Raw genomic sequence first — 57,671 nt, 5'->3', positions numbered from 1 at the left:
TTTCACCAAACCAGGCCAGGAATACCTTCACAGCACCTTCGCGCGATTGCACCGGAATGATTATTTCTTCCGAGCAAGGCGTGCCGATCAGAGTGGCGTCATCGACCATTTCCGGCTCGTCGGGCTGTAGATATTGCAGATAGAACGGCGTCTCGCGTGACGCCTTCAACCCTGCCAGATCCTGAGCCCAGACCTCGGTGACGAAATCCAGACCAATCGACAATGCCTTGACCTGCGGCGTACCGCCAAAATAGACACCATCGAAAGCATGATTTTGAACATAGCGCTGCGGTGCTTTCACCGGATCAAGCGCGATATAATCCAGCACGAGCTTGCCGTGATGGTCCTTCATATGTGCGCGATGTTCGGTAAGCGTTTGGCCCAGCCGACGGCGTCCACAGATCATGAGTTTAATGGTCATGGGTTTTTCCTGACTGCGATGCGTCCACCCAGGACCTCCGCCACCCAATCGGCAATATAGGCACCGGCATTTGCCGAATTGTCGAAGCTGGAATGCTGGACGCCACCGGTACGCTCGTCGAAAATCTTCAGTTCGCGGTTGGGACTATTGACCAGCTGATCATAGGTGGCATGAGCCCATTGAAGAGGAATCTGGCTGTCTTTTTCACCATGGGTGACAAGGAAAGGCGCATGAATCCGGTCGAGAATGCCATTGAGATGAACCTTCTCAGCAATCTCCATGAAGTCGTCCATATCCTTGGCGCCCCAGACCCACATGACGTGGCCCCAGTAATGCGGAACGGGGAGATTGCCCTCACGGGCGAGACGCTTTTTCTGAACATCGCGCCAATCGTGATTGGCACCCCAGGCAACACCGCAGGCAAAGCGCGGCTCGAAGGCGACCGCGCGGGGACAATAGTAACCGCCAAGCGACACCCCTTCCATGCCAATCCGCTTGGCATCGATATCCGGCCGGTCCTCCAGCCAATCGACCACACGGCTTGCCCAATGCTCGCTGTCGTAGCGGGCCGTCAGTCCTTGCAGGCGAAGGGCTTCCCCCGTCCCTGGCTGATCGACGATCAGCGAAGCGACGCCGCGCTTGGCAAGCCAGACCGGCAACCCAACCAAAAACTTCATTTCCTTGGTACTGTCGAGACCATTGACCTGGACCAGAAGCGGTGCGGCACCTTCGACGCCTTCGGCGGGTACGTAAAGAGCAGAAAGATGCTTGCCCTCATAGGGAATTTCTACCCGGCGACAGGATGAGCCGGACAGTTTCAAGCCCTTTTCGAACGCATCCAGAACGCGCTGATACAAGGCTACCCGGCCCTCGGAACCATGGGCCAGCAGACGTTCCGCAGTCAGCATGTAATTGGCGGCACGGATCAATTTGTCACCCGCAGAAATCAACCGGCCCTTGGCTTCGTCTTCCTCGGCGAGGGACACCAGCTTGTCCGCCATCTTGATCCAGGTCTCGCGGAACGCTTGAGTGCCGGCTGCATCAGGCGCTTTGGCCGCGTCCTGCAACGGGGCGCACATTTCTTCGATCTCGCCCATCCGGGCACCCATCTCGATTGATAGATCAACAGACAGGTTCCAGACATAATTGGTCGGAAAATACTTGAACATCGGGTCTCCTCGAACTCGCTTCCTCGGGCGATTTAGGCGATGGGAGACCAGCGCTGCCAGCATCAAGACCAGGCAACGATAAATCCTCCCGGCACCAAGATGTACCCAAGAAAAAATCGTTTACAAATTGCATTGATGAATGATCTGTATTTTTAAAATAAATACATCAAACGATAGATCGACCGATAGTTTGGCTGGTCATTCGAGGAATTCCTTGGGAGGGGGATAATCATGCGCTTTAAGAATCTGGACCTTAATCTTCTGGTGGCGCTCGACACGCTGATCAGGGTTCGCAATGTCAGCCGGGCCGCAGACGAAATGTTCATCACCCAATCGGCGATGAGCAATGCCCTTGGGCGCCTGCGCGATTATTTCGACGATCCGCTTTTGATTCAGGTCGGGCGATCCATGGAATTGTCACCGCTCGCCGCCTCATTGGAACTGCCCTTGCGCGACATAATCGTGCGCATCGAGGCCGCCGTTGTGTCGACGCCGTCCTTCATTCCTCATGAATCAACCCGCAGCATCAACCTCATCGTGTCCGACTATACGCTCAACACGATCATACCGCCGTTTTTGCGACAGGTGTCGGCGCTGGCCCCAGGTGTGCAAATCCATTTCCAGCCACAACAGAACTATCCCCATCTCCTTCTTGAGCGCGGAGAAGCGGATCTTCTGGTGGCGCCAAGCGACTTTTGCTCGACCAATCATCCATCCGAGCCTTTTCTGGAAGACCAGATCTGTTGCGTGGTGGATGCGGACGGGCCGCTGGCCGAAGGGCCTATGACGGAAAATGATTTTCTTGCCGCAGGTCATGTGGTGATGCAGCCGCCCAATGGTGGCGAGACCTTTGCCCAGCGCGCCTGCGACAAGCTCGGCCTGAAGATCAAGGTGGAGATTTCGACCTTTTCCTTTGCGTCCCTGCCCTTCCTTATCCGTGGCTCGGAACGCATTGCCATGGTTCAGCGCAGCCTGGCGGAATGCATGCTCAATCTGGGCGGTATCCGCATCATGGACCCGCCTTTCCCTCTGCCACCATTACAACAGTGCCTTCAATGGCATAGCTATCGCACTCGCGATCCCGCACTGGTCTGGTTCCGATCCCAGATGCACGAGGCAGCAGCGAGGGTTTGCCAGGGAAAAGTGGAACCCGACCGGGACAGGGAGCATGACATGGTTTCCGGCTAAGCGCTGTCGTCGAGCCGTAAAAATAGAGGATAAACAGTGAAGTGCCGCTGCGCCTCAAAAGCGCAACGGCACATCGTTTGCCTTATACCAAGTCTCGAATGACCCTTCTTTTATTCGGCCGCCATACGCATTGGCCTGTCATTGTCCTGATCATGGTCATCGTTGACATGCTGCACCAGCGGACGATTGCCGGCCAGTTTGCGGATCAGCACGTAAAAGACCGGCGTCATGAAAATGCCGAAGAACGTCACGCCAATCATGCCGGAAAACACCGCAATACCCATGGCCGCGCGCATTTCGGCCCCGGCACCGGTTGAGGTGACCAGCGGAACGACGCCCATGATGAAGGCCATGGAGGTCATCAGGATCGGACGTAGACGCAACCGGCTGGCCTCAACAGCCGCCTGAACCGGTGTCCTGCCTTCAAATTCCAGCTCCCGCGCAAATTCGACGATCAGGATCGCGTTTTTGGCCGAGAGCCCGACAAGAACAATCAGGCCGATCTGGGTGAAGATATTATTGTCTCCTCCGGTCAGCCAGATCCCGGTCAGCGCCGCCAATACCCCCATCGGCACGATCATGATGATAGCCAAAGGCAGGGTCAAGCTTTCATATTGCGCGGCAAGCACAAGATAGACCAGAAGCAAAGCCAGTGGAAACACCAGGAAGCCTGAGCTTCCCGCCAGGATCTGCTGATAGGTCAGATCGGTCCATTCGTAGCCGATGCCTTTCGGCAAGACGTCGGCTGTGATCTTTTCGATTGCCGCCTGGGCCTGGCCGGACGAGAAGCCGGGTGCTGGGCCGCCATTGATGTCGGCAGCCAGAAAGCCGTTATAGCGGTTGGTGCGTTCCGGCCCCGTGGTCGGATCAACCCGCAGCAGAGCAGACAGCGGGATCATCTGGCCCGATGCCGAGCGCACCTTCAACTGACCGATATTGTCGGACGTGGCCCGAAATTTTGCATCGGCCTGGGCGCGAACGCTGTATGTGCGCCCAAAAGCATTGAAGTCATTGACGTAGAGCGAACCCAGATAGATTTGCAGGGTCTGGAACACATCGGTGACGGAGACACCGAGTTGTTCGGCCTTGGCGCGATCAAGATCGGCATAGAGCTGCGGCACATTGATCTGGAAGCTGGAAAACAGGCCGGTCAGCTCCGGAGTCTGGTAGGCCTTGGCCAGCACAGCCTTGGTGGCTTCATCCAGCGCCTGATACCCCAGTCCCGCCCGATCTTCCAATTGCAGCTTGAAACCGCCAGTCGTGCCGAGACCCTGGACGGGCGGCGGCGGGAACATGGCGATGAAGGCATCCTGGATGGAGGAAAACTTCTGGTTCAACTGCATGGCAATCGCCCCACCGGACAGATCAGGCGTCTTGCGCTCGTCGAAATCCTTCAGGGTGACGAAGACAATGCCAGCATTGGAGGAATTGGTGAAACCATTGATCGACAGGCCCGGAAAGGCGATGGCGTGAGCCACGCCCGGCTGGGCAAGTGCAATGTCGCTCATCCGCTTGATCACATCTTCCGTGCGGTCAAGGCTGGCAGCATCCGGCAACTGGGCAAAGCCGATCAGATATTGCTTGTCCTGTGCTGGCACGAATCCGCCCGGCACGGCATTGAACAGGCCATAAGTGGCACCGGCCAGGGCGAGATAAACGACCATGACGATGCTTTTGCGTGACAGCAAGCCACCGACGCTTTTCCCGTAGGCATGGGAGCCAGCGCCGAACACCCGGTTGAAGCCTCGGAAAAACCAGCCCAGCAGAAAATCCAGGCCGCGCGTCAGCCGGTCCTTCGGGGCATGATGGCCCTTCAGAAGCAGAGCGGCAAGCGCCGGTGACAGGGTCAGCGAATTCAGCGCCGAGATCACGGTCGAGATGGCGATGGTCAAGGCGAACTGGCGATAGAACTGGCCCGACAGACCGGAAATGAAGGCCAGCGGCACGAATACCGCCACCAGAACCAGGGCAATGGCGATAATCGGCCCCGACACTTCCTTCATGGCACGGTAGGTCGCCTGACGCGGCGACAGGCCATTTTCGATATTGCGCTCGACATTTTCGACAACGACGATGGCATCATCCACCACGATGCCGATGGCCAGAACCAGGCCGAACAGGCTGAGTGCGTTGATGGAAAAGCCAAAGGCATACATCACGGCAAATGTGCCGATGATCGACACCGGAACCGCGATCAGCGGAATGATCGACGCCCGCCAGGTCTGGAGGAAGAGGATGACGACCAGCACGACCAGCGCCACAGCTTCCAGTAGGGTATCGACCACTTTTTCGATGGAAGAGCGGACGAATTTGGTGGTGTCGTAGACAATTTCGTATTTCACGCCTTCAGGCATCGCCAATTGCAGCTCATCCATGGTCCTCACCACTTCATCGGAAATGGTGATGGCATTGGAGCCCGGCGCCTGAAAGACCGGAATGGCGACTGCAGCCTTGCTGTCCAGCAGGGAGCGGAGCGCGTAATCGGAAGCGCCAAGCTCGACGCGGGCAACATCGCGCAATCGGGTAATCTGGCCATTTGCACCGCTTTTGACGATGATATTGCCAAAATCCTCTGGCGTTTGCAGCCGCCCCTGGGCGTTGACATTCAGCTGTACATCAACCCCCGGCAGGCTTGGCGACCCACCGATGATCCCGGCTGCGGCCTGGACATTCTGGGCGCGGATGGCGGTGGTAATATCGCTGGCCGCCAGTCCGTGCTCTGCCGCCTGCTGCGGATCGATCCAGATACGCATGGAATAATCGCCGGAGCCGAAGATCTGCACCTGACCGACGCCCGCAATCCGCGCCAGCCGATCCTTGATGTTCAGGACGCCGTAATTGCGCAGGTAGGTAATGTCATAGCGATTGTCTGGAGAGATCAGGTTGACGACCATCATCAGATCGGGAGAGCTTTTGACCGTGGTCACGCCGAGGCTCTTGACCTCTTCCGGCAGACGCGGCTCGGCCTGCGACACCCGGTTCTGCACCAATTGCTGGGCCTGATCAGGGTCGGTGCCGAGCTTGAAGGTCACGGTCAGCGTCATCACGCCGTCCGAGGTCGCCTGGCTCGACATATAAAGCATGCCCTCGACGCCGTTGATCTGTTCTTCCAGCGGCGTCGCCACGGTTTCGGCAATCACCTTCGGATTGGCGCCAGGATAGGTGGCGCGCACGACAATCGACGGCGGCACGACATCGGGATATTCGGAAATCGGCAGCGACCGCATGCCGATCAATCCGGCCACGACGATCAGCACCGACAGCACCCCGGCAAACACCGGGCGGTCGACAAAAAATCGGGAAATGTTCATTTCAAAGCCCTCTCCGGCGTGAAACAACTCCGCCCTCGGACAAAAGCGATGTTTCGTCCGACAAACGGTGGATATGGATATGACAGTCCTGCCCGGCGGCCTTTGCTGCCGGGAGGATATTGGACCTGACGAGTGTTCGCAGCTTACGGACGAGGCATCAGGTCGATGCGGAGACTATGCTTACTTCGACGCCGCGAGCTTTTCTTCCGGCTGCGGCGCAACGATTGCGCCCGGTTTGATGCGTTGCAGGCCGTTGACGACAATCGTATCGCCAGGAGCAAGCCCGCTTTCCACCACACGCTGGCCTTCGGCCACGGCGCCCAGCTGGATCTGGCGGTAATTCACCTTGTTATCGCCATCGACAACGAAAACGAATTTCTTGTCCTGATCGGTGCCAATTGCCCGTTCGCTGACCAGGATCTTGTTTTCCGGCACTGGTTGGCCCATGCGCACCCGCACGAACTGGCCAGGAATAAGCCTGCCGCCCGGATTGTCGAAGACGGCGCGCACGCCAATCGTACCGCTGGCGGCATCGACCTGGTTGTTGATCAATTGCAGCTTGCCTTTGATCGGCGTGCCATCATCGGCCAAAGTACCGATTTCAACGGGGATGCGGTCGATGTCGGCCAAGGCAGCTCCGGTTTGCGGCAGTTGCGACAGAGCCTTGGCCACCAGCTGTTCGCTGACATTGAAGCTGGCATAGATCGGGTCGACAGACACCAGTGTGGTCAAGACGGAAGAAGACGACCCCGAGGCCACCAGATTGCCAGCCGTAACCTCTAGCTTACCAACGCGACCGGAGACCGGCGCGCGCACCTGAGTATAATCCAGCTCCAGTTGAGCCGATTGCAGCTGTGCTCTGGCGGTTCCCATGGCCGCTTGAGCCTGGGTAAAGCTATTGCGACGCTGGTCCATATCGCTTTGCGAAATCGTGCTGTTGCCCGATAGTTTCAAGCCGCGGTCCAGTTCGATCCTGGCAAGATCGACCTTGGCTTCGGCTGAAGCAAACTGGCCTTCCGCCTGATCAACAGCGGCCTGATAAGGGGCGGGATCGATGGTGAACAGCAGATCGCCTGCCTTGACCAGCGCGCCCTCACGGAAATGGACGGATTGGATGGCTCCGCCGACCCGTGGCCGCACATCGACGCGTTCAACGGCCTCGAGACGGCCGGAAAACAGCTCCCAATGGGTGAAATTCCGGCTGGAAACCTTGGAAACCGTGACCGGCACGGCAGGAGCCGGTGCAGCCACCGAGGCCGCCGTTGCCGCAACACTCATCGGCAATTGAAGAACCACGGATACAGCTGAAATGGACACAACAAGGCCCAGGCCGGCGCCCATAAGGGCCCAGCGTTGTTTTCTGGATGACATTGGCAATCTCCTTGCGGCCCCCACAGGCCGCCATTGTTCATTCAGGTTTCACGACATTCTAGCGAATGTTGATCTGTTTAACGAAGTCTTCGAACTGGCTTTCAAGCTCAGGCTCCCATGTCGATGCATGGATCTGTTTGCCGCCATAGATAGATGACCAACCCTTACCCGAAGGCAGGATCTGGCTACAGGTTTTAACGCCGGCCTGTTTCAGGCTTTGCGCGAACCCAAGGCTTTCATCGCGCAAAGGATCGTCCTCAGCGCTCAAAACCAAGGCGGGTGCAACGCCTGTGAGACGCGAACAGAGGCAAGGTGCCGCATAAGGATGGCATCCGCCACCGCTGAGATAGCGGCTCCAGCCTTCCGCCCAGCGCTCCCGCATGCCGATGGCTTCAGCTTCACGAATGGAAGCCGTCCCCATGAATGGATCGAGCAGCGGCGACAGCAGGATCTGGCCGTCAAGTTGGTCAGCGAAATGATCCCGCGCCTTCAGCGCGACGCTGGCGGCAATATTACCACCCGCCTCCACGCCTGCCAGCAACAGCAGCGATTTACGGTCGCCAAGCCCGGCACGCTTATTGGCGAGATAGGAGAAGATCGAAAAACCCACCTCAAGCGGACTGGGGAAGACTGGCCCAAGCGGCGCATTGTAGTCCGGCACCACCACGATAGCGCCGGTCCTCGCCAGACAGGCCGCCACCGAACTGTCCACCACGCCGGATGCCATGAAGGCACCACCATGAAAAAACAACACGACCGGCGGCCCCTTGCCATATTCGGCACCCTGATAGACACGCGCCGACACCGGCCCGACGGCCACCTTGTCCAGCACCATATCTTTCACTTGCACCGGCATTGGCACCGACATTGCTTCAACTTTCCTTAAGCCCCGACGTTCGGGGCCTCTAATTTTCCCTGGTCTGACCAGCAGCCCCCGAGACGAGATAGGATATGCACGCTTGCAATTTCAGTTAAAATCTATTGTTATTCGCCAATAGGAACAAGCTGGCGTTTTCTTACAACACTGTTCGGATTTTCGAATAATAGTGCAACGCACATCAACAAGGCCAACTCCCATGGACCAGCTCTCGGCAATGCGCGCCTTCATTCGCGTGGTGGAAACCGGCAATTTTACCCGAGCGGCTGAACGGCTTGATATGCCAAAGGCGACGGTCACCAATCTCATCCAGGGGTTGGAAGCCCATTTGCAAACCAAACTGCTCAACCGGACCACCCGCCGCGTCATGGTAACCACGGACGGGGCCTTGTATTATGAGCGAGCGGTCCAGATCGTTTCGGAACTGGCTGAGCTGGACGAAAGTCTTTCCAATGCGCAAAGCACACCCCGCGGGCGCTTGCGTGTCGAAATGTCCGGTGCCTTTTCCGACTGGATCGTCGTGCCGTCCCTCTGCGACTTTCATCAGAAATTTCCAGATATGCACATCGATCTCGGCGTCAGCGACCGGATGGTCGATTATCTTGCCGAAAACGTCGATTGCGCCTTGCGGGCTGGCACGCCGTCCGATCAGTCACTGATCGCCAGACGGGTTTGCGACGTGGAAATGATCACCTGCGTCGCCCCCCGCTATATCGAAAAATTCGGCATCCCGGCCCATCCGCGCGAGCTGGAAAACCACCACTATTGCGTGAACTATTTCAGCAGCAACAATAGCCGGAAAATGCCGTTCACGTTCAAAAAGGACAAAGAAGAGCTGGAAATCAGCGCCCGCTACATCGTGTCTGTCAACGATAGCCGCACCTATATGACCTGCGCCCAGAACGGCCTCGGCATTGCGCCAATTCCCCGGTTCATGGCCGCCAGCCTCATCGCATCAGGCGAATTGGTGCAGGTGCTGGCAGACTGGAGGCGTGAGCCGCTTCCTCTCTACATCGTCTATCCGCCGAACCGGCATTTGAGCAACAAGGTCCGGGTCTTCGTGGATTGGCTGGTAAAACTGTTGCTCGAAGCCAGGCTCAATGAGGGCTGAAACAACGACGTCACAGACGCCCACAACCCTTTGAAAAGGAAACTATACAAAATCTATCGATATGATAATATCGTTTATTGCCCACCTGTTTGGCGGGCTGCGGCTCTCGTGAAGCGGCAAGATACCTCACTGGCCCGGAATTTCGAAATCGAGACAAAAGGGAGATGCCGTCATGGGAACATTCTCGCCCGTTTTCGACCGACTGGCTAGACCAGTTGCCTTCATCAAAGCCGAGGACGAAGCCCTAGGCGCCGCGCATATACTGGCCGAAAGCGCAGAACCAGCAGATGACGGGTCCTATCAAAAAGCAATCCTCGACCATCTGCTGAGGTCAGGGCTTCTCGGCATTTCCGTCTCGACCGATTATGGCGGGATCGACGTTTCAAATGTGTTGTTATCGACCATTTGCTGTGTCCTGGCAAAGGCTTGTCCCACCCTAGGGGCCATGCTTGCCGGTCATTATAGTGCATTGGAATTGTTACGCAGCCATGGCAGCGAAGCACAGAAATCCTATTTCTTTGCTGCCGCACTGGCAGGCATGCGCTTAGCGCGCGTCAAAGCGCCGTCTGCGGCAGGCCAGAAAGACAGCGGCCTGCACCTTTCCTATAATGGACTTGGCTGGTCATTGAATGGCACCGGCATGGCTTCGCCGAATGCCACCTCTGCCGACTGGATCATAGTGTCCGTCCATGATCAGGCTGAAGAGCCGGCCCATCTGTTTTTCCCCGCCGCAGCGGCGGCGATAACGCCGATCGCCAATTCCCTTTCAGACAAAAGCCAGCCGGATCGGGGTGAACCGGTGCTATTTCGTGACCAGAGAGGCGAAAAGGACGCGCAATTGCAGGCCCGGCGTCCGGCACAGGGGCCGGATGTGCCTCAGGCCATGGATCTTCTCTTGCAGGCAGCGGTGGAACTGGGGAGAGGCAAAGCCGCATTCGGCCAATTGTTCGGAAACCCGGTATTGGCCCCCTCTCATCTGCCACATGACACGTTCGAAGCCGATTTTGACCCATCAAAAACCGGCGCCATCGCTGATGCCGCCCTGCGATTGGCAACAGCCGAAGCCGTAATCGAAAAAGCCGCCAGCGCCATTGATGCCGCCCAGATCGGCACACAGGACCGGCATCGACATACCGCCTTCCTGATCGCATCGGCAGCCAATGCAGCCGCCTTGGAAGCTTCGACAATCGCTCATTCTGTCGCAGCGGACCCACGCTTTGCGCATGCAACCGCGCCTCTTGGCGTAGCCGAGTTCCAAAGCGCTGACGCCGGTATCATCGTTTCGCTTTTGCGCAAGGGCACACTTGGCTTGAGCGGCTTTTCAGATGATGATTCCAACGGATGACTTATCGATGAATGCTGCCAGAGTTTGGCTTAGGAAAAGTGGTCTCCGGCTTTTCCTAAGACAAACGAAACCAAGAGACATAAGAGCCCATCTGGTTCAGCGTGAACCGGATAGGGTCTCGCGTTTATGGCACATTATAACGACTGCGTGGTAGCATTGACATGTTTACGGGTTAGGGAATGCAGAAGACCGCCATTTTTTAGAATTTTCTTCTCATAATATAATCTATTAAAATTATGGATTACTTTGACAAAAGAGCCGTAAGATTCCATTTTGACAGTCAGAAACAGACAGCCATTTGGAGATTGCTCATGACGATCCTCACCATGCCGCGCAAGGACGCCAACGCTACGGCCTATCCGCAGCCTTCCGTCGAGCCGGGTCTGCTGAAATCGGCAATGCGCCACGTCAGCGGCCAGGTTTCGGTGATCACGGCGGGCCAGGGGGCAGAGCGCACGGGTGCAACCGTCACCTCCGCCACGGCTTTGTCGGTCGATCCTCCAACGGTTATCGTCAATATCAACCGGACATCTTCCAGCTATCCGGTGATCCGGAAATACGGTCATTTCGGCCTCAACATCCTTGCCAGCCATGACGAGCCTGTCGCCAATCGTTTTGCCGGCGTTGGGGGGCTGAAGGGAGAGGCCCGCTATGACGGGTCAAACTGGCTGGTTGGGCCTAGCGGCGCATCGCTGCTGGTCGGTGCGCTCGCCGCAATCGACTGCGAAGTGGAAGAGATCATCGACCGCCATAGCCACGGCATCATCATTGGCCGGGTCATTTCGATCCAGCTCGGCGAAGGAAACCCACTGGCCTATCAGAACGGCCGTTACGGCAATTTCACACCGATTTTGGGCTGACTTTTCGGCCAAAACAAAAAATCAGCCTGCCGGATTATTCAGATCCGGCAGGCTGATTTTTGTATTTGACGGACATGTTTCATACTGGAGGTCCGCCGTAGCGCTTTATATTCGCCGCATAATTTTACCCTTAAATCCATGAGGATTTAAGGAATTATGCAGTAGCGCGTTTTTCCTGCTGCTCATCCTGCGTCAGCTCATTCAGGCTTGGCGTAGCGACGAATTGTTCCAGGGTCATATTGTCGAGAATAGAAGCGATGGCGTCGCGCACCTGGGTCATCGACCGCCTCACCTGACAGTTGACCGGGTCGGCACAATCGTCGCAAGCCTCAAAAGCGGTGCGGCTGGCGCAACGGATCGGCGCAAGCGGCCCATCCAGCAGACGAATGGCGTGGCCAATGCGGATTTCACTGGCGGGATGCGACAGGGAGTAACCGCCGCCCGGGCCTTTCTTGGAACGCAGGATGCCACCATTGCGCAATTCAAGCAGAATGGTGTCGAGAAACTTCTTCGGAATGTTGTTTCTAAGCGCAATCTCGCTGATGAACGCTGTTTCACCCGGTCCAAGCTGAGCCAGATCCACCAGCGCTTTCAAACCGTATTTGCCTTTTTTCGTCAGCATGACTGTCTGCTTTCCCAACATTCCGGACCGACAAATCTCGACCCCATCCGCATTTCACCATGGCAATAAAGCCAAACTACAGCATGAATTTTAAAAACATATAAAAATTATGTATTTCACATTCAAGCTTTGCCGCAAGGGATTGTGGCTGGCAAACGTCAGAACGACCGACGTTTCACCGCCGTTCGTTGCATGGAAGCATCAAAAAAGGCAAGGCCACCCCGGAACAACCCAGGGCGGCATAGTGAATAAGCGATACTTGCAGAGCGTCAGGACCCTGAAACGACCCGGAAACCGCCCGAATGGCCTCCGCCGGCAAAAACTTTCGAATCGGCGAAATCGCTGTGCTTAATGTCGTTTTCGCTCGACCTGCCCAGGCCAAGCTTCGGAAACAGCAATTCCGCTACACGGTAGGCTTCTTCCAGATGCGGATAGCCGGAGCCGATCACCGTATCAATGCCGATGGCCTGATATTCCCGCAGGCGTTCCGCCACTGTTTCCGGCGAACCGACCAGGGCCGTACCGGCCCCTGCCCGTACCAGCCCCACCCCAGCCCAAAGATTGGGCGAGACTTCCAGCTTGTCGCGCCGGCCATTGTGCAATTCAGTCATGCGGCGTTGGCCGACAGAATCGGATTCCTTGGCAAAGCGGGCCTGGGTTTCGCGGATGGTTTCATCGGACAGTTTAGAGATCAGCTTGTCTGCGGCAGCCCAGGCCTCTTCGTCGGTTTCGCGGACGATAAAATGCAGACGGATGCCAAAGGAGACATCCCGCCCGCTGCGGGCAGCAGCAGCGCGCACAGCCTCGACCTTTTCCTTGACCTGCGCTGGCGGTTCGCCCCAGGTCAGGTATTTGTCAACGCGACGGGCGGCAAAGTCGATCCCGGCCTCCGAAGAGCCGCCGAAATAAAGCGGCGGGCGCGGCGATTGCACCGGCGGGAAGCCCAGACGGGCGCCTTCGGCACGAATATATTTGCCATTCAGGTCGGCATGGCCCTTGCTCAGAAGATCTTCCCAGACGGTGAAAAACTCGTCGGCATGGGCATAGCGTTCGTCATGGGAGACAAAAATGCCGTCACCCGCCAACTCCGTCGGGCTGCCGCCGACAACGATATTCAGCAGCGTGCGACCATTCGAGACCCGGTCCAGGGCCACGGCCAACCGCGCGTAATAGGCGGGCGATGCCGTGCCGGGGCGAATGGCGACCAGAAATTTCAGTTTCTGCGTATGGGCAGCCAGCGATGCCGCCGTCACGAAGGATTCCTCACAGGCGACCCCCGTTGGCAGCAAAACACCGTAATAGCCGAGCCGGTCGACGGCGCTGGCAATCTCACGCAGATAACCGTGATCGACCGGACGGGTCAGATCGTTGGAGCCGAGATAGGTGCCGTCACCCGACGTGGGGATGAACCAGAGAAAATCGATGGGCCGCGCATTTTGCGCATTGGACGTTTTAGACATGGACAAGTCCTTTCATGAAAATGGTTCAGCTGGCCTTCGGACGCCAGACGATCTCGGCGATCTTCAAAGGCTTCGGCAGGATTTGCAGGGCGTGAAACTCGTCGGCCAAGGCCTGCTGATAGGCGATGGCCTCATCGTTCAGGGTGGAAACGCTACCCAGATCGGCGCCGGGCCGGGTCAGCACGGTCTTTGTCGTGTCGCGCGGCACGCCGGTGATTTCGGCAAGCGCGGTGATGGTTTCATCCAGATGGCTCTGGGCCCAAACACCGGTCTTGCGCAATTCATCGATAACCTCAGTGATCACCTCCGGGTTTTTAGTGGTGAAATCACCATTGCCGAAATAGAAGCTCCAGCTATCGACAATGCCGCTGGCCGTCGTCAGCACCCTGGCATTGGGATCGGTCTCGGCCACGGCAAAATAAGGGTCCCAGATCGCCCAGGCATCGACATTTCCAGATTTGAATGCCGCCCCCGCATCGGCAGGCGACAGATCCGCTGCCTTGACATCGGCTGGCGTCAATCCGGCCGTTTTCAGCGCCTTGACCACGAAATTATGGGCGCTTGAGCCGCGCTTGAAGGCTAGCTTCTTTCCCTTGAGATCGGCAATCGTCTGGATCGGCGAATCCTTGTGCACAAGCAATGCCGTGCCGGAGGGTGCTCCCTTATACGTGCCGACATAAAGAAGATTGCCGCCCGCCGCCTGGGCAAACAGTGGCGGCACATCTCCTGTCGGACCGAAATCGAGCGCACCGGCACCCAGCGCTTCCAGCAGCGGCGGGCCGGAGGTGAATTCGGCCCAGGTCACAGTGACGCCGCGTGCAGCCAGACGCTTTTCCAGCGCGCCCGTGCGCTTGGCCAGTGCCAGCACACCATTCTTCTGCCAGCCGATCCGCAATGTCGTGGTTGCCGCCTGGGCGGTACGGATTGCTGGCAAGGCGAGGATGGTGCCGGTAGCGCCAAGCAAGCCAAGGGTCTGTCTGCGGTTGATCATCAACGGTCTCTTCCTTTGGTCTGTCGCATTCGTCAGGCCTATATGATGATTTAGTCTATGGAATTTGTAAGGAATATTTTTCGCTTTATGGGCGACTGCGGAAATTTCCTGCCGCCATTTTACCGTCTCCAAGGGTCGGAATTTCGTCTTTCCCGAATGCCCAGATCCCGACCTGCACGAACAGAGCCGGTTTTCACCCAGCACAGGTCCCTACCATCAAAGGACATCCTCGACGCACATCCCAACCTAAAAGCCGCACTAATGGGGAAATTTGTTTCCGCAATTTGCAGAATATTGATCGATATTATCTCCATTATTTCCATAGACTATATACTTTAATCGAAGACACCATCGCCCGGACTTAGGTTTTCAAGAGACGCAACATGACAGAATTGACCCGCCGCCTGTTTGCGACCGGTGCCCTTGGCTCCCTCGTTTTATCCCTGACGCTTGGCGCTGCCTTCCGCGCTCGGGCCGAAGGATTGGGTACCTTGAAAATCGGCTACCAGAAAACCGGTCTGCCGGTCATCGCACGCCAGCAGGGCGTGATCGAAGCCGCCCTCAAGGCGCAGGGAACCTCAGTATCCTGGGTGGAGTTCGCCGCTGGACCGCCGCTGGTCGAGGCTTTGAATGTCGGCTCCGTCCATGTCGGCTGGACAGGAGATGCGCCGCCGATTTTCGGGCAGGCATCCGGTGCAGCCATTGTCTATGCTGCGGCCCTGCCACCAAATGGCAAGGGAGAAGGCATCGTCGTCAAGGCCAGTTCCGGCATCAAGGATCTGGCCGGTCTCAAGGGCCGCATGGTCGCGGTCGGAAAAGGCACCAGCGCCCATAACCTCGTCGTGGTTGCCCTGGAAAAGGCCGGGATCGGCTTTGACGAGATCATCCCGGTCTATCTGGGTCCTGCTGATGCGGCGGCAGCCTTTGCCAGCGACAAGGTGGACGCCTGGGCCGTCTGGGACCCGTTCCTGGCCATTGCCGAGACCCGATACGAGCTGGTGACGCTCGCCCGCTCCAGCGACGTGCTTGAGGTCAAAACCTATTTTCTCGCCAATCGTGACTTTGCGGCAAGCCATCCCGACACATTGGCGACCGTATTGAAGGCGCTGGCCGTCGCAGCGGAATGGTCCGCCAACAATCGCGATCAATTGGCCGCCGCCCTGCATGACATTACCGGCGTGCCGCTCAATGCCCAGACTTTGGCTGCCAACCGGGCCGAGTTCGGCATTTTCAAGATTACCGACGAGATCGTCGCGACCCAGCAAGAGACGGCAGACCGTTTCTTCCGGCTCGGCCTGATCCCGAAGAAAATCAACATCAAAGACGCCGTGTGGGTTGCGCCAGCCAACTAAAGACCCAGGCAACTGAAGATAATGAGCCGGAGTTGAAGCGATGCAGAATTCAAACATCAGACAAGATGCCGGACATGCCCCATCGCTGGGACTTGCATGGTTCGGGGCTGGCCTGTCACGTCTGGCTGGCAACAGCATCGGCTGGGCGCTGCCTTTACTGATCCTGATTGCCTGGGAAGCATCATCGCGCGCCGGATTATTGCAGCAAAACGTGCTGCCAGCACCGTCTGCCGTCGCAGAAGCCTTCTGGCGGCTGACGTTATCAGGCGAGTTGCCAACCAATATCGGCGTCAGCACCCTACGGGCGCTGGCCGGCTTTGCGATTGGCGGCGGCATCGGTTTTGCACTCGGTCTGCTCAACGGCCTGTCGGCATTGAGCCGGGGCATTACCGATACCACCTTGCAGATGGTGCGCAATATTCCCCATCTGGCACTGATCCCGCTGGTCATCCTGTGGTTCGGTATCGATGAGGAGGCCAAGCTCTTTCTTGTCGCGCTTGGCGTGTTTTTCCCGATCTATGTCAACACCCTGCTGGGCATCCAGAGCGTCGATCCGCAACTGGTGGAGATGGGCCGCCTTTACGGCATGAAACCTTACCGGCTGTTTCGCAAGGTTATCCTGCCGGGCGCCCTGCCCGCGATCTTTGCCGGACTGCGCTATGGCCTTGGCATCATGTGGCTGACGCTGATCGTCGCGGAAACCATCGCCGCCTCTTCCGGCCTCGGTTACATGGCCATGCAGGCGCGTGAGTTCCTGCTGATCGACGTGGTTGTTCTTTCCATTCTCATCTATGCGCTGCTCGGCAAACTGGCGGATCTGCTTGCCCGTTTCCTGGAGCGCGTGTTCCTGCAATGGCATCCGGCCTACCAGACAGCGAGGTAAGACCCATGACCGCAATAACAGTGACGCGGCTTCGGCCAGTTCAGGAAGCGCATCCTGCAACAAGACAGGAACAGGCATCCCAACCGGTGCTTGCCAGCCCCCGCCCGGCCTTTTCCTTCCGCAATGTCCGAAAGAGTTTCGGAACCCAGACCGTGCTCGACGGCATAAACCTTGATGTCGCAGAAGGTGAGTTCCTGGCGATCATCGGCAAGAGCGGCTGCGGCAAAAGCACCCTGCTGAGGCTGCTGGCTGGGCTGGATAAGCCAAGCTCCGGCGAACTTGTCCATCATGCCAACAAGAACGATGCTGCCCGGGTTCGAATGATGTTTCAGGAGCCGCGTCTTCTTCCCTGGGCAAAGATCGACGACAATGTCGCCGTTGGACTGACCGGAATTGCCAAGGGCAAAGAAGCGCTTTCGGCAGCCCGCGCCCTGTTGGAAGAGGTCGGCCTTGGCACACGGGCCGGTGAATGGCCTTCCGTTCTGTCCGGCGGCCAGAAACAGCGCGTCGCGCTTGCCCGCGCCTTGGCGGCGCATCCGCATATTCTGGCGCTGGATGAACCGCTGGGCGCGCTTGATGCGCTGACCCGGATCGAAATGCAGCAATTGCTGGAACGGATCTGGCAAAAGCAGCGGTTTACGGCGGTGCTGGTCACCCATGATGTGTCGGAAGCCGTCGCCCTCGCCGACCGGATCGTCGTCATCGACGCCGGACGCATCGCGCTCGACCTCAAGGTTGCATTGCCACGCCCAAGGCGGCACGCCACGGCGGAATGCGCGGCAATTGAAGCACAGATATTGGAGAAACTGCTGGGAGACGCGGCCCCTGCATGAGGACTACGCCAGCCCGGCACCGAAGCGGTCGGGCTGGCAGCACACTACTATCGCGCTTCGACGCTATGGCTTGCCATGCTGCGGCTCACTATAACGGCGTCGGCGATACGATCTGCGACAAGTTCGGCCTGCCGGGCGACTTCTGGAACGCCCATCAACTCGCCAAACGTACCGCGGGCCAGTGGTCCAGCAATGAACAAATCCGCTTGCGGTCGCCCATCGATAGCAATGGCCTGACCGGCCTCATCGCAGGCGATACCGAGCCCATAAGCATCGGCCTGGAGGTGGCCTGTGCTTTCCAGCGCCAGAAACATCGACTGAGATTTTAACACACTGGCATGATCGGGGCCTGTTGCCAGCACCACCCAGTCGAACAGTTTGCGCTCCACCAGCCCGGTAGAGGCGGCCACGAGATCGATGGCGATGGTCTCGATACCCCGCTCGATCTTGATCATCCGGCCTGAGGCAAGTGTCAGACTGCCCTCAGCCATCCTCTCCTGCCAAATAGCCTGCGCCTGGGGTGGCAGCCGGTAGCGATGCACGTCCCAAAGACGGCGGGCGTGGCGCAACAGCCGTTTTCGTTCCGTCGTATTGAGACGCGCCCAAATGGTCTGGCCCTGTTTGCGCAGGGCATCGGTCACCGCATGCCAGGTGACGCCATGGGCCTGCGCATCGGACACCGCACGCCGCACGGCACGTATCAACGACCTTACCGAGCGACAATCATCCTCGCTGAACGAGCAAGACCAATCCTGGGGCTGAAGAGTATGGCCGCGGGACGACATGCCGCGCCGTGAAAAAGCGGTGATCTCGCCGCGATGGCCACGGGCCGTTAAACTGGCGACAATATCCGCTGCCGTCAAACCCATGCCCACGACAAGAACCCGATCCGTCGCACGGATACCGCACAGACTCTGGCCCGCGACGGGATTGGTAATAAACCGTGGATGACCTTGCAGGGCTGATTGCAATGCCCGCGGTGCCTTGGGGGCCGGGTGGGTGGCCGCCATGACGACGATATCGGCCTCGATCCAGGCGCCCAAATTGCCGGTCACCAACCATCGGCTCCCAATCCGGGTCACGGTTTCCACCGTCTCGCGGATATGTTGGATACGACCCTCTTCGAGATAGGGGGCCATCCGTTCCGCCATGAAGCGACCGAAGGCTTCACGGCGTGCAAACACCTGCGTGGCATCACTGCCTGTGCATTCGACGCGGGCGTCCGGATCGTCTGCAAGCGTGCCGGATTGCCGCAACCACTCGGCAAAGGCGAGTGGCTCCCTAGCATCGGCTATCATCCGGTTTGCTTCAACATTGAGACGAAGAGCCGGATCATCCGTATCATAGGCAAGCCCGGCCCCCAGCGTGGATCGCGGCTCAAATACCAGAATTTGCAGATCCTCGTCCTGCCGCTGCGCCAAAAACCGCGCCACGGACGCCCCGGCAACCCCTCCACCGACAATAACGACTGTCTTGCGGGCAGGTGAAATGCTGCTTTTCGCTTGGGCAGCCCCCAAGTGAGAAACCCCTGAAATAAACTGGGGCATGATGCCCTCCATCAAGCGGCATTCAGGATAGCCCTACAGGCATGCCCTGAGTGCCTGTTGAATTTGCCAGTCCTCGATTCATGCCACTATGTATTGACTATAAAATATATAGATTAAATTGAAAGATGTCCACTGGACCTATTTGCATGCAGGATAACACGACCTATCGCTGTGGGAAAAAACAAGTGTTAAGCGCCTATTTTTGCAGCGCTTTTTCAATGACACGATAAGGCCATGCAGGCGTAACTATACGGCAGCCTGTTCCGCCACCCCATCATCCCAGATCCCGAATGTCCCTTATTGAGCAGAATTCGTCTGCAATCAAAGCCTCGACAGAAGATCGGCCTTTTTGTCCTGATATTCCTTGTCGGTCAGGATGCCGCGGCCATGCAGGGCGGCGAGTTTCTCGATCTTGGCAAAGATCTCATCGTCACTGGCTGCCGGGGGAGTGGCTGGAGGCATGGGAGACGTGCCTGCCGAAAATGCCTGAATCTCCGGTGCCAAAGGCTCACGCGCTGGTTCGGAATGGTCAAAAACAGTGGCGACGGGTGGCATGACTGGCGCGAGGGGCGCAGTCGCGGCCTCGCCGACCACATTCGTAACGGGCGCAGTCGCACCGGGAGACACGACTTCAAGCTCTGATATCCGCACCAAACCGTATTGGGAGGTGAAGCTCAGCGTCTGGTCGCCGCCCTGTTGCTGGGAAAATCCGCCGATCTGGTGGTCTCTGGTATCGTAAACTGTCATGCGCCCGCCAATATCAATCGCCAGTCTGCGGCTTGACGGGAAAAACGCATAGCGCAAATTGTTCTGAGCGCCGGTCGAGGCCGGAAAGCCAAGATCGGCTGGCCACCAGTTTGCCGCTGAAAGACTGCCGGGGATGAAGAGACTGACACCGCTCGAAGAGGTACCAAACCCGCCATTTCCCTGCGATTGTGATTGCGAGGATGAGGCGTAGCCGGATGCCGGGCGATGCAGATCACTGGTTTGCAGCAACGTGGCGATATCCGAGCAAAGATTATCAACCCGGGCCTTCAGCCCATTGTTGAACATGTCGCCAACCATGGTCATGCCACCCTGCGACCATTGCCCCATGCCACCGAGATCCGGGTGGTTGAACTGGGCCTGGTAGCCGTTCCCGGCCATCAACGCCATCAGCAAATGCTCGACCGCCCCGAAGCTCACCCCATGGCGGGTGGCAATGTCGCTCAGACGCGCTTGGCCCTCGTCACTCAGTGTAGGCATAACGGCGTCCCTCGCGGTTGGCAGCGATCGGTGATTGTCAAGCTGCTGAGTTTGCCTAGCACGTGCCAGCCGGTTATCACAGGGGGGCGCTGTCATCTCTTCAAAACAGCACAAGCAACCGGCCTGACCTGCAAGTCAGACCGGATATGGCTGGGTCATTATCCCAGGGTAATCAGTTATCCCAGGGTAACCACTTATCCAGGCGTAACGCTGAGTTATCCCAGAGTTACGCTCAGGCTGATCGGCACGGCGGACAAAGCCTTGGAAACCGGGCATCCGGCCTTTGCCTGATTGGCAATGTCCGTAAACCGGGCTTCATCGGCTCCCGGCACCTTGCCCTTCAGGACAAGCTCGATCGCCGTGATGGCGAAACCGGCCTCCAGCTTTTCCAGGGTCACATTGGCCTTGGTTTCCAGGCTTTCGGCGGTCAGTCCGGCCTCGCCCAGCATCATCGATAGGGCCATGGTAAAGCAGGCAGCATGGGCCGCACCGATCAGCTCTTCCGGGTTGCTGCCGGTGACGCCTTCAAAGCGGGTGTTGAACCCGTAAGGATAGGCATCCAACGCGCCGCTCTGCGTCGAAATCTTGCCTTTTCCGTCTTTCAAACCACCGGACCACTGGGCCGAACCGTATTTTTCGATCTTCATGGCAATCTCCTTGTTCTATGCAAATAGGCCCAACTATGGGACCCCGCCGCTCCATTCATAAGCGGGCCATTGGCCGGGATGATGAGTTAACACCCCGGCGCAAGATCGGTTCCCCTATCGCTGAATGTCGGTTGCAGTGAGTGAAGGCGTCACCAGCAGGGCAATATCGTTACCTTCGAGCAAGTTCGAAACCAGCATCTGTTCACGATTGAACGACCGGCCTGACAGAATATTATGCAACGGTCCCTGCACGCTCTCAGGCCAGACAAGCTTGGTATCCGCCCAAAAGGCCGCTGCAACCCCTGCCGTCTCAGGATCGATCCGGCCAAACACCAATCTGGGCGCGATGGTCAACGCGATATCATTGCCCTGTACCCGAGCGAAAGCGATGACGTGATCCCTGCCACGGCCCGTCACCTCCAACGGCACGTAATCACCATCATTGAATAGGCTGGCATGGCGGCTACGAAGGGCAAGCACCTCCCGGATCAGCCTTTGCTTGCGCTGAATGAAAGAGACCGGGCGCTCATCGGCGAGCGCACTCATCTCGGCTGCTAACGCCTGATAATCGATGATGCGACGATTGTCCGGATCGACCAAGCTATCGTCCTTGCCCTCGGTTCCCTGATAAATATCCGGCACGCCCGGCGCGGTGAGCTTGATCAGCGTCTGGGAAAGACTGTTAATCTCGCCTGCCATCATGAAGGGTCGCAGCGTATCGCTGAAATCCGTCAGGAAGCTTCGGTTTTCCGGTGACACCAACTGTTCGGCATAGGCCCGAACCGCCTGTTCGAAAGCCTCGTTTGGCTCGGCCCAATCCGTTCGCACCTTGGCCTCCCGAAGTGCTTTTTCAGTATAGGCCAGAAAGCGGTCGGCCAGCGTGGCAGGATCGGGCGTTTCGGTCGGCGCGAGCCAGATCCCTGCCAAAGTCTGGTACAGCATCCACTCCACATTCGGATCGGGTGCGGGACCATCCGGCAGAGAGGTGAGATTGCCGCGATGCATCTGGCGCCAACGGCTCAAACCGTCGATCCAGGCATCGGCCCCTTCCGACAGTGTGTAGAGACGGGCGCGCGCATCCTCCCCACGCTTGGTATCATGGGTGGAGCTTGCAGTGAGACCATGCTTCTGGGTCTGCAAGCGCTCAGTCATTGCGGCGTGGAAGGCGCGGACACCGCCCGGCGGATGGGCGGGTTCACCACCAACCTCGTTTGCGGCAATCAGGCGATTATAGCGGTAGAACAGCGTATCTTCCAAGGCCTTGGCCATGACAGGACCGCTCAACTGCTGGAAACGGGTGCGGAATTCATCCGCCGCCGCCGCCTCGAACCCGCCAAGCAGCAGGCGCTCAATAACGCCAAGCGCTCCCTCGTCCACACCCCAAAGCCGCGCTTGCGCAACGACCTTTTCCAGAACGATTTTGTCTTGCGCATCGAGGCCGCCCCGATAGCCATAGGTCCGGTAAACCGGAAAAGCGATCAGCAATTCCTGTATCGCCTTGCGCAGTTCGTCGTCGCCGTGGCCGGTGCCAATCGATTGCGCCAGCGCCACCAGCCGGGTGACTTCGCCCTTGAAGTTGCGTTGAACCATTCGGGTCTTGGCGTCCCGCAGGCCTTTGACATAGTCCGCAGCGCCTGAATCGGTCTCGTTATAGGCCTGCTGAAGGCGCTCCAGCCCGTCGCCATCGATGTAGAGCTGCGACAGGGCGGTGATGAATTCATAGCCCGTCGTGCCGGACACCGGCCAGCTTGGCGCAATCACCTCACCTGCCCCCAGAATTTTCTCAACAGTGATATAGGTCTGCTGTCCCGTCGCCTCGCGCAGGCGAGCGAGATAGCCAGTCGGGTCAGCCAGCCCATCGACATGATCGATCCGCAATCCCTGAACCTGCCCCGACCGCACCAGATCGAGGATCAACCGGTGGCTATCGTCGAATACCTGCGGTTTTTCCACGCAGACACCTACCAGGCCGGTGACTTCGAAAAAGCGGCGATAGCTCAGGCTTTCTGCGGCCTGTTTCCAGTGTTGAAGCTGCCAATGCTGGCCATTGAGTAACGCCCTGACTTTTTCAGGCACCGCGAGCATTTCAGCCAAGTCCGCCCGGTCGGTGTTTTCAGAGACAAGCGCCTGCGCAATGCTTTCATCGCTCAAGGGAATATGCGTCTCGAAATAGGCAAGGCTGAACTGGTCGGCGTTGTCATCCCGTATGACAGTCAACTCACCATCGGCAAGGGCCTCCTCAAGCGTCTTGCCAAGCACCGGCAAGGTCAGTTTCCGGCTCCAGTCAATGTCGAAATGCCCGGCATGGGCGCTGCGGCTGCCATTGCGCAGCACGTCGTACCACCAGGCATTTTCGACCGAGGCCGCCATATGGTTGGGAACGATATCGAGGATCAGGCCAATATCCGCCTTTGCAAGTGCCGCGCACATCCGCTCGAAACCGGCTTTCCCACCGATGGCCGGGTCAATTTCGTTGGCATCCACCACATCATAACCGTGGGTGGAGCCACGGGTGGCCGTGAAGATCGGCGATGCATAGAGATGGCTGATGCTCATCGATTTCAAATGCGCAATAAGGTCGATCGCATGATCGAATGTTACGCCGTTTCGAAATTGCAGGCGGTAGGTCGCTGTTGGGATGGTCATGCTGCCCTCTTGATGGTGTCTGCCAGTAACACGGCTGGCCGCCATCGGTTCCACGCAGTCCCGGGCAATAATTGCGTGGGTATGCCGATACAGGCGGGCATCAAATACCGGGAAAGACGGAACACCGGAGCGCTTTGGAAGTTAACGCCTCGGTTCGCCCGATCAGCCCCCGATCACCCATAGAAATGCGCAGGAGATACGATGCAGGATATGATATTTGGCCCGGTTCTTACCGACAATGGCACGATTTTCAGCTTCTGGGCGCCGCTCCAGGAAAAGGTCCTGCTGAAGATCGAGGGACAGGAGCCCCGTGCCATGACAACCGGTGAAAATGGCTGGCACAGCATCGAAGTGCCGGAGGTCGGGGCCGGATGCCGTTATAATTTCATCCTGGAAGATGGTCTTGCTGTTCCAGATCCCGCCTCACGCTTCCAGCCTGACGATGTGCATGGGCCAAGCGAAGTCATCGACCCCGCCTACGCCTGGCAGCAAACCCAATGGCAGGGACTACCCTGGGAAGACATCGTCATCTACGAACTGCACGTGGGAAGCTTCACGCCCGCCGGTACGTTTTCAGCCATCATCGAGCGGCTGGACCATTTGAAAAACCTTGGCGTCACCGCCTTACAACTTATGCCGATCAATGATTTTCCGGGCCGGTGGAACTGGGGCTATGACGGCGTATTGTCCTATGCGCCCGACAGCAGCTATGGCCGACCGGAAGATCTGAAGCGACTGGTGGACGAAGCCCATGCGCGGGGTATCTGTGTCTTTCTCGACGTGGTCTACAATCACTTCGGCCCTGATGGTAATTATCTTCCCACCTATGCGCCGATCTTTACCGACAAGCACATCACGCCCTGGGGGGCGGGTATCAATTACGACGGCGACCAGTCGGAAGCCGTGCGTGAATTCGTCGTGCGCAATGCCATATACTGGGTGGAGGAGTTTCGGGTTGACGGACTGCGCTTCGACGCGGTGCATGCCATAGAGGACGAGCGCAAGCCCCATATCCTGCATGATATTGCCAGACGGACGCGGGCTTGCGCACCCGGACGGGCCGTGCATCTGATCGTCGAGAATGAAGACAACAATGCCGACCTGCTTGAGCGTAATGAAAATGGTGCGCCCATCCATTTCACCGCGCAGTGGAATGACGACATTCACCATGTCCTGCACATCGCTGCCACCGGTGAAAATTTTGGTTATTACCAGGATTATGCAGATGACGCGTCGAAACTTGGCCGGGCGCTGGCGGAGGGCTTTGTCTATCAAGGCGAACACATGCCCTATAGCGGCAAGCAAAGGGGCATGCCGAGCACCCACCTGCCGCCAACCGCGTTCATTTCCTTTGTCCAGAACCATGACCAGATCGGCAATCGCGCCATGGGCGACAGAATGGCCGCATCGCAACCAAAAGAGGCGCTAAAGGCACTGGCGGCAGTTTATCTTTTGGCCCCGCAGATCCCCATGCTGTTCATGGGAGAGGAATGGGGCGCCAAGACCCCCTTTCCATTCTTTTGCGATTTCAATGAAGAGCTGAATGAAGCGGTACGGCAGGGACGACGCAAGGAACTGTCCAGGCTACCCGGCTTCGATGCCGAGGATGCCTCCGACCCAACAGCGCAGACAACGTTCAACAGCGCCAAATTATCATGGAAACCAGACCAGCAAGACGGCGATATTTTGAAATTTTATCGCGAATTGCTGGCGCTTCGCAAAGAGAAAATCACGCCTCTTCTCCGCGATACGCGCGGCCATGTCGCCAGCCATAGCAGCCAGGGACCCGTGATAACTGTGCGCTGGACGCTCAGCGAACACGTCCTGACACTCACCGCCAATCTGTCTGCCGAGGATGTAAAAAAACCCGTAAAGGCAAGCGGAGATTGCTTTTTCACGTTCGGCGCCCAGCCGGATAACCAGCTCGGCCCCTGGGCCGTTGTTTGGCATATCGGCTCTCGCTGAGGCGAAGGGCAACCCTGCCGATCTGAGCGACAGGGCCAGGCACCACATAGAGTGCCTGGCGCTGTAACGCATTGTATCTGCTGCATAATTTCGGCTTAAATTGCACCCGATTCGTGGAGCCATAGGGGGTGACCCCGACAACGGCTCTTGGCGTTGTTTTCGAGGTCGCTTCAAGCATAGATGCAATGCGAGATAGTCTAAATCTCATCAACACGGCGCTACGTCCGCAGTGTGGAAACAAGACCTCTCCGCCTCAGGTCATTTATCAAATCAATACATTCTATTGCGAATTGGAATTTTACATTCGTCAATCCCTTCTCTACCAGAAATGGGAGGAGAATAGGGAGATTATCATTGGTCGTCATACACCAAGGGTGGCGGCGCTGTGATTAAAATATTGCTGGGGACTTATATCCAATCAAAAAACGACAGAAATACAGATCACCAAGGGTGAATAGTATTTAAAAATACGTTTTTGCACCGAACACAGCAACATCAGTAGATTCAAATATCATCACATTCAGTGATCGATCACCTGTGGGATATTTTCAATTATCGCAAGAGGAGGAGCGAAAAATGAAAAGAGCAAGGACGCTGCTGGGGACAGCACTTTTACTCATCAACTGTATGACCGTGGCAAACGCAGCCGAAAACAGCAATACGCAATATGCGCCGGGCGCTTCACAATTTTATGCGGGTGCCATTCCTCCATTTGAGGGATTTTATTTTCTCTCGCAGACAAGTTATTTCACCGCCAACAGAGTCAACGACGGCAAGGGTCGTGAAATACCCATAGACTTCAAGGTGAAAGCCACCGTTGAAACACTGCGCTTCATGTATGTATCAGATATCCGTATCGGCGAAGCCCAGCTTTGGGGACAGCTCGTCCTTCCGCTTATTCATCTCGACATTTCTAACGCATTTGCAAAAGACTCCGGCTTCAACATGGGAGATGCAACCGCAACTGTTGGGCTGTCATGGCACCCGGATCAAAAGCAGACATTCATCACCGGCATAGACATCGGCATGCCGACCGGCGCTTACGATGAGAATGCACTGGCCAATGCCGGCCTTAATCACTGGTCCGTGCAGCCAACGATTGCCTATCATTATTCAGACCCGCAAGGCCTTGAATTCGCAACCGCAGCCCGGGTCATCTTCAATTCCGAAAACACCGCAACCGATTACAAAACCGGCAATGAGTTCGTCCTCGATTACGCAGTTGGCTGGAATTTCGGCAAGATAAGGGTCGGAGCAACAGGATATTACCTTAAGCAGTTCACCGATGACAAAGGACCCGGCGTCGCCTCCGACGGCCATCGCGGCGAAGGCCTCGCGGTCGGCCCATCACTGTCCTATAGCTTCAATCCGGGCCTGGGCATAAGCGCATCCTGGCAGCATGACGTGGTGGCGAAAAACCGAAGCGAAGGCAACACTCTCTGGGTGAATGTCGCAACAAAATTCTAGAATTATCCGATACAGCTCGATTTTCCAGACGAGCGTTCCGGGCAGGCGATCCGACAGAAATTCAACCGCCTGCCCCTTAAATTTCTCCGCATACGAAAGCCCGAAGATGCCAACACATCTTCGGGCTTTCGTGTCCTATGGAGATTCATTGAAAATGGATCTCCATATTCTTTTTGAAAACGTCTCAAGCCTCTGACACATTTGAGATATTTTAGTTTTTTTAAGTTGAAGATGCGTCAGCATCTTCGAGACTTGGCATAAGATGAGCGTCTATATTATTTGGCGCGTCAGAGGCGTGGGACCTGTCGCCTCTCCTCCCATTTCCCCATTCTATCTGCACTCGCTGCATCAAACTGGCAGAAGCGGGTCGGCCCGCATTCAATTCAGCTTGAATAAAGGGAGGCGACAGACATCAAATGTTGTAATCGCCTTACCTTGGCTTAGAGCATCGTGCAGAAAGTCGGCTTCCACTTTTCGGACCGATGCTCAAGAGCACCCGAAATTCGTCAATCCACATCGATTGATCTTTCGCAAATCATATTGCCTAACTATGAACTAACTGGTACAAACATATTAACGATAGAGTTTGGGCGCGAGGAGAGAGCGCCACAACCCGCGGACAATTTAAGGGAGCGTGCCAGCCTTGCCGCTTGCACGAGGAGCTGCAAGCCTTGTCAGTCAAGGCTTAGACAATGCCTGGGAGGGAAAATGGGTTACACACTCGACTTTTCGGTTGTGATCGAGCGGTTGCCGGAATTGATCCTGGCATGCCTCGCAACCATTGGTCTTGCCATTGCAGGCATGTCCATTGCCACCGTCATCGGCATTTTTGGGGTTGTTGCCCGCCGGTCGCCGTCGCGTATCCTCAGAGGCGCGACGATCGGCTTTGTCGAGTTGATCCGCAATACGCCCTTCCTCGTGCAGATCTTCTTCATCTTCTTTGCCCTTCCGCAAATCGGCGTCCGGCTCAACCCGACAGTGACGGCAATCGTTGCGCTCGGCCTGAACGGCGGCGCCTATGCCATAGAGATCATTCGCGGCGGGGTGGATTCCATCGGCAAGGGGCAGGTGGAGGCGGGCCTTGCGCTCGGCCTGCACCGCGCACAAATCCTGCGCCACATCATTCTCAAGCCAGCTTTGCGCGCCGTCTATCCGTCGCTCACCAGCCAGTTCATCATGCTGACGCTGACGACATCGGTCTGCACGTCAATTGCGGCTTACGAATTGACATCTGTTGCCCAGAAAATCGAAGCGGATACGTTCCGGTCCTTCGAGGTCTATTTCTCGATCACCCTGCTTTACCTGGTGATTTCCTCACTGATGATGGGGGCTTTCGCGCTCATCTCCCGCATTTTCTTCAGTTACCCGGTAAAGTGAGGAAGAGACGATGGCTTCTATCGGACCCAATGAACTGTTCTTCCTGCTGCAAGGCTTGAAATGGACGCTGGCGTTGACCGCCATCGGCTTTGTCGGCGGTGGCTTCTTCGGCCTTTGCGTCGCTCTGGCCCGGGTGGCCGACAGTGCCGCCCTGCGCACGGCGACCGCTGGCTATATCGCCGTCTTTCAAGGCACTCCGCTGCTGATGCAACTGTTCGTCGTCTATTACGGCGTTGCCTTGCTGGGCTTGGATGTGGATGCCTGGATCGCTGTCGCCATTGCCTTCACGCTGCATGCCAGCGCCTTTCTGGGCGATATCTGGCGCGGTGGCATTCAGGCCGTACCCAAGGGGCAGACAGAGGCTGCAAAAGCGCTCGGCCTGCATTACGCATCGATCATGAAGGACGTGGTCCTGCCGCAGGCGTTCAAAGTCTCCCTGCCCGCCACCATCGGCTTTCTGGTGCAATTGATCAAAGGCACCTCGCTTGCCGCCATTGTCGGTTTCGTGGAGCTGTCGCGGGCGGGGCAGATCGTCTCCAACCAGACATTCCGTCCGCTGACGGTCTTTGCCATCGTCGGCATCATCTATTTCCTGATTTGCTGGCCGCTTTCACTCTGGGGCGCCAGAAAAGAGAAACGGCTTCAAGCCGCCGCCCGGTAAAGTTTGCCAGACGACGTGTAGAACCCGGCTTTCCTCAATACAAAACGAAAACAAGGAAAGCACAACAAAAGACGACACCAGGTTTGGTGCCAAGCACCACTCTCATCAGCTTTGTAAGGAGGAGCAAATGATGAAATCCAGGACAATGACAATCAAGCGCCGCACGGCGCTCGCCCTCATCGCGGCGGCGGCGACCATGTCGCTCGTCGCTCCCGCCACGGCCTTCGCCGGTACGCTGGAACAGGCCAAGGCCAAGGGCAAGGTCATCATCGGCATTCAGGGCGACAATTCGCCGTGGGGCTTTGTTAATTCCAGCGGCGTGCAGGACGGTCTGGATGCAGATATCGGCAAGGCTTATGCGGACTATCTCGGCGTCAAGGCCGAGTTTGTGCCGCTGGCCGTGGCCAACCGCATTCCCGCCCTGATGACCGGCAAGGTCGATATCCTGTTTGCCACCATGGGCATGACTGCCGACCGCGCCAAGACCATCCAGTTCTCCAAGCCCTATGCCGGCAACGTCTTGTCAGTCTACGGACCGAAGGACAAGAAGATCGGCAGCTATGACGATCTGACCGGCGTGTCCGTCGGCGTGCCGAAATCCAGCGCCATGGACACCGCCATCACCGCTGGCGCTGGCACCAAGGCCAGCATCCTGCGTTTCGATGATGACGCAGCAAACATCCAGGCTCTGATTTCAGGTCAGGTCGAGGCTGTTGGTGGCAACCAGTTCTATGGCGACCGCCTGAACGCTGCTGCCGCAGGCAAGTATGAAACGAAGTTCGACCTTGTCACGCTCTATAACGGCGCCGGGATGCGTCCGGGCGAGAAGGACTGGAACGAAAGCATCAACAGCTTCATCGACAAGATCAAGGCCGATGGCCAACTGGCAAAGATCTACGCCAAGTGGATGAAGCGCGACGTTCCGGCATTCCCGGATTCGCTTCCGGACATCCCGTTCACCGCGAAGTAATGGAGAGGCTTCCATGCAACAATCCACCGCACAGGTTCCACTGATCGCACTTGAAGGCGTTGGAAAGTGGTATGGAGCCTACCACGCGCTGAAAGACATCAACCTGACAGTCCGCAAAGGTGAAAAAATCGTCCTTTGCGGGCCGTCCGGCTCCGGAAAATCGACATTGATCCGCTGCATAAATCATCTGGAGGACATCCAGGAAGGCAAGATCACCGTCGAAGGCACCACGCTCACCAGCGCGAGCCGCACCATCGACGCCGTGCGCCGCGAGGTTGGCATGGTGTTCCAGAGCTTCAACCTGTTTCCGCACATGACCATCCTGGAAAACTGCACCCTTGCGCCGATGCGGGTGAAGGGGCTTCAGAAGCCACAAGCCGAAGAGGTCGCCCGCAAATATCTGGATCGTGTTCACATTCTGGACCAGGCGGACAAATATCCCGCCCAGCTTTCCGGCGGTCAGCAGCAACGCGTCGCTATCGCGCGCGCGCTTTGCATGGAACCGAAGGCGATGCTGTTCGATGAGCCAACGTCGGCTCTTGACCCGGAAATGGTCAAGGAAGTGCTGGATACAATGATCAGTCTTGCCCGCGACGGCATGACGATGATCTGCGTCACCCATGAAATGGGCTTTGCCCGTCAGGTTGCAGATCGTGTCGTGTTCATGGCCTCCGCGCAGATCATCGAGGAAGGACCACCGGAGGAGTTCTTCCGCAATCCTCAGCATCAGCGCACCCGCGCCTTCCTGGGCGAAATTCTTGCCCATCACTGAGCGGAATTGCCGCCGCGACAACGCAACAGGCAGGTAAGAGCCTTCACCACGCCGACCAAGTGGACGCATTCATGACAGAGAAACCCATTCTTCACGTCGGGCTGATCGGTACCGATATCCAGCTCTCCAAATCTCCCGCTTTGCATATGCACGAAGGGGCGGCGCACGGGCTGGATTATCGCTACGAATTGCTCGATATCCATGTGCGCAACCTGCCGGAAAGCGCGCTCCCCGATCTGCTGGACGAGTGCCAGGCACGCGGGTTTGCCGGCACCAATATCACCCATCCCTTCAAGCAGGCGGTCATTCCATATCTTGACGATCTTTCCGAAGATGCCCGGATGCTAGGCGCCGTGAATACGGTCGTCTTCAAAGATGGCAAGCGGATCGGCCATAATACTGACTGGTCAGGCTTCTACGAAAGCTTCCAGCGCGGCCTGCCGGATGCAGCGCTGAAACGGGCATTGCTGATCGGCGCAGGCGGCGCGGGGGTTGCCGTTGCCCATGCCGCGCTGAAATTGGGGATCGAGCAGTTGGACATTTTCGACCAGGACCTCACGAGAGCCCAAGGGCTGGCAGCGACACTCAATGACCGGTTCAACGCGGGACGCGCCCATGCCGTCACCAATCCTGGCCAGTCGTTAGCTGAGGCCGATGGCCTTATTCACGCCACCCCGGTCGGGATGCCCGCCCATCCGGGAATGCCGGTCGCCGCTGACCTGATCGCGCCGCGCCATTGGGTTGCCGACATCGTCTATATGCCGCTCGTCACCGAACTGATCGCAACAGCGCGCGACAAGGGCTGCCAAACACTGCCCGGCGGCGGGATGGCGGTGTTTCAGGCGGTCGGTGCCTTCCGTCTGTTCTGCGGCTATGAGCCGGATGCCGAGCGGATGAGCGCCCATTTCACTGAACTTTGTCTTTCGGAGGGAGCGGCATGAGCCTGTTTTTCATCCTGAACGGTCCAAATCTCAATCTTCTCGGCCAACGTCAGCCTGAGATTTACGGTCGTGAAACCCTTGCCGATGTCGAGGACAATTGCCGGGTGATTGCCGAGGCGGCAGGACATTCGATTTTTTTCGCGCAAAGCAACCGGGAATACGAGATCATCGACTGGGTCCACGAAGCGCGCGGCAAGGCGGCTGGAATCGTCATCAATCCCGGCGCCTTCACCCACACATCGGTGGCGATCCTTGACGCGCTCAACACTTTTGAGGCACCGGTCATCGAAGTGCATATTTCGAACATCCACAAGCGAGAGGTGTTCCGGCATCACTCCTACGTTTCAACGCGGGCGGAGGGCGTCATCGCAGGGCTGGGCATCGAGGGCTATGAAATGGCATTGCGCCATCTTATCGGCCGCGTTGCTCGATCGGGCTGATATGCTCGGCACGCAGCACATAGCGCAGCACCATGTCGGCCACGTGGCGCGACAGGGTCTCCTGGCCGTCTGCCGTAAACAGCGCATTGCCGAAAATCACGGAAAAACTGGCCGCGTTCGACACATTGAAAAACGACAGCGCGCTGATCTGCCAGTGCAATTCAAGCGGGTCGATGCCCTGCCGGAACAGTCCCTGCTCCTGCCCGCGCAGCAAAACGCCGTGCAGCGCCTCGATTGCCGGCTGGTTGAGACCCCTGATCGTCTCGGACAATTGCATATGACGGCCGTGATGAATATTCTCGATGATCACCATGCGAATGAAGGCAGGGTTGCGGCGGTGATGGTCGAAGGTAAACCGACAGAGCTTGTCGAGCGCGGCGATGGGGTCGAGCCCTTCCAGCTCCAGGTCCATTTCTCCGCCGCGAACCTTGCCATAGGCTTCCTCCAGAACGCGCTGGTAAAGCCCTTCCTTATCGCCAAAATAATAATAGATCATCCGCTTGGACGTGCGGGTTCTGGCGGCGATCTCATCAATGCGTGCGCCAGACAGGCCGTTTTGCGAAAACTCTTCCATCGCAACCGACAGGATGTCGCGGCGAACGCCTTCCGGGTCCCGTTTGGCCGTGTCCCGTTTGCCAGGCTCCCCTTTGACCGGGCGAGCCTCTTTACCGTCTCGCGTGGTTGCGTCCCGTTTCATCATCCATCCGCCGCCAGGCAGCAACGCCAGGCTCTACTTCTTAACCAAGCAGTACATAAAGCCGGAAAGGAAGCAATATGGCAAGCCCAGACAAAAGCGACCGGACGAGCACCCATTCAGCACCCCACCCAGGCACCGGAACAGTAACCATGCGGACATCGATTGCAACCGTATCGATCAGTGGGGAATTTCCTGAAAAGCTGGCAGCCATTGCCAAGGCAGGCTTCAGCGGTGTCGAAATTTTCGAAAACGACTTCCTGACCTATGATGCCTCCCCCCGGGATGTGGCGAAAATGGTCGCCGACCACGGTCTCGACATTACGCTGTTCCAGCCCTTCCGCGATTTCGAAGGCATGCCGGAACTGCACCGGGCCCGCGCTTTTGAGCGGGCCGAGCGCAAATTCGAGATCATGGATGAGCTAGGCACCGACCTGATGCTGATCTGCTCAAATGTCTCGCCGATCTCGCTGGGCGGCATCGACCGGGCCGCCGCCGATTTCCAGGAACTGGGAGAACGCGCGGCAAAGCACGGCGTCCGCGTCGGATACGAGGCGCTCGCCTGGGGTCGTCACGTCAACGACCACAGGGATGCCTGGGAAGTGGTGCGCCGGGCAAACCATGCCAATGTCGGCCTGATCCTCGACAGTTTTCACACCCTGTCGCGCAAGATCGATCCGAACTCGATCCGCTCTATTCCCGGCGACAAGATCTTCATCGTCCAACTCGCCGATGCGCCGCTGTTTGACATGGATCTGCTCTACTGGAGCCGCCATTTCCGCAACATGCCCTGCGAAGGTGACTTGCCGGTGGTCGATTTCATGCGTGCTGTGGCCGCCACAGGCTATACCGGGCCGCTATCCCTGGAGATTTTCAACGACCAGTTCCGGGGAGGCTCACCGCGTGCCATTGCCGAGGACGGCCACCGCTCGCTGGTCTACCTCATGGATCAGGTCCAACGCCTCGAGCCCGATATCCGGCTCAGCGCCCCGGCCATGCCAGCCCCTGTCGAAACCCAGGGCGTCGAATTCGTGGAATTTGCGACGTCGGTCGAGGAAAAACAGGATCTGGCGGCGTTCTTAGCGACACTCGGCTTTTCGAAATCCGCCACCCATCGCAACAGGGATCTTGACCTTTACACCCAGGGCGACATCCGCATTCTCATCAATACAGATACGACAAACAACAGTTTTGCCGGGGCATCCTACGCAATCCACGGCACAAGTGCCTACGCCTTCGGCATGAAGGTAGGAAGTGCCGAAGACGCCTTGAAGCGCGCCACGGCGCTGGGGGCAACGAGCTTTTCCGAACCGCGCAAACCGGGCGAAGTACCCGTGCCTGCCATTCAAGGGGTCAGCAATGGCGTCATTTATTTCCTTGATGACACGCCTGCCCTATCCGGCATCTGGAAACAGGAATTCAAAGACGTCGAGGCCAATCCGGCTCCGGCAAATACCCGCCTGACCCGTATCGACCATCTCGCCCAGACAACCCGCTATGACGAGATGCTGACATGCCTGCTGTTTTATGGCTCGATCTTCGCCACGCGGCGCACGCCCATGGTCGATGTGGTCGATCCGGGCGGTCTGGTGCGCAGCCAGGCGATCGAAAGCAAACCAGACCCTCGTTTCAGGGTGACGCTGAACGGCGCCGATAACCGGAAAACCGTCGCCGGAAAATTTCTCGAGGAAGGCTTCGGCACTAGCATCCAGCATATCGCCCTGGCGACCGACGATATCTTCGCGACGGCGCAGGCGCTCTCAGCCTGCGGCTTCCAGGCGCTGACCATCTCGCGCAATTATTACGACGATCTGGAAGCCCGTTTCGGTCTGGAACCGGATTTTGCCGATGCCCTGCGTTCGGCCAGCATCCTTTACGACCGCGACGACAATGGCGAGTATTTCCAGATCTACAGCCGCACCTTCGGTGAGGGCTTTTTCTTCGAAATCGTCGAGCGACGGGGTGCCTATGGTGGTTATGGTGCGATGAACGCCCCGTTCCGTATCGCAGCCCAGCGACGGCAGCTGCGCCCGGATGGCGTTCCGAGATAAGAATGACTGCCGCTATCGCTGACGATCTGTTCGCCTCAATCTGAGCCGGACAGATCGTCTCTGCTCTTGTTTTTGTTTGCCTTTTCGGGGAAATCATGCCCCGCTTTTCCTAAGGCAAACTTTAATGCGTCACGGCCAGCATATCCTCGATCTCGGTCCAGTCCTGGAGCAAGCTTTCACGCGAACCGCTGACGCGGACCTGGCCGCGTTCGATAACCATGCCCTGTTCGGCGATTTCAAGTGCCAGTTTGGCATGTTGCTCAACGATGATCATCGACATTTCGCTTTCTTTGCGAAGCTTGATCAGTGCTTCAAGCAGCATATCGACGATAACAGGTGCCAGGCCCTCGAAGGGCTCATCAAGCAGGAGGCAGGTCGGCTGGCTCATCAGCGCACGGCCTATTGCCAACATCTGCTGCTCTCCACCAGAAAGCTGGCTGCCACCATTTTTCCGGCGCTCTGCAAGCCGGGGAAAAAGCTCGTAGACCCGCTCCATCGTCCATCCTCGACGAAGATCGGCAATGCGCAGGTTTTCCTCGACGCTCAAGGTGGCAAAAATCTGCCGCTCCTGCGGCACGAAGCCTATGCCAAGCCGGCAGCGTTGGCTGGGCGAAAACCCGCCAATTTCCGCAGAGTTAAAGCGAATGCTGCCTTCCTTGAGCGCCAAGCGCCCGGCAATGGTGCAGAGCAGTGTGGTTTTGCCAGCGCCATTGCGACCAAGCAGCGCCAGCCCACCCCCCATGGGCAGGGTCAGGTCAATGCCATTGATAATGCGGGTCGGACCGTAACCGCTCACCACATTTCGGATTTCAAGCAGGTCTGTGGTCATGAACGGTTCCCCAGATAAGCGGCACGGACATTGGCGTCATGGCGGATTTCCTCTGGCGTGCCCCGCGCGATGATGGTTCCCTCGGCCAAAACCGTGATCTCCCGTGCAAAGCGGAAAACCAATGGCATATCGTGTTCGATGAGCAAGACGGCGACGTCATCAGGCAATTCGTCAAGAATAGTGAGGATCACCTCATGATCCGCCGCAGGCAGGCCCGCAGCCGGTTCATCCAGCAGCAGCACTTTCGGGCGCAAGGCCATGGCGACCGCCAGTTCCACGAGACGCTGCTGGCCATAGGCCAGATCGCGGACTGGAACATGCGGGACATTGGCGAGGCGCATACGATGGGCGATCTCATCTGCCTCCGCCACCACCTTTGCCGGGAAGCCCCGATGCCGTGCCACCGAAAGCCCAAAACCCTCACGTTCGCCAATCGCAAGCGCGATATTTTCCAAGGCGGTGAAGGAGGTGAAGAGATTGGTGACCTGGAAATTGCGCACCAGCCCTAGCGCAACGCGCTTGTGCTGCGCCATGCCTGTAAGGTCGATACCGTCGAGAAATATCGCTCCCTTGCGTGGGGTCAGTCTGCCGGTGATGAGATTGATCAGCGTCGTCTTGCCAGCACCGTTCGGCCCGATCAATGCATGGCGTGCGCCCTTTTCGAGGACAAGCGAAACATTGTTGGTGACCACCAGTCCACCGAATTGCAAGGTAAGGTTTTCAAGTTGCAAAGCGCTCATCGACCGATCCTTCCGCGCAGTTGAGCCAAAATCCGCGTAATGCCCCCTGGTGCGAACAGAACGAGCACCACGAGGATGATCCCCAGCCAGAGCTGCCACATGACAGGATTGTCTTTCGACAAAATGTCCTGGGCGACGAGATAGACAGCCGGTCCGATAATCGCGCCGTAAAGCCGCCCTGAGCCCCCAAGCGCCAACATGACAAGAATAGTTGCCGACAGTTCGAAACTCATATCCTTCAGGCCAACGAATTGATTGACCTCAGCTTGCAGGGCACCGGCGAGCCCGGCCAGCAAGCAGGAAATGACGAAGATCAGCAATGTGCGTGGCCGGACCGCGATGCCGATGGCAGCAGCGCGACCGGGATTGTCGCGGATCGCCATGATCGACTGTCCAAAAGGCGAATGCACCAGTCGGCGCACCCCAAGCCAGACAAGCAGAAAGACCAGGGCAGAGAACCAATAACCAACCTGGCCAAGCAGATCGAATTCGTAAACACCCAAAACCGGCCAGGTCTCCATGCCCACCAAGCCATCGACGCCTCCGGTCAGCCAGGTCGCCTTGTTGGCGATTTCGCCAAACAGAAACACCGTGCAAAGAGTCAGCATCAGCAAGGTGAACCGCGCTGTGCGTAAAACAATGGCTCCAACCACCGCGCCCACCAGCCCGGCTGCGATTGCGCCAATCAACAGGCCGCTCAATGGCTCGCCCCAGCCGTATTTGGAGGCAATGCCGGTGGCATAAGCGCCAACCCCGAAAAACGCGGCGTGGCCCAGCGTGACAATCCCGGCATAGCCAACCAGAAGATCAAGGGACAAGGCGAAGATAACCGTCACCAGGACTTGGGAGCCGAGCGCGTAATAATCGTCGCCGAGCAGCGGCACCAGCGCCAATGCAAGGACGATCAGCCCATCAGCCGGATTAAATCCATGCTTGCGGCGCAAGAAACCGGCAAACCTGGACGGTGGAGAGACGAGAGTGGAGCGATCTGACATTTTCAATCTTCATACCCTTCCAAACAGCCCGCGCGGCCTGACCAGCAGCAGGATGAAGACGAGGAGAAACAGCATGACGGTGCCAAAAGCCGGCACATAATAGGCCGAAACGGTCTGGACCGTGCCGACCAGAAGCGCTGCGACGAAAGAGCCTCGCAACGTACCAAGCCCCGCCACAGCCACGACGATCTGAACATAGACGAGAATATCGAAGGCATAGGACGGATTGAGCCCGAAGACATCAGCCCCCAGCATGCCGCCCAGCGCCGCCAGTGAGCCCCCAAAAGCAAACGTGGCCATGAACACATGTTTCGTGCGAATCCCGATCGATTCCGCCATGCCACGATTTTCAACGGAGGCCCGGATGATGGCGCCGATCCGGCTGCGTTCAAGCACAAACAGGATGAAGGCCGCAGTGAGAATACCGATACCGATCACCACCAGCTTGTAGAGATAGAATGAGAAAGGCCCGACCGTCAGATTTTGTGCCAGAAACGCAGGAATAACCACCGGGCGCATCAACGGCCCGAAAAACAACCGCGCCAGCGCACCGACGATGAAGATCAATCCGATGCAGAAGAGAACCTGATCCAGCTCAGACCGACCGTAAAGCCGGGCATAGAGCAGCTTTTCCGCGACCGCCGCCAGGAGTGCGACGGCAAGGGGAGCACAGAGCAACACGAGCGGCCAGGGCAGGCCCCAGACGCTGATCGCGGTAGCCGCTATATAGCCACCTGCCATGGCGAAAACGCCGTGCGCCAGATTGACGAAACCCATCAGTCCGAGGGTTACCGACAGGCCGACGGATATGAGGTAAAGCACGCTTGCATAGGCAAGCGACTGGAACGCAACTTCCACCAGTGTCATGACAAGCCTCCTCCCTGTCATCCGGCAATATTGCGGGATGACTCCGAGAGTCCATCAGGTTCAGATCGAACCAGACAGACTCTCGCTTCCATTGTTTTCGTTTGTCGTTTCAGGAAAACGGGTTCCACTTCCCCTGACAAACGCTAGCAGGAACGTCTGTGCGCCCGAAAATCAGAGAGGATGCTCAACCTTCCAGGGGTCTTTGACAGCTGGAATGGTTTCAAGTTCCACATTGGCAAGCTCGCCGTTTTTCTCGCGCACTTCACGGATGTAGATATTCTGCACAATGTCGCGCGTCTCGGGGTCGATCGAAATCGGCCCACGCGGGCTTTGCTCCGCCTTGAAGATTTTCATCGCGGCCATGGCACCTGCGGCATCCACGGCACCCTTGGTGGCGGCAATGGCCGAGCAGATCAGATGCATGCCATCATAAGCGCCGACGGCCATATAATTGGGCCGGACCGGCATGAACGTATAGGCCTTCTTCCAGGCCTCGACAAAAGCGGCATTGGCGGGGCGATCACCGGCCATGCTATATTGGCCAGCCGTGATGACGCCCAGCGCAGCATTGCCGATATTCGGCAATTCCTCGTCGCTTGTCAGGTCTCCCGGACCAATCAACTGGATGCCGGCGCCGCGCAAATCGGCTTCCTGATAGGCCCGCATGAACGCGGAGGCCTGCACGCCACCCGGATGGAATGCAAAGACCACATCCGGTTTTTCCTGCTTGGCCGCCAGCAGAAAGGGAACGAAATTTGTGCTTTGGATCGGCATTTTCACCGAGGCGACAATGGCTCCCCCCTTGGACGTGAAGCCTTTTGTGAACGCTTCCTCTGCATCGTGGCCAGGGGCAAAATCCGTGGTCAGCAGGTAGGCTCGCTTGAAACCGCGCTTGGCCGCCGCCCATTCACCCAGCGGCTGGTTCACCTGCCAATGGGTAAAGGCCGTGCGCACATACCAGGGAGCAAGCTGCGTGGTATTGGCGCCCGCCGCATTGAACAATACACAGGGCATCTTGGCCTTGAGCAGCAATGGAGCGATAGCATTGGCGTTAGGCGTCCACTGGAAACCACCAAGATATTGTACCTTGTCGCGCGTCACCAGCTCCTGCACCAGCCGTTTAGCCACATCCGGATTGGCACCGCCGTCGTCGCGGATGACCAGTTCGACCGGAATGTCCCCCAGCACGGACTTGCCCTCGGTCTCCAGGTAGAGTTTCGCCGCATTGGCCATGATTTGCCCGCTCGACGCGAACGGACCGGACATGGTCAAGACCAGCCCGATCTTGATCGGCTGACTGGCGGCTCGTGCCTGCCCGGCCCAACCGGCCAATGGCGCAGCAGCCAGCAACCCAAGGGCACCTCGGCGTGTAAACTTCAGTTCGGTCATCATAGCGCTCCTCCACCAATGATCGTCAATTGTGCCTCCCCCTTTGGCTAACCCTCGAAAAGGGAAAGCGCAAAAGGCACGACGCTGCCGACAAACCCGTAAAACAGACCCGATCGAAGGCAAAATTGTTCAGTGAACTGATGATGCTGGATCGCTGGCCATGCGCCGATAACGGCATGGGATGTCTTGCAGATTTGGGCGTAGTCTTTTCTTGTCGTCACGGACCTCTTCTTGCCTATCTGACGACATTCCCCGATGTCTCAGCCTCTCCGCGACGGCAAGTACGATTATTATCAATTCCTGCATTTTATCAAGTTTATTATCATAAAATCTAATAGAATTTCATATATAAAATTTTATTTATCATTTTATGATATTTTATAACTAAACATAGAAATGCGATGGATAGCTTTCTCGTTGACTGAATTTGCGCAATTCTTCGGCAAAGCACCATGCTCACGACACAGGCGCTCAACAACAGGCTGATGCGCCGGTATCTTGCAGATTGGCTCTCCGATAGACTCTAGGATGCCGCAGCCAAAGGGTTTTTCACTTCTGCGCGGATCACCGGGCGTGGACCAAGCATCCCCAGCTTTTCCACCAGATGCAGAGCTTCATCGATAGGCGTGGCTGCCGCGATATATCGGTCACGGCGTAGCAAGAGCACATGGCCAAGATAGGATTTCATCGGACCGGTGCTGAACAGCCGCCCGACATCCCGGTGAACCGGGAACGTGCCGTCAATCGGGTTCATCCATTCAGGGGTCAAACCGACCACGGTTGCACCCGCCGCCTCCAGAGCCCTGATGACATCAACGGACAAAGCACGGTCAGGGAATTCATCGAAGACCAGAGCAACAGGTCCATCCGGCAATACGCGGTCAAGCAATACGCGGTGCCGGTGGCTGTCTTCCACCACGGGCTGCGGCACCAACCGGCCCACCATGGTTTCCTTCTCAGGTCTGGAGTCGGGCCATAGAAGTCCCTGACGAAAGCGCGGCTTTGGCTTGTAACGCATCTGGGCAAAATAATCACGGACAGGCGGATAGAGCCCAAGGATACGAAAGGCCGCGCGTGTCAAAAGGGCCTTGATCCCATTTTCTGGCATCATCACCTGCCCCATGCGCAGCGCCAATGCTATCATTTCCCAGGCATGCGGCCGCCGCTCAATCTCGTAGCTATCCAGGAAATCGGATGGCATATCGCCACGCAATGCTTCCGCCAGTTTCCAGGCCAGATTATGCGCATCGCGCAGGCCGCTATTCATTCCCTGCCCGGCAAAGGGAGGCGTCAAATGCGCGGCATCACCGGCGAGAAAGATATTGCCGTCCCGCCAACGATCGGCCAGACGGGCATGGAATGTATAGACCCGCACGCGGCGAAATTCACAATCCCGATCAGGTCCAACGCGCTCCAGAAGACCACGGACAAAGGCCTCCTCAGTCGCGTCCTTCTCGTCCTCATTGGTATGCAGCATGAATTCGTAACGACGGATATTGTCCGGGCCGGGCAGCGATATGCATGGGCGAGCGGGATCACAATGGACCTGCGTATGACGAAAGCGGTTTTCCGTCCGCACCAGATCGACAATCAGCCAACGCTCCACAAAGGTGGAGCCGACAAGATGGACGCCGAGTTTTCCACGGGTCGGGGAACGTCCTCCGTCACACGCGACCATATAGCGCGCCCGGATGAGGCGGGTTCCTTTCGCCTCATGGGCGATTTCCACGGTGACGGAGTCTGCATTCTGGGAAAATGTTTGCATATCCCAGCCAAAGAACTGGATCACATTGGGATAGCGGGCAAGCCCTTCGCGCAAAAGCGCTTCCAATTCCGGCTGTTGAAATGCATTGCGCTTGTCGAAACCATAATCGCGCGACGTCGGCTCCACAGTCACAAACAACTTGCCAGCCGGCGAGAGATAGCGTGAGCCGTAGCCGCGCATCACGATTTTCTCTACCGCGTCCTCCAACCCGATAGCCTGCATGGTTCGCATCGATTCATCATCGATGGATACGGCACGCGGCTCCTGAACCGTCGTCAGATTGCGCTCGACAAGCGCTACCGACACGCCCATGCCGCCCAGAAGATTGGCCAGGGTCAGTCCGGTTGGACCCGCCCCGACAATGACGACCTCGACTTCGGTCTCAAGTTCCTCGACGTTCATCAGGCCCTCCTCTCCACGCTGAACGTTACAGCGCCCGTATCATGTTCTGTCTATTAAACTTCACTGCAAAACCCTATAATTACAGTGTTTTTTGTCCCCGGGTCCGAATATGAACCCAGGGAGCAACGCTGTAGATGGGTGGCGCAGTCCTCCCGCCCCGCGCCGCAGGGCTGCGCTGTTCAGGGCTCCGTGCCGACAGCGTTGACCAGCAAACCAACGCCGGGAATATCCACTTCGAACACATCGCCCGCCTTCATGAAGATGGGCGGCTCCCGGCGATCTCCAACACCACCTGGCGTGCCCGTGAGGATCACGTCGCCGGGCTGCAACGGCGTGAAGTGCGAGCAATAGGAAATCAGGGTGGCGATGGGGAAGATCAGATCGGCCAGTGTTGCATCCTGCATCACCTGACCATTGAGACGGCCGGTGATCTTCAGCTTCGTGTAGTCGCCAACTTCATCCGGGGTTACGAGCTGCGGTCCAAATGCGCCGGTTGCCGGGAAATTCTTGCCTGGCGTGAACTGGAACGTATGCCGCTGCCAATCACGGATGGTCGCATCGTTATAGCAGGTATAGCCCGCCACGTGATCAAGCGCATTTTCCTCGGCGATGTAGCGTCCGCCGCGGCCGATGACGACAGCAAGCTCGGCTTCATAATCCAGATGATCCGAGACCCTGGGCTTCAGGATTGGCTGGCGATGAGCGATCTGAGTGTCGGCGAAACGGGTGAAGATCGTCGGATATTTGGCGTCAGGCCGCTTGGTTTCCGAACGGTGGGTCTCATAATTCAACCCGACGCAGAGAATTTTGCCGGCATCCGGCACAACAGGTAGAAGGGCGATATCAGCCTCGGTGAACTCTGCTCGCCGCCCGGAAATATAATCCTGAACGCTTTCGAGCAAACCGGCTTCGATGGCCTGTTTCAACGTGACGACATCGGCGGCGAGCCTGCCGGTGAGATCAACAATGCCGTTTTCGACACGAACGCCGAACCCGGCCCGGCCAAGCCGGGTGTAACTTAAAAATTGCATGTCACTAATTCCTAGAATTGGTCCTGGAAGTGAGATCAGACGACAAGATCAGGAGCGAAGAATCGCCTCGCCCCATTTGTTGAGCGTGCGCGGATGCTGCGGCCAATCCATCGTGTCGCGATCGTAGATAACTTCCAGTTCAGCCGAGATCTCAATCCAATTGCCATCGGGATCAGTGATGAAGATGAAGAGATTGTTGCCGGGACCATGGCGGCCTGGACCCCAGCTGAGCTGGATATCAAGGGTTGCCAGATGATCGCACCAATCACGAATATAGTTCCATTCACCAGCCTCGTAGGAATGGTGATCGACACCAACGCGGCCCGGCGTATAGAAGCAGGCGATGGTGTGATGTTCATGATTGGAAGTCGTGAAGGCAGTGGCAAGCCGACCATCTTCATGCAGCACGCGGTCTGTCAGCTGGAAACCGAGCTTGCCGACGTAGAAATCGACAAATGCAGCCACATCCTCGGATGCATAGGTCAGATGCTGCGTTGGCCCCTGGATACCCTTGGCGCCCGGCTTATCAGGCTTGGCAATACCGAAGCACACCATGCGCCCATCGGGATCGCGAATTGCGAATGCGCCATCTTCGAAATAGGGCGAAGGGCTGGCCAGCACAGCAATGCCTTCGGCATCGACCCGGGCCCGCAGAAGCGCAAGTCCTTCGGCGTTGCGGCAAGCAAGTCCGGAATAAGCCAGCTTCTTGTCGGCCCCAGCAACGGCGATGAAGCGGCGCTTTGGCCCTTCGCAAATCCACGCGTCTCCAACCTTCTCGAGCTTCATGTCCATGGCATCGGCATAGAACTGTGCCAGACGCTCAGGATTGGAGCTTTCGAATGCAACGTGATGCAGGTACGCACCTGCTTGAACGGCTGTGAATGCCATTTGATCCTCCCTGATGATGTTTTTACAAATTATCGTTTTTTGATAATTATTCAATATCAAAAAACGAGATATCAAAAAAAATTGATAAATATACGTAATATGGCCGCGCGCCACCATTCCTGCCGGAATTGACGGAACGCAACCACACACAGCTGCTGGAAGACATCAAAGGGAACCTGCGGTCTGCAGAAAAGCGATGTTTGCGGTGTTGATTCGAGCCGACCTCCGTCAAAACCCACGCGGGTCTTTCCGCCAAACCGGCTCGATTTTTCCTCGAAATGCTCTAGGCGAACTCTGGGTTTTCAGAGGCCGCGTACCAGGCTATCGGGTGAGATTTCCGCGATGGAACGTGCGCCGGTCAGCGTCATGGCAACCCGCATTTCCTTGGCGAAGAGATCGAGAAGATTCTCCACGCCCGCCTGACCGGCGGCGGCCAATGCATAGACGAAAGCGCGTCCGATCAACACGCCATCGGCTCCCTGCGCTATCATCCGCACGACATCCAGACCCGAGCGAATACCGGAATCGGCAAGGATCGTCAGGTCACCCTTGACCGCAGCAGCAATGGCCGGCAAGGCGCGGGCGGAAGACAGGACGCCGTCCAGCTGACGCCCGCCATGGTTGGAGACGATAATGCCATCGGCACCGAAACGCACTGCATCTTTCGCATCCTCCGGGTCGAGAATGCCCTTGATAATCATCGGCCCCTTCCAGAAATCCCGGATCCATTCGAGATCCTTCCAGCCAATCGAGGGATCGAAATTTTCGCCGAGCCAGCCGACATAATCGGCCAGATTGGTTTTCTGCTGGCGATAGGCCGAAACATTGCCAAGATCATGCGGCTTTCCCAGCAACCCGACATCGACAGCCCAAGTCGGGTGCATGACGGCCTGGATAATGCGACGAACGGAGGCATTCGGGCCGGACATGCCGGAATGGGCATCACGATAGCGAGCCCCGGGAACGGGCATGTCGACCGTGAACACCAGCTTGCGGATACCCGCCGCCCAGGCGCGCTCCAGCGCATTTTTCATGAAGCCGCGATCGCGCAGCACATAGAGCTGGAACCAGATTGGACGGTTGATGGCCGCCTGCACCTCCTCGATCGGGCAGACGGACACGGTCGAAAGCGTCAGCGGAATACCCTTTTTTTCCGCTGCGCGCGCGGCCTGCACTTCGCCGCGCCGCGCATACATGCCCGTCAATCCTACGGGCGCGAGAATGACCGGCATAGCCAGCTCTTCATCGAAAAGCGTCGTGGAAATATCAACCGTACCCACGCTTTTCAGCACTCGCTGACGCAGTGCCAGATCGGTAAGATCATCGATATTGCGGCGCATCGTGTGCTCGCTATAGGCGCCGCCATCGATATAATGAAACAGAAAGGGTGGCAGGCGGCGGCGGGCGGCCTCGCGGTAATCGGTCGAGGATGAAATGATCATGATAGGTTTTCCCTCTGAAATTCCGGTCTTTGCAAAGCCTCTGAGGCTCGCAACTCCCGCGCTCGGTTGTCCTCGATGACACGAAGGTTTTCCTCCACGAAGGCGAGGTGATCTGCCGCCGCCTTGCGGGCCTCATCCGGCCGACCGGCCAGGATCGTGTCCAAAATCATGCCATGCTGGCGCTCTAGCGCTGGCCCAAGATCCGGTTGGCGATAGAACTGCATCAAGCTTTGCGCGATGCTCTGCTGTAGAAGCTCGGACAGTCCGGCGACAATCTGGCGCAGAACGACATTATGCGAGGCCTCGGCAATCGCCATGTGAAAAGCCGCATCGGCCCGCGCCTGGCTCTGCGGATTGCCGCCTTCCACAGCGCTCATCGCTGCAAAGGCCACCTTCATCCGCTCCTTGTCCAGGTCAGTGGCCCGCAAGGCCGCGTAATAGGCAGCATCCGTATCGAGCGATTTTCGAATTTCCATCACATCGCGCCAATATCCTGCCTCGCCCTGAACCATCGGCAAAAGCGGTTTCAGGGACCTTTCCAGCGCCCGTTCCAGCGCCCGTTCCAGCGATTGCGCGGCGTCCTCAATGGCGACAAAAGTGCCACCTCCCCGACGGCTGGTGACGATCCCACGGCTGATCAACTGCTGGATTGCCTCTCGAAGCCGCGACCGCGAGACGTCAAGCTCCGCCGCCAGGCTGCGCTCCGGCGGCAGACGATCTCCCGGGCTGAGCTTGCGTTCAGCAATCATGGCTTCGATGCGCTCGGTCAGCAACATTGGTAAGACCTTTTCGTGTTTTATTGGTCGTACCAAATTTTTCTCAATTAAGCAATATTCAGAAGTATACTGATATTTCTTTCATATTTTTCAAAATTGGTAGGACCAAATGTGTAAACTGATCATTATGAGGGGCGCGACTGCCCAATAAAAAAGCCCCTACAGCGATGCTGCAGGGGCTTTGACATGACTGGCTTGAAATCTTGATTTAAAGGCCTTCGGCGATCTCGAAAGCAGCCGTGGTCTTGGCCTGGACATCGGCCACGGTGACCTCAGGCGCCAGTTCCACCAGCCGGAATGCTCCGGCGCGATCAGACCGTACGAATACGCAGAGATCGGTAATAATCATGTCTACAACATTCAGCCCGGTCAGCGGCAGCGTGCATTCGGGAATGAACTTGGATTCGCCTGCCTTGGAGCAATGCTCCATCACCACGATGACCTTTTTGACACCGGCCACGAGATCCATCGCGCCGCCCATGCCCTTGACCATCTTGCCGGGGACCATCCAATTTGCAATATCGCCATTGGCCGAGACTTCCATCGCGCCCAGCACGGTGAGGTCGATGTGACCGCCACGGATCATCGCAAAACTGTCGGCAGACGAAAAATAGCTGGAGGATGGCAATTCGCTGATCGTCTGCTTGCCAGCATTGATCAGATCAGCATCCTCTTCACCCTCAAAGGGAAACGGCCCGATCCCCAGCATTCCGTTTTCGGATTGCAGCGTCACTTCAACGCCAGGCGGGATGTGATTTGCCACCAGCGTCGGAATGCCGATGCCAAGATTGACATAGAAACCGTCCTTGAGCTCTTTTGCGGCGCGTGCCGCCATCTCATCTCTGCTCCAGGACATCAGGCTGCTCCTCTTACTGTAACGGTACGGAATTCGATCTTCTTGTCATAAGGCGAACCGTCGATCATCCGCCGGACATAAATGCCGGGAAGATGGATGGCATCAGGGTCGAGACTTCCGACCGGCACGACCTCCTCGACTTCCGCCACGCAGATCTTGCCGGATGTGGCCGCAGGCGCATTGAAATTGCGGGCCGTCTTGCGGAACATCAGATTGCCAGCCTCATCGGCGCGCCATCCCTTGATGATCGATAGATCGGCCCGGATGCCGCGTTCCAGCAGATAGACTTCACCATCGAAAACATGCGTTTCCTTGCCCTCGGCCACCTGGGTGCCGACGCCGGTTCGTGTATAGAAACCGGGAATACCGGCACCGCCAGCCCGCATGCGCTCGGCCAGTGTTCCCTGCGGGCAGAATTCGACTTCCAGTTCGCCGCTCAGAAATTGCCGCTCGAATTCCTTGTTTTCACCGACATAGGAGGAGATCATCTTCTTCACCTGGCGGGTCCGCAGAAGCTTTCCAAGCCCATGCCCATCGACGCCGGCATTGTTGGAAGCAATCGTCAAATCCTTGACCCCGGATGCGACAATCGCATCGATCAGGCGTTCGGGAACGCCGCAAAGCCCGAAACCACCGGCGCAAATCGTCATGCCATCGAACAACAATCCGTCCAAGGCAGCGCTTGCGTCACCATATATTTTCTTCATCTGTATCTCCCGCCTGAATAATCAGTCCTGAAACCTGTTTGAGCTGGCGCCTCCAGAGTAACTTTAAACTGCATCACAATGCGTCCGGCAAGCGCAAAGGAGTGCACGGAGGAAAGAAACCGTGATCAACATTGATCTCTAAAGTAGAAAAACTCTTAGCGTTAAATCAACGCGCAGACGGTTTTGGTTTCCAGGTAGTTTTCCAGGCCCGGCGCGCCATTCTCATAACCCCAGCCGGATTGGCGGTGACCACCCTTCGGCAGTTCAGGGGAAAAATAGGAATGGCAATTGACCCAGATCGTCCCGGCCTTGACCTGCGCCGCCAGACGATGGGCCTGGGAAAGATCCCGGGTCCAGACACTGCCCGCCAGCCCATAAGGACTGTCATTGGCATAGAGGAGCGCCTCTTCCACCTCATCGAAGGGCGTCACCGCCACGACAGGACCGAAGATCTCTTCGCGCATCATCCGCATGTCAGGCTGCACGCCTGTCACCACGGTCGGCGCATAAAACGTGCCTGTGTCTCCTGTCTGGCTGCCACCCGCCGCGATTTCAGCGCCTTCTGCCTTCCCCTCTGCCACATAGGCCGCCACACGGTCTGCCTGACGGCGATTGACCAGCGGCCCCAGATCAACGGCGGGGTCAAGCCCATGACCGAGGCGCAACGTGGAAGCCGCCTTCGACAACCCTTCTACCACCTGTTCGCAAATTGAACGATGGGCATAGACACGCGAAGCCGCAACGCAGACCTGGCCGGAATTGCTAAAGATGCCGCGCGCGATTCCCTCGACGGTCAGGGCGATATCGGCATCTGGCATAACGATGGCAGGCGACTTGCCACCCAGTTCGAGTGTCAGTTTTTTCAGATTACCGGCAGCAGCAGTAACAATCAGCTTGCCGACCTCAGTCGATCCGGTGAAAGCCACCTTATCAACATCGGAGTGGGAACACAGCGCCGCCCCCACCGTTTCGCCAAAACCGGTGACGATATTGACCACGCCGTCAGGCAGACCCGCCTCCAGCATCAGTTCGCCCAGCCGCAATGCCGTCAGCGAGGTTTCTTCCGCCGGTTTCAGCACGACGGTGCAACCGGCGGCCAGCGCTGGCGCAAGCTTCATGGCCGCCATCAACATCGGCGAATTCCAGGGGGTGATCGCAGCCACCACGCCGACAGGCTCACGGGTGGTATAGGCAAAGATCTGCTTGCCCTGCGGCTGATAGCCGATAGAGGTCGGAATGGTGGTGCCGAGGATCTTGGTGCAGAACCCCGCAAAGTAGCGGAATTGTTCGGCGCTGGCTGGAATTTCGGCAAAACGGCTGGTCCTGAAGCTTTTGCCCTGATCGAGGGTTTCGAGTTCCGCCAGTTCCTCCGCATGGGCGTCGATCAATTCGGCGATTTTCCACAGCAGCCTGCCGCGCTGGGAGGGTGTCAGCCCTTTCCATGCCTGAGAGGTGAGAGCGGCACGGGCGCTGGCCACGGCCTCGTCCACATCGGCAATCGTTCCTTCGGCAACCTCGGCCAGAACCTCGCCAGAGGCCGGGTCAGCCGTCTCGAACCATTGCCGGGAACCGGCATCGCGCCAGAACCCGCCAATCAGGATCTGTTTACGGCGGCGGGCCAGAAAGGCTTTGGCGCCCTCGCTTTTCGGGCCGATAGGGTCGAGTGCCAGGGTCATGTCAGTCTCCGGAAATGGTGTGTGCAGCGCGAATGCGGCAAGCGGCGTTCAACGCCCCTCGGATGATCGAATGATAGCCGGTGCAACGGCAGAGATTGCCCTCCAGACCAGCGCGAATGTCCTTTTCCACGGCTTGCGGGTTGTCGGCAAACAAGGCCACCAGCGCCAGCGAAAAGCCCGGCGCGCAATAGCCGCATTGGAAGGCGGTTTCCTCCGCCAGCCCTTCGCGCACCGCCTCTCCCAATGGATGGGAGGCAAGTCCTTCCGCCGTAAAAATGTCGGCACCGTCAATCTGCCAGGCCATCAGCAGGCAGGCATTGGCAAGCCTGCCATTCAACAGCACGCTACAGGCCCCGCAGCGACCAATAGCGCAGGCAAGCTTAGTGGCAGTCAGATGCAGCTTGTCACGCAAGATCGCCGTGAGCCGCGTGTCCGGCTGGCACTCCAAAGTGACCCGCTCGCCATTCAGTGTGAAGCCCAGGTTCATGCTGACACCGAGAGATGTGCGAGAAGCGTTTCCGGCACGACAGGCATGACCGGCGGCCAATAGCCGGTGGCAGCCGCTATGGCATTGGCGATTGCGGGCGTGACTGCGCCGATCCCGAGTTCGCCGACCCCGCGCGGACCAAGCACGTCGCCGGGGTCGAGATCGTCAAGCGCAAAGACATGCAGACCGAGCGGGGCATCCTGAATGCCGGGCAGCATATAATTGTCGAAATTGCCGGTCAGATATGCTGCATCCTGCATCGGGCAATCCTCCGTTAGCGTGAAGCCCAGACCTTGCACCGCACCGCCCTCCAATTGCCCGAGATAGGCAGCAAGATCGATGATCGGTCCGGCGGCGGAATGCTGGTGAAGATCAAGCACCCGCACCTCACCCGTCACCCGACTGACCGCGACACGGGCCAGCGAAGCGCCGAAGGCAAAGATATAACGGGCATTGGCATCCGCATAATCGGTCTTGGGAAAATCAAACGTCACCGTCACGCTTGGCAAATCCGTCTCCGGCAAGGCGGCGGCCAGATCCGCATAGGACAGCAAAAATGCGTCGCTATGATTGGCGGACTCCGCAAAACCGCCGGGCACCAGGACGAGTTGTTCAGCGTCGCAGCCACGTAGTCCTGCCGCCGCACGGCACATTGCTAGGCGAAATTCAGGAGCGGCCAGCCGAACCGACGCCCAGACGACATGGCTGCCACGCGAGGCGGTGGTGGAGCCGGAATCCAGCGCCAGCAATGTATCTCCGACAAGCGGGAGCACATCTTGGCGCGCGCACCCCAGTTCGGCGGAAATGGCCGCGCAGATTGCCGGTAAAAGCCCCTGCCCCATTTCGTCCAGCCCAAATGCGCCTTCAATCAGGCCCTGTTTGTTCAGCGCAAGCCTCCCCGCCGCCGGATCGGGAATGACAGATCCGAGACCATTACCCTGATAATTCAGCGCCATGCCGGTTCCGATTATCCACTCCTGATCGGCACCTATCCCCTGTGGCTTGCGCCAAAGCACAGAGGCCGTGGCGGCCGCCAGCATTTCTTCCAGTCGTTCGCTGGTCGACACGACCTGCCCTAAATAGCCGGGAGAGCCTGGCTGTCGCAGATTGCGCCTGCAGATCTCCAAAGGCGAGAGGCCGCACAGTGCTGCCAGCCTGTCCATCTGGCACTCCACCGCAAATGTCATCTGGTTGGCGCCGAAACCGCGAAAAGCGCCGCAAAGTCCGTTATTGGTATAGGCGAGACGGCCCCGCGTGGTGATATTGCCCACCACATAAGGGCCGATGGCATGTTCCAGCGCCGTTTCCAGAACGCTCGGGCCAAGCGACGCGTAAGCCCCCGCATCCGCCACCAGATCGACCTGCTGGGCCAGCAAAACACCTTGTGCATCGCAGGCGGTTTTCATGCGGATCTTCATCGGGTGGCGTTTCTGACCGGCAAGCATGGACTCTGCCCGCGACAAATGCAGCCTGACAGGCCGCTTTGCCTTCAGCGCCAGAAGCGCCAGCGCTGGCTGAACAGAAAGTTCGTCCTTGCCGCCAAAAGCACCGCCGGTCGGCGACGTCACCACCCGGATATCGTCTTCGTCCAAGCCAAGGATACGCGATAATTGCAGCCGGTCACGCCCGCCATGCTGGCCGCCAGCACATATGTTCAGCCGTCCATCCGCCCCGACATATGCATAGCCACCCTCGGTCTCCATGAAACCGTGCATTTGGCGGGGCGTGATATAGACTTCTTCGACGATATGGTCGGCCTTCGCGAAGGCTTGGACACTATCGCCACGGGTAAAGAGAATTTCCCGCTGGAGATTGCCGCTTGCGTGCACCAGCACTGCCTTTGGCTCCAGCGCCGCTTCCATGTCATCCACCATAGGCAGCGGTTCGTAGCGGACTTCGATCAACGACAACGCTCTTTCCGCTGTCTCTTCATCAACTGCGGCTACCCCTGCGACCGGATCGCCACGATGGCGCACCTTGTCGAAGCATAGTGCCGGTTGATCCTGGACCACGATGCCAAACGCATTCAGCCCCAGCACGTCGCGATGCGTTACAACAGCGACAACACCCGGCAATGCTTCTGCCGCCGCTGTGTCGATGGACAGGATCCGCGCATGGGCGACCCCGGCGCGCAGGATGCGGCCGACCAGCATGCCCTCCTCCCGGTGATCGGTTAGATAGGTCAGTTCGCCGCGGATCTTCTGCTCCACATCCGGGCGAATATGCCAGCGAGCTGGCATCCGCATGCGCTCAAGCGCCAGTTCGCCTTCCGGTGGGCGGGCAAACTCGATAGGTAAGGCGACAGGACAGTCCGGGATGCGTCCGGGCAGAAAGCCGCCGAGTCCGAAGGTCAAGGCATTCGCCGCAACGTGGCGACGATAGGCAGCAGAGCGAAATGCGTCGCCCGGCACATGCATTGTCTCAACCAAGCAGGGATGAACCTGCGCCCAAGCGCTTCCGTCCTCGGCAGCACAAGCCGCTAGCGCTTCGGCCTCACGCAGACGAGTGGGCGGCACAATGCCGCCGCCCACGGCAAACCGCACCGCATCGGCACCGCTCCGACCCGCTATGAGGCGACCTGCCACATTGATGACACTGGGGCTGAAGGCTGTTCTCAAACCGATCTTGCGGAATGTGAAACACTCCTGTGGTTGCTGGGGCGCGATCAAAATAGCCGTCAGGATCGCGGCAGGCTGGTGTGCGTCGGCCAGCCAATGTTCCAGCGACACGCTAAACCCGTGAGGATAGGCGGCAAATTCCAGAACAGCGTCCAACGCCAGCAGCGCAGGCAGAAGGCAACCGGCCCGCCCCGCTATATTGCCGCCAAGCGTGGCGAGAGTGCGCACAGCGGGGCTTGCCACCCATTTGACGGCGGCATGAAGCAGGGGCAAAGCCATAGCAAGATCACGCGATGCCAAAAGATTGGCAAGCGTCGTCATCGCACCGATGCGAATGAGCCCATCGGCCTCCACAATACCCGATAGCGAAGCGGAAAGCCCGCTGAGGCTGATCATACGCTCCGGCTTCGTCAGCCCCTTCGCCCATTCCAGTTGCAACGCCGTCGCTCCGGCGACGATGCGCGCGCCCGGCTGCTGCGCCTCAGCGATGGCCAGGTCCAGCGTCTTCGGGGCCAGCACCTCCATCATCCGGCTCCTGCGGTCGTGCCGAAGCGGAGGCCTTTTTCCTTCAGCCAGCGGCGATAGGCAATGGAGGAGGAATCGGCCCTTGTCGGGATTTCCGCGCGCGGCTCAAGCGGTAGCAGCAAAGGACGCTGGTTTTCAACGATGATCCGGTCCTGAAGGAAGATCACCTGCTCGAAATTGAGGAGTGCCTTATGCGGCGAGACGGTATCGACCAGATACATGACCGGCTGGGCGCGGCAAAGCCCGTCTTCCATCGGCTGGATGAACAGGGCAATCGCATCGAGCCGGCTCGGCGATGTGGGGCAGACGCGGTAGAGCATCACCACGAAGGGCGATGGCACCCGGTAGGTCAGGTGCACGAAATCGCCATCGCTTTCGGTCGCGGCAATGCGCGGCTGGAAAAACGTGCAATTGGTCGCCCAGACCTCATCCACATCGCGGCGAATTTCCGACAGATAGTGTGGCACTTCGGTATGCGGCACAGACCCGAGAATATCGGTATGCACGAAGGGAAAATGCGCCATATCGAGGAAATTCTCGACGACGCGCAGACCCGATGCCCGCATCGTCACCCAACCGCACAGCACGAACCGGCGATCCGCCTCTTCCGCTTCCACGATATCGACAATGTCCTTTCCCGGTGTGCCAAGCGTGGTAAACAGGCAGCCGTATTTGACCTGGAAGGGCAAGGCCGGTCCATAGCAGCCGTCCAGGCCCGCCTCGCGCACCAGCGGCGCACCATCCGTGTTCAGCCGATATTCGATCTGCTGGCCCAGCAGCTTTGTTTTCACCGGCTGGGTCGTGAGATCCCCGGCAGTGGCGATCGCATACCAATCGTCAAGCGCGACCCGGTCGGTCGTCTTCATTTGACACCCTCCGCTTCGCTGATCCATTGCTTGGTGCCGCCGCCGTTTTCGGCAAGCCATGCGGCGCGGCGGGCAAAATGTGCAGGCGCCATGCCATGGATATCGGCAATGATCGCCTTGATGTCACCGGTCTTCAGCACGCCATCCTCCACGATCACCTGACCATCCACCATGGTCATGGCGACATCGCCGCCGCGCACGGCGTGGACGAGATTGTGCTGCACATTGAAATAGGGGCCCTCGGCAAACAGCGGCGTCATACGCGGCGTATCGGTGCGCACGGCAATGATATCAGCACGTTTCCCGACTTCGATCGAGCCGATTTCATCCTCAAGACCGATGGCCTTGGCTCCGAGAATGGTCGCCATGCGCAGGCATTGCCAGCTATCCATGGCAGAAGCATCGCGGTGGCGCAGCTTGCCGAGCAGGGAGGCGGTCTTCATCTCCTCGAACATGTCGAAATTGTTGTTTTCCTTTTCGCCATCCGTGCCAAGACCGACCGGAATGCCAGCCGCCAGCATATCGGCAATCGGTGCAATGCCGGAAGCAAGCTTCATGTTTGACACCGGATTATGGGCGACCGAGACATTGTATCTGGCAATCAGCTCGATTTCCGCCTCATCCAGCCAGACGGCATGGGCCAGCATGGTGCGCGGCGCCTCAAAGAACCCCAGATCTTCCAGAACATGCATGGGGCGCTTGCCATAGGTGTCGATAAAGCCGCCAACCTCGACTTCCGCTTCCGAACAATGGGTGTGAAAGCCGGTGTTATACTGTTTGGCCATGGCGATAGCGCGCTGCTGGCCAGCTGCATCGGCATAAAACAGATGTTCCAGCCCGACCCAGACATTGATGCGGCCCCCCGCCTTGCGGTGCCAGGTCTCAATCATCGCCTCGTTATTGTCGAGCGTTTCGAAATAATTGTAATCGGGGTGCTCCCCGACATAGGGTACGGCAACCAGGCGCGTGCCGATGGACTGTGCGGCCCGGGCACTGCCATCCATATAGCGCCACATATCGACAACAGTCGTGGTGCCGGACAGCGCAGATTCGGCATAGCACAGAAAGGACGCCGCCTCGGCTTCATGCGGCAGAAGCACGCGGTGCATCGGGTTGATATGGATGGTCAGCCAGTCCCAGACCGGCAGATGTTCCGCCGTGCCGCGCAGGAAGCCGGAATGGGCATGGGCGTTGATCAGCCCCGGCATCAGCAGGGCATTGTCTATCCGCTTGACCGCCAGAGCCGGATGGCTGGCTTTCACCCTCTCCAGCGCGCCGACCGCCAGAATACGACCGTCCTCAATGGCAACGGCACCATCAGAAATGACGCTGTTTTTCGCATCCATGGTCAACAGAGTGTCGGCGGTGACGATCATTGCGCTCGAAGTCATGTTCATCTCCAGGGTGGTATTCCCGTTTCAGGGCATGCAAATTTCACGCCGCCTGCATCAGAAAGGCGGCGGCGCGCTCGCCGATCATCGTCACCGGCGCATGGGTGTTGCAGGTCGGAATAATGGGGATCACCGAGGCATCGGCAATCGTCAGCCCGGCAAGGCCATGCACCCTCAACCGGCTATCCACCACCGCCATTTCGTCACTGCCCATCTTGGCCGTACCGACAGGATGAAAGAAAGTGGAACAGCCATTGCGGATGAAATCCCGAAGGCCCTCCCTCGAAAGCTTTGTGTCCGGCGCGACAAAGCCATCGAACAGCCCTGCAAAAGCCGGTGTCTGCGCCAGAGCCATCACCGTCTCGACGGCCAGAAGCGTCGCCTCCAGATCGTCAGGGTCAGCAAAGTAATTCGGCTGGATTTCCAGCGGGCCAAAAGGATCGGCAGAGAGCAAGCGCAGATATCCGATACTTTTCGAGCGCATCAAGCCCGCCCCCATTGAAAACACCGGGCCGGACATGTCGTAAAGAGCGCGCAGCGCAGGCGTGGCGCTATTGCCCTGCACGGGAAAGGCATGCACATCCGGCTGGCCAAGATGGACCGACGATTTCCAGTTCATCATCGTGCCGCCGCCATTGTCGAGCATATCGCCCAGCGGCATTTTCGACCGGCAGACTACGGCCTGCACCAGCGGGTGATCCTGAAGATTGCGCCCAACGCCGGGAAGGGCATGATTGAGCGGAATGCCGAGCCGTTTCAACGCCTCGGGATCGCCAATGCCTGAAAGCATCAACAGGCGCGGCGTATCGAAAGCGCCCGCCGCCAGCACCACCTGGCTTTGGGCAAGCGTCTCAACTGTCTTGCCGTCCACCAGATGGCGAATGCCCGTGCAGCGACCCTTTTCGACCATCAGGCTGATGACCTGCGAGCCGGTCAGCACAGTCAGGCGCGGATGATCGAGGATCGGATAGAGATAACCCTCAGCCGAACTCCAGCGCTTGCCATCGACAATATTGAAATTCGAGGGGCAGGCACCCTCATTGCTTGGCCCGTTCGGATCATCGATCACGGGAATGCCGAGATCGGCAGCGCCCTCCATCATCGCCCGGGCCACCGGATGGAGCGTCTTGCTGGTCGTGATCTTCAGGGGACCGCCAGCACCACGCCAGCGGCTTTCACCCCCTTGCCAATCCTCGGCCTTCTTGAAGAATGGCAACACATCCTCAAAGGACCAGCCCTCGCAGCCAGCGGCCTGCCATGCGTCATAGTCATTGGGATGGCCGCGATACCACATCATCGCATTGATTGCCGAGGAGCCGCCCAGCACTTTGCCGCGCGGAATGCCAATCCTATGGCCATTGACGCGAGAGGTGGGCGCATAATCATAGCCCCAGTCCCAGCGTCCGCGCCCCAGCGGCACCCATTGGCGGGGATCGTCAATCTCGGTCACGCCGATCCCCGGTTCGCCTGCCTCGATCAGCAGCACGGTCGCATCCGTGCCATCGATCAGGCGACGCACCACCGGCAAGCCGCCGGAGCCAGCGCCGACGACGATATAGTCATAGGCCTTCTGCAGCGAGCGTTGTGGCAAGAGGGGCCGTGCTTCAGTCATCGTATTGGACATGGGGACATCGGCCTCAATTGTGCTCGCTCGGCCCCATGATGACGATGCCCTCGCTGGCCTCGACATGGCGTACGAAGATATATTTGTCCTCGCGCCCATCCGAATGCTTGCGCTTGATATCCGGCTGCACGGTGCCTGCCACCTTGGCAACCACCATATAGGGAACATCCGCCTTCAGCCCGGCCTCGCAATGGGAATCGAACTCTTCCAGCGTGCGGGCGGTAAAGGCATTGTCGATCCCGGCACCGCGAGCAATCGCGGCAATATCCACCCGCCCGAAAGCCGTGTGGGTCGGCGGGCCACCAATCGACTGGTAGCACTCATTGTCCCAGACGACGATGAGCAGGTTTTTCGGTTGTTCATTGCCAAGGGTGGCGAGAATGCCGAGGTTGAACATCATGCCGCCATCGGTATCGAGCGAGATGATGCGGCGATGCGGAAGCCCGGCTGCCAGCCCGAAGGCCTGCGGCGTGACGCAGCCAAGCTGCTGCTGAAACAGGCTGGCCTGGCGCATATGCGGGGCGGCGTTATACCATTCATCGACGGAGGCCCCGAGCGAGAGAATGACAAGCTCATTTTC

General features: G+C 58.0%; 49 protein-coding genes (2 of these 49 running past the window's edge). 17 read left to right on the top strand and 32 right to left on the bottom strand.

Going from position 1 to position 57,671, the window contains the following annotated elements:
* Positions 1–421: the 5' portion of an EthD domain-containing protein gene (locus G6L01_RS19940; RefSeq protein WP_070165334.1), read on the bottom strand. It extends 260 nt beyond the left edge of the window; 421 of the gene's 681 nt are visible here — the first part of the coding sequence; the start codon lies at positions 419–421; its stop codon lies beyond the left edge, outside the window.
* Positions 418–1,590 (bottom strand): alpha/beta hydrolase family protein, encoded by a 1,173-nt coding sequence (locus tag G6L01_RS19935; RefSeq protein WP_070165333.1) that lies wholly within the window; start codon positions 1,588–1,590, stop codon positions 418–420. The genes G6L01_RS19940 and G6L01_RS19935 overlap by 4 nt, the downstream gene beginning before the upstream one ends.
* Positions 1,591–1,821: 231 nt before the next feature.
* On the opposite strand from G6L01_RS19935, the gene G6L01_RS19930 reads away from it, so the two are divergent.
* Positions 1,822–2,778: a LysR substrate-binding domain-containing protein gene (locus G6L01_RS19930; RefSeq protein ID WP_070165332.1), complete on the top strand. Its 957-nt coding sequence runs from the start codon at positions 1,822–1,824 to the stop codon at positions 2,776–2,778.
* Positions 2,779–2,888: 110 nt separating this feature from the next.
* On the opposite strand, the gene G6L01_RS19925 is transcribed toward G6L01_RS19930, so the two are convergent.
* From G6L01_RS19925 to G6L01_RS19915, 3 genes are all read right to left on the bottom strand, one after another.
* Positions 2,889–6,089, bottom strand: a complete 3,201-nt coding sequence (locus G6L01_RS19925; protein ID WP_070165331.1) for an efflux RND transporter permease subunit — start codon at positions 6,087–6,089, stop codon at positions 2,889–2,891.
* 180 nt (positions 6,090–6,269) lie between these two features.
* The gene (locus G6L01_RS19920; RefSeq protein WP_070165330.1) at positions 6,270–7,460 is read right to left on the bottom strand and encodes an efflux RND transporter periplasmic adaptor subunit; all 1,191 of its coding nucleotides are present in this window, start codon (positions 7,458–7,460) and stop codon (positions 6,270–6,272) included.
* 58 nt (positions 7,461–7,518) lie between these two features.
* Positions 7,519–8,316 (bottom strand): alpha/beta hydrolase fold domain-containing protein, encoded by a 798-nt coding sequence (locus tag G6L01_RS19915; RefSeq protein ID WP_070165684.1) that lies wholly within the window; start codon positions 8,314–8,316, stop codon positions 7,519–7,521.
* Positions 8,317–8,536: 220 nt separating this feature from the next.
* Between G6L01_RS19915 and G6L01_RS19910 the strand changes: the two genes are divergently transcribed.
* The 3 genes from G6L01_RS19910 to G6L01_RS19900 all read left to right on the top strand — a co-directional run bounded on the left by G6L01_RS19910 (position 8,537) and on the right by G6L01_RS19900 (position 11,653).
* Positions 8,537–9,448 carry a LysR family transcriptional regulator gene (locus G6L01_RS19910; RefSeq protein ID WP_060717337.1) on the top strand — a complete coding sequence of 304 codons (912 nt, stop codon included), beginning with the start codon at positions 8,537–8,539 and terminating at the stop codon, positions 9,446–9,448.
* A 172-nt stretch (positions 9,449–9,620) separates the two neighbouring features.
* Positions 9,621–10,793, top strand: coding sequence for an acyl-CoA dehydrogenase family protein (locus tag G6L01_RS19905; protein ID WP_070165329.1), 1,173 nt, complete (start codon positions 9,621–9,623; stop codon positions 10,791–10,793).
* Between the two features lie 311 nt (positions 10,794–11,104).
* A complete protein-coding gene (locus G6L01_RS19900) occupies positions 11,105–11,653 on the top strand; it encodes a flavin reductase family protein (protein ID WP_070165328.1) in 549 nt (182 codons plus the stop codon).
* 154 nt (positions 11,654–11,807) lie between these two features.
* Here G6L01_RS19900 and G6L01_RS19895 read toward each other — a convergent pair whose 3' ends face one another.
* From G6L01_RS19895 to G6L01_RS19885, 3 genes are all read right to left on the bottom strand, one after another.
* Complete coding sequence (locus G6L01_RS19895) at positions 11,808–12,275, bottom strand: RrF2 family transcriptional regulator (RefSeq protein ID WP_070147699.1); 468 nt, start codon at positions 12,273–12,275, stop codon at positions 11,808–11,810.
* 269 nt (positions 12,276–12,544) lie between these two features.
* The gene (gene ssuD, locus G6L01_RS19890) at positions 12,545–13,735 is read right to left on the bottom strand and encodes an FMNH2-dependent alkanesulfonate monooxygenase (protein WP_070165327.1); all 1,191 of its coding nucleotides are present in this window, start codon (positions 13,733–13,735) and stop codon (positions 12,545–12,547) included.
* Positions 13,736–13,760: 25 nt separating this feature from the next.
* A complete protein-coding gene (locus G6L01_RS19885) occupies positions 13,761–14,726 on the bottom strand; it encodes an aliphatic sulfonate ABC transporter substrate-binding protein (protein ID WP_070165326.1) in 966 nt (321 codons plus the stop codon).
* A 383-nt stretch (positions 14,727–15,109) separates the two neighbouring features.
* Here G6L01_RS19885 and G6L01_RS19880 point away from each other — a divergent pair, with 383 nt between their 5' ends.
* From G6L01_RS19880 to G6L01_RS19870, 3 genes are read left to right on the top strand one after another with little or no spacing between them, the layout of a single operon-like run.
* Entirely contained in the window at positions 15,110–16,078 is a 969-nt protein-coding gene (locus G6L01_RS19880; protein ID WP_070165325.1) for an aliphatic sulfonate ABC transporter substrate-binding protein, read from the top strand.
* A 40-nt stretch (positions 16,079–16,118) separates the two neighbouring features.
* Positions 16,119–16,961, top strand: a complete 843-nt coding sequence (locus G6L01_RS19875) for an ABC transporter permease subunit (protein WP_234891874.1) — start codon at positions 16,119–16,121, stop codon at positions 16,959–16,961.
* Positions 16,962–16,966: 5 nt separating this feature from the next.
* Positions 16,967–17,794, top strand: coding sequence for an ATP-binding cassette domain-containing protein (locus tag G6L01_RS19870; RefSeq protein ID WP_070165324.1), 828 nt, complete (start codon positions 16,967–16,969; stop codon positions 17,792–17,794).
* A 47-nt stretch (positions 17,795–17,841) separates the two neighbouring features.
* Here G6L01_RS19870 and G6L01_RS19865 read toward each other — a convergent pair whose 3' ends face one another.
* The 4 genes from G6L01_RS19865 to treY all read right to left on the bottom strand — a co-directional run bounded on the left by G6L01_RS19865 (position 17,842) and on the right by treY (position 23,879).
* Positions 17,842–19,341 carry an FAD/NAD(P)-binding protein gene (locus tag G6L01_RS19865; RefSeq protein ID WP_174089294.1) on the bottom strand — a complete coding sequence of 500 codons (1,500 nt, stop codon included), beginning with the start codon at positions 19,339–19,341 and terminating at the stop codon, positions 17,842–17,844.
* A 321-nt stretch (positions 19,342–19,662) separates the two neighbouring features.
* Entirely contained in the window at positions 19,663–20,586 is a 924-nt protein-coding gene (locus G6L01_RS19860) for an SHOCT domain-containing protein (RefSeq protein WP_070165323.1), read from the bottom strand.
* Between the two features lie 215 nt (positions 20,587–20,801).
* Positions 20,802–21,233, bottom strand: a complete 432-nt coding sequence (locus tag G6L01_RS19855; RefSeq protein WP_070165322.1) for an OsmC family protein — start codon at positions 21,231–21,233, stop codon at positions 20,802–20,804.
* Between the two features lie 114 nt (positions 21,234–21,347).
* A complete protein-coding gene (gene treY / locus G6L01_RS19850) occupies positions 21,348–23,879 on the bottom strand; it encodes a malto-oligosyltrehalose synthase (protein WP_070165321.1) in 2,532 nt (843 codons plus the stop codon).
* Positions 23,880–24,080: 201 nt separating this feature from the next.
* Between treY and treZ the strand changes: the two genes are divergently transcribed.
* The 9 genes from treZ to aroQ all read left to right on the top strand — a co-directional run bounded on the left by treZ (position 24,081) and on the right by aroQ (position 32,472).
* Entirely contained in the window at positions 24,081–25,844 is a 1,764-nt protein-coding gene (treZ, locus tag G6L01_RS19845) for a malto-oligosyltrehalose trehalohydrolase (protein ID WP_070165320.1), read from the top strand.
* Positions 25,845–25,972: 128 nt separating this feature from the next.
* A complete protein-coding gene (locus G6L01_RS19840; RefSeq protein WP_139190109.1) occupies positions 25,973–26,233 on the top strand; it encodes a hypothetical protein in 261 nt (86 codons plus the stop codon).
* A gap of 148 nt (positions 26,234–26,381) precedes the next feature.
* On the top strand, positions 26,382–27,311 hold the full coding sequence (locus tag G6L01_RS19835; protein WP_139190108.1) for a SphA family protein: 930 nt from the start codon (positions 26,382–26,384) through the stop codon (positions 27,309–27,311).
* Positions 27,312–28,019: 708 nt separating this feature from the next.
* Positions 28,020–28,688 (top strand): amino acid ABC transporter permease, encoded by a 669-nt coding sequence (locus tag G6L01_RS19830; RefSeq protein WP_070165318.1) that lies wholly within the window; start codon positions 28,020–28,022, stop codon positions 28,686–28,688.
* Positions 28,689–28,698: 10 nt separating this feature from the next.
* Positions 28,699–29,349 carry an amino acid ABC transporter permease gene (locus G6L01_RS19825; protein WP_070165317.1) on the top strand — a complete coding sequence of 217 codons (651 nt, stop codon included), beginning with the start codon at positions 28,699–28,701 and terminating at the stop codon, positions 29,347–29,349.
* Between the two features lie 130 nt (positions 29,350–29,479).
* A complete protein-coding gene (locus G6L01_RS19820) occupies positions 29,480–30,319 on the top strand; it encodes a transporter substrate-binding domain-containing protein (RefSeq protein ID WP_070165678.1) in 840 nt (279 codons plus the stop codon).
* Between the two features lie 13 nt (positions 30,320–30,332).
* Positions 30,333–31,091: an amino acid ABC transporter ATP-binding protein gene (locus G6L01_RS19815; RefSeq protein WP_070165316.1), complete on the top strand. Its 759-nt coding sequence runs from the start codon at positions 30,333–30,335 to the stop codon at positions 31,089–31,091.
* A 71-nt stretch (positions 31,092–31,162) separates the two neighbouring features.
* Positions 31,163–32,032, top strand: coding sequence for a shikimate dehydrogenase (locus tag G6L01_RS19810; protein WP_070165674.1), 870 nt, complete (start codon positions 31,163–31,165; stop codon positions 32,030–32,032).
* Positions 32,029–32,472, top strand: coding sequence for a type II 3-dehydroquinate dehydratase (aroQ, locus tag G6L01_RS19805; protein ID WP_070165315.1), 444 nt, complete (start codon positions 32,029–32,031; stop codon positions 32,470–32,472). The genes G6L01_RS19810 and aroQ overlap by 4 nt, the downstream gene beginning before the upstream one ends.
* Here aroQ and G6L01_RS19800 read toward each other — a convergent pair.
* Positions 32,444–33,169, bottom strand: a complete 726-nt coding sequence (locus G6L01_RS19800; protein ID WP_070165676.1) for a TetR/AcrR family transcriptional regulator — start codon at positions 33,167–33,169, stop codon at positions 32,444–32,446. The two genes, aroQ and G6L01_RS19800, sit on opposite strands and share 29 nt — an antisense overlap.
* Before the next feature lie 149 nt (positions 33,170–33,318).
* On the opposite strand from G6L01_RS19800, the gene G6L01_RS19795 reads away from it, so the two are divergent.
* The gene (locus tag G6L01_RS19795; protein WP_070165314.1) at positions 33,319–35,217 is read left to right on the top strand and encodes a bifunctional sugar phosphate isomerase/epimerase/4-hydroxyphenylpyruvate dioxygenase family protein; all 1,899 of its coding nucleotides are present in this window, start codon (positions 33,319–33,321) and stop codon (positions 35,215–35,217) included.
* Between the two features lie 121 nt (positions 35,218–35,338).
* Here G6L01_RS19795 and G6L01_RS19790 read toward each other — a convergent pair whose 3' ends face one another.
* The 19 genes from G6L01_RS19790 to G6L01_RS19700 all read right to left on the bottom strand — a co-directional run.
* A complete protein-coding gene (locus tag G6L01_RS19790) occupies positions 35,339–36,046 on the bottom strand; it encodes an ABC transporter ATP-binding protein (protein WP_070165313.1) in 708 nt (235 codons plus the stop codon).
* Complete coding sequence (locus G6L01_RS19785) at positions 36,043–36,786, bottom strand: ABC transporter ATP-binding protein (protein ID WP_070165312.1); 744 nt, start codon at positions 36,784–36,786, stop codon at positions 36,043–36,045. The genes G6L01_RS19790 and G6L01_RS19785 overlap by 4 nt, the downstream gene beginning before the upstream one ends.
* Positions 36,783–37,781, bottom strand: a complete 999-nt coding sequence (locus G6L01_RS19780) for a branched-chain amino acid ABC transporter permease (protein WP_070165311.1) — start codon at positions 37,779–37,781, stop codon at positions 36,783–36,785. Before G6L01_RS19780 ends, G6L01_RS19785 begins: the two co-directional genes overlap by 4 nt.
* Before the next feature lie 9 nt (positions 37,782–37,790).
* The gene (locus tag G6L01_RS19775; RefSeq protein ID WP_070165310.1) at positions 37,791–38,648 is read right to left on the bottom strand and encodes a branched-chain amino acid ABC transporter permease; all 858 of its coding nucleotides are present in this window, start codon (positions 38,646–38,648) and stop codon (positions 37,791–37,793) included.
* Positions 38,649–38,819: 171 nt separating this feature from the next.
* Entirely contained in the window at positions 38,820–40,040 is a 1,221-nt protein-coding gene (locus G6L01_RS19770) for an ABC transporter substrate-binding protein (protein ID WP_071205708.1), read from the bottom strand.
* Between the two features lie 520 nt (positions 40,041–40,560).
* A complete protein-coding gene (locus G6L01_RS19765) occupies positions 40,561–42,204 on the bottom strand; it encodes a bifunctional 3-(3-hydroxy-phenyl)propionate/3-hydroxycinnamic acid hydroxylase (RefSeq protein WP_070165308.1) in 1,644 nt (547 codons plus the stop codon).
* A 179-nt stretch (positions 42,205–42,383) separates the two neighbouring features.
* Complete coding sequence (locus G6L01_RS19760; protein WP_070165307.1) at positions 42,384–43,235, bottom strand: fumarylacetoacetate hydrolase family protein; 852 nt, start codon at positions 43,233–43,235, stop codon at positions 42,384–42,386.
* Positions 43,236–43,283: 48 nt separating this feature from the next.
* Positions 43,284–44,123, bottom strand: a complete 840-nt coding sequence (locus G6L01_RS19755) for a VOC family protein (protein ID WP_070165672.1) — start codon at positions 44,121–44,123, stop codon at positions 43,284–43,286.
* Positions 44,124–44,425: 302 nt separating this feature from the next.
* A complete protein-coding gene (lldD, locus tag G6L01_RS19750; RefSeq protein WP_070165306.1) occupies positions 44,426–45,565 on the bottom strand; it encodes an FMN-dependent L-lactate dehydrogenase LldD in 1,140 nt (379 codons plus the stop codon).
* On the bottom strand, positions 45,562–46,341 hold the full coding sequence (locus G6L01_RS19745) for an FCD domain-containing protein (RefSeq protein ID WP_070165305.1): 780 nt from the start codon (positions 46,339–46,341) through the stop codon (positions 45,562–45,564). The genes lldD and G6L01_RS19745 overlap by 4 nt, the downstream gene beginning before the upstream one ends.
* Positions 46,342–46,549: 208 nt before the next feature.
* On the bottom strand, positions 46,550–47,197 hold the full coding sequence (locus G6L01_RS19740) for a 3-oxoacid CoA-transferase subunit B (RefSeq protein ID WP_070147720.1): 648 nt from the start codon (positions 47,195–47,197) through the stop codon (positions 46,550–46,552).
* Positions 47,197–47,904, bottom strand: a complete 708-nt coding sequence (locus G6L01_RS19735; RefSeq protein WP_070165303.1) for a CoA transferase subunit A — start codon at positions 47,902–47,904, stop codon at positions 47,197–47,199. Before G6L01_RS19735 ends, G6L01_RS19740 begins: the two co-directional genes overlap by 1 nt.
* A gap of 161 nt (positions 47,905–48,065) precedes the next feature.
* Positions 48,066–49,580 carry an aldehyde dehydrogenase family protein gene (locus G6L01_RS19730; RefSeq protein WP_071205706.1) on the bottom strand — a complete coding sequence of 505 codons (1,515 nt, stop codon included), beginning with the start codon at positions 49,578–49,580 and terminating at the stop codon, positions 48,066–48,068.
* 1 nt (position 49,581) lies between these two features.
* On the bottom strand, positions 49,582–50,067 hold the full coding sequence (locus G6L01_RS19725) for a (2Fe-2S)-binding protein (protein WP_070165299.1): 486 nt from the start codon (positions 50,065–50,067) through the stop codon (positions 49,582–49,584).
* The gene (locus G6L01_RS19720; RefSeq protein ID WP_234902231.1) at positions 50,064–53,213 is read right to left on the bottom strand and encodes a molybdopterin cofactor-binding domain-containing protein; all 3,150 of its coding nucleotides are present in this window, start codon (positions 53,211–53,213) and stop codon (positions 50,064–50,066) included. The genes G6L01_RS19725 and G6L01_RS19720 overlap by 4 nt, the downstream gene beginning before the upstream one ends.
* Positions 53,210–54,076: a (2Fe-2S)-binding protein gene (locus G6L01_RS19715; RefSeq protein WP_071205705.1), complete on the bottom strand. Its 867-nt coding sequence runs from the start codon at positions 54,074–54,076 to the stop codon at positions 53,210–53,212. The genes G6L01_RS19720 and G6L01_RS19715 overlap by 4 nt, the downstream gene beginning before the upstream one ends.
* Positions 54,073–55,467 (bottom strand): amidohydrolase family protein, encoded by a 1,395-nt coding sequence (locus tag G6L01_RS19710; protein WP_070165668.1) that lies wholly within the window; start codon positions 55,465–55,467, stop codon positions 54,073–54,075. The genes G6L01_RS19715 and G6L01_RS19710 overlap by 4 nt, the downstream gene beginning before the upstream one ends.
* Positions 55,468–55,510: 43 nt before the next feature.
* On the bottom strand, positions 55,511–57,091 hold the full coding sequence (locus G6L01_RS19705) for a GMC family oxidoreductase (RefSeq protein ID WP_234892363.1): 1,581 nt from the start codon (positions 57,089–57,091) through the stop codon (positions 55,511–55,513).
* A 13-nt stretch (positions 57,092–57,104) separates the two neighbouring features.
* Positions 57,105–57,671, bottom strand: the 3' portion of a protein-coding gene (locus tag G6L01_RS19700; RefSeq protein ID WP_070165295.1) for a thiamine pyrophosphate-dependent enzyme. It continues 42 nt past the right edge of the window; only the last 567 of its 609 coding nucleotides appear in the window; its start codon lies off the right edge, out of view — the gene reads right to left on this strand; it ends in the stop codon at positions 57,105–57,107.

The organism is Agrobacterium vitis (genome assembly GCF_013337045.2).
Taxonomy (GTDB): Bacteria; Pseudomonadota; Alphaproteobacteria; order Rhizobiales; family Rhizobiaceae; genus Allorhizobium; species Allorhizobium vitis_B.
The sequence above is the reverse complement of the archived record's forward strand: the minus strand, read 5'-3'. Positions and strand labels throughout refer to the sequence as shown.

Bases quoted from the DNA above. Each gene is read 5' to 3' on its own strand.
- G6L01_RS19900 (WP_070165328.1), top strand. From the start codon at position 11,105: ATGACGATCCTCACCATGCCGCGCAAGGACGCCAACGCTACGGCCTAT.
- G6L01_RS19710 (WP_070165668.1), bottom strand. From the start codon at position 55,467: ATGACTTCGAGCGCAATGATCGTCACCGCCGACACTCTGTTGACCATG.
- G6L01_RS19730 (WP_071205706.1), bottom strand. From the start codon at position 49,580: ATGACCCTGGCACTCGACCCTATCGGCCCGAAAAGCGAGGGCGCCAAA.
- G6L01_RS19735 (WP_070165303.1), bottom strand. From the start codon at position 47,904: ATGAAGAAAATATATGGTGACGCAAGCGCTGCCTTGGACGGATTGTTG.
- G6L01_RS19870 (WP_070165324.1), top strand. From the start codon at position 16,967: ATGACCGCAATAACAGTGACGCGGCTTCGGCCAGTTCAGGAAGCGCAT.
- G6L01_RS19715 (WP_071205705.1), bottom strand. From the start codon at position 54,076: ATGAAGACGACCGACCGGGTCGCGCTTGACGATTGGTATGCGATCGCC.
- treY (WP_070165321.1), bottom strand. From the start codon at position 23,879: ATGACCATCCCAACAGCGACCTACCGCCTGCAATTTCGAAACGGCGTA.
- G6L01_RS19815 (WP_070165316.1), top strand. From the start codon at position 30,333: ATGCAACAATCCACCGCACAGGTTCCACTGATCGCACTTGAAGGCGTT.
- G6L01_RS19725 (WP_070165299.1), bottom strand. From the start codon at position 50,067: ATGAACCTGGGCTTCACACTGAATGGCGAGCGGGTCACTTTGGAGTGC.
- G6L01_RS19865 (WP_174089294.1), bottom strand. From the start codon at position 19,341: ATGCCCCAGTTTATTTCAGGGGTTTCTCACTTGGGGGCTGCCCAAGCG.
- G6L01_RS19855 (WP_070165322.1), bottom strand. From the start codon at position 21,233: ATGAAGATCGAAAAATACGGTTCGGCCCAGTGGTCCGGTGGTTTGAAA.
- G6L01_RS19880 (WP_070165325.1), top strand. From the start codon at position 15,110: ATGACAGAATTGACCCGCCGCCTGTTTGCGACCGGTGCCCTTGGCTCC.
- G6L01_RS19705 (WP_234892363.1), bottom strand. From the start codon at position 57,091: ATGTCCAATACGATGACTGAAGCACGGCCCCTCTTGCCACAACGCTCG.
- G6L01_RS19760 (WP_070165307.1), bottom strand. From the start codon at position 43,235: ATGCAATTTTTAAGTTACACCCGGCTTGGCCGGGCCGGGTTCGGCGTT.
- G6L01_RS19895 (WP_070147699.1), bottom strand. From the start codon at position 12,275: ATGCTGACGAAAAAAGGCAAATACGGTTTGAAAGCGCTGGTGGATCTG.
- G6L01_RS19910 (WP_060717337.1), top strand. From the start codon at position 8,537: ATGGACCAGCTCTCGGCAATGCGCGCCTTCATTCGCGTGGTGGAAACC.
- lldD (WP_070165306.1), bottom strand. From the start codon at position 45,565: ATGATCATTTCATCCTCGACCGATTACCGCGAGGCCGCCCGCCGCCGC.
- G6L01_RS19915 (WP_070165684.1), bottom strand. From the start codon at position 8,316: ATGCCGGTGCAAGTGAAAGATATGGTGCTGGACAAGGTGGCCGTCGGG.
- G6L01_RS19785 (WP_070165312.1), bottom strand. From the start codon at position 36,786: ATGAGCGCTTTGCAACTTGAAAACCTTACCTTGCAATTCGGTGGACTG.
- G6L01_RS19810 (WP_070165674.1), top strand. From the start codon at position 31,163: ATGACAGAGAAACCCATTCTTCACGTCGGGCTGATCGGTACCGATATC.
- G6L01_RS19775 (WP_070165310.1), bottom strand. From the start codon at position 38,648: ATGACACTGGTGGAAGTTGCGTTCCAGTCGCTTGCCTATGCAAGCGTG.
- G6L01_RS19830 (WP_070165318.1), top strand. From the start codon at position 28,020: ATGGGTTACACACTCGACTTTTCGGTTGTGATCGAGCGGTTGCCGGAA.
- G6L01_RS19935 (WP_070165333.1), bottom strand. From the start codon at position 1,590: ATGTTCAAGTATTTTCCGACCAATTATGTCTGGAACCTGTCTGTTGAT.
- G6L01_RS19875 (WP_234891874.1), top strand. From the start codon at position 16,119: ATGCAGAATTCAAACATCAGACAAGATGCCGGACATGCCCCATCGCTG.
- G6L01_RS19765 (WP_070165308.1), bottom strand. From the start codon at position 42,204: ATGAACGTCGAGGAACTTGAGACCGAAGTCGAGGTCGTCATTGTCGGG.
- G6L01_RS19825 (WP_070165317.1), top strand. From the start codon at position 28,699: ATGGCTTCTATCGGACCCAATGAACTGTTCTTCCTGCTGCAAGGCTTG.
- G6L01_RS19780 (WP_070165311.1), bottom strand. From the start codon at position 37,781: ATGTCAGATCGCTCCACTCTCGTCTCTCCACCGTCCAGGTTTGCCGGT.
- aroQ (WP_070165315.1), top strand. From the start codon at position 32,029: ATGAGCCTGTTTTTCATCCTGAACGGTCCAAATCTCAATCTTCTCGGC.
- G6L01_RS19770 (WP_071205708.1), bottom strand. From the start codon at position 40,040: ATGATGACCGAACTGAAGTTTACACGCCGAGGTGCCCTTGGGTTGCTG.
- G6L01_RS19740 (WP_070147720.1), bottom strand. From the start codon at position 47,197: ATGTCCTGGAGCAGAGATGAGATGGCGGCACGCGCCGCAAAAGAGCTC.
- G6L01_RS19860 (WP_070165323.1), bottom strand. From the start codon at position 20,586: ATGCCTACACTGAGTGACGAGGGCCAAGCGCGTCTGAGCGACATTGCC.
- G6L01_RS19745 (WP_070165305.1), bottom strand. From the start codon at position 46,341: ATGTTGCTGACCGAGCGCATCGAAGCCATGATTGCTGAACGCAAGCTC.
- ssuD (WP_070165327.1), bottom strand. From the start codon at position 13,735: ATGTCTAAAACGTCCAATGCGCAAAATGCGCGGCCCATCGATTTTCTC.
- G6L01_RS19720 (WP_234902231.1), bottom strand. From the start codon at position 53,213: ATGATGGAGGTGCTGGCCCCGAAGACGCTGGACCTGGCCATCGCTGAG.
- G6L01_RS19795 (WP_070165314.1), top strand. From the start codon at position 33,319: ATGCGGACATCGATTGCAACCGTATCGATCAGTGGGGAATTTCCTGAA.
- G6L01_RS19930 (WP_070165332.1), top strand. From the start codon at position 1,822: ATGCGCTTTAAGAATCTGGACCTTAATCTTCTGGTGGCGCTCGACACG.
- G6L01_RS19905 (WP_070165329.1), top strand. From the start codon at position 9,621: ATGGGAACATTCTCGCCCGTTTTCGACCGACTGGCTAGACCAGTTGCC.
- G6L01_RS19885 (WP_070165326.1), bottom strand. From the start codon at position 14,726: ATGATCAACCGCAGACAGACCCTTGGCTTGCTTGGCGCTACCGGCACC.
- treZ (WP_070165320.1), top strand. From the start codon at position 24,081: ATGCAGGATATGATATTTGGCCCGGTTCTTACCGACAATGGCACGATT.
- G6L01_RS19920 (WP_070165330.1), bottom strand. From the start codon at position 7,460: ATGTCATCCAGAAAACAACGCTGGGCCCTTATGGGCGCCGGCCTGGGC.
- G6L01_RS19800 (WP_070165676.1), bottom strand. From the start codon at position 33,169: ATGAAACGGGACGCAACCACGCGAGACGGTAAAGAGGCTCGCCCGGTC.
- G6L01_RS19790 (WP_070165313.1), bottom strand. From the start codon at position 36,046: ATGACCACAGACCTGCTTGAAATCCGAAATGTGGTGAGCGGTTACGGT.
- G6L01_RS19925 (WP_070165331.1), bottom strand. From the start codon at position 6,089: ATGAACATTTCCCGATTTTTTGTCGACCGCCCGGTGTTTGCCGGGGTG.
- G6L01_RS19820 (WP_070165678.1), top strand. From the start codon at position 29,480: ATGAAATCCAGGACAATGACAATCAAGCGCCGCACGGCGCTCGCCCTC.
- G6L01_RS19755 (WP_070165672.1), bottom strand. From the start codon at position 44,123: ATGGCATTCACAGCCGTTCAAGCAGGTGCGTACCTGCATCACGTTGCA.